At 72.5% G+C, this 55767-nt stretch carries 51 protein-coding genes and 1 pseudogene (2 of these 52 running past the window's edge); 26 read left to right on the top strand and 26 right to left on the bottom strand.

Annotation, left to right across the window (positions count from 1 at the left end):
* Positions 1–180 carry the final stretch of a 1,4-alpha-glucan branching enzyme gene (glgB, locus tag ACN9MM_RS27060; protein WP_426366217.1) on the top strand. The gene continues 2055 nt to the left of window position 1, outside the view, so only the last 180 of its 2235 coding nucleotides appear in the window; the start codon falls outside the window, past its left edge; the stop codon is at positions 178–180.
* On the opposite strand, the gene ACN9MM_RS27055 is transcribed toward glgB, so the two are convergent.
* Both ACN9MM_RS27055 and ACN9MM_RS27050 read right to left on the bottom strand, forming a co-directional pair.
* Positions 167–2437: a HelD family protein gene (locus tag ACN9MM_RS27055; RefSeq protein ID WP_426366216.1), complete on the bottom strand. Its 2271-nt coding sequence runs from the start codon at positions 2435–2437 to the stop codon at positions 167–169. The two genes, glgB and ACN9MM_RS27055, sit on opposite strands and share 14 nt — an antisense overlap.
* 159 nt (positions 2438–2596) lie before the next feature.
* A complete protein-coding gene (locus ACN9MM_RS27050) occupies positions 2597–3121 on the bottom strand; it encodes an Lrp/AsnC family transcriptional regulator (RefSeq protein WP_426366214.1) in 525 nt (174 codons plus the stop codon).
* 67 nt (positions 3122–3188) lie between these two features.
* Here ACN9MM_RS27050 and ACN9MM_RS27045 point away from each other — a divergent pair, with 67 nt between their 5' ends.
* Entirely contained in the window at positions 3189–4088 is a 900-nt protein-coding gene (locus tag ACN9MM_RS27045) for an NAD-dependent epimerase/dehydratase family protein (RefSeq protein ID WP_426366212.1), read from the top strand.
* The gene (locus ACN9MM_RS27040) at positions 4088–4972 is read left to right on the top strand and encodes an aldo/keto reductase (protein WP_426366211.1); all 885 of its coding nucleotides are present in this window, start codon (positions 4088–4090) and stop codon (positions 4970–4972) included. The genes ACN9MM_RS27045 and ACN9MM_RS27040 overlap by 1 nt, the downstream gene beginning before the upstream one ends.
* Before the next feature lie 654 nt (positions 4973–5626).
* On the opposite strand, the gene ACN9MM_RS27035 is transcribed toward ACN9MM_RS27040, so the two are convergent.
* Positions 5627–6979: a cation:dicarboxylate symporter family transporter gene (locus ACN9MM_RS27035; RefSeq protein ID WP_426366210.1), complete on the bottom strand. Its 1353-nt coding sequence runs from the start codon at positions 6977–6979 to the stop codon at positions 5627–5629.
* Between the two features lie 186 nt (positions 6980–7165).
* On the opposite strand from ACN9MM_RS27035, the gene ACN9MM_RS27030 reads away from it, so the two are divergent.
* From ACN9MM_RS27030 to ACN9MM_RS27015, 4 genes are all read left to right on the top strand, one after another.
* Positions 7166–8857, top strand: a complete 1692-nt coding sequence (locus tag ACN9MM_RS27030; RefSeq protein ID WP_426366208.1) for a sensor histidine kinase — start codon at positions 7166–7168, stop codon at positions 8855–8857.
* A complete protein-coding gene (locus tag ACN9MM_RS27025; protein ID WP_426366207.1) occupies positions 8854–9549 on the top strand; it encodes a response regulator in 696 nt (231 codons plus the stop codon). The genes ACN9MM_RS27030 and ACN9MM_RS27025 overlap by 4 nt, the downstream gene beginning before the upstream one ends.
* Positions 9550–9712: 163 nt before the next feature.
* The gene (locus tag ACN9MM_RS27020) at positions 9713–10321 is read left to right on the top strand and encodes a helix-turn-helix domain-containing protein (RefSeq protein ID WP_426368837.1); all 609 of its coding nucleotides are present in this window, start codon (positions 9713–9715) and stop codon (positions 10319–10321) included.
* 29 nt (positions 10322–10350) lie between these two features.
* Positions 10351–11091: a tyrosine-protein phosphatase gene (locus ACN9MM_RS27015; RefSeq protein ID WP_426366206.1), complete on the top strand. Its 741-nt coding sequence runs from the start codon at positions 10351–10353 to the stop codon at positions 11089–11091.
* A 16-nt stretch (positions 11092–11107) separates the two neighbouring features.
* Here ACN9MM_RS27015 and ACN9MM_RS27010 read toward each other — a convergent pair whose 3' ends face one another.
* Together ACN9MM_RS27010 and ACN9MM_RS27005 are read right to left on the bottom strand one after the other, a co-directional pair.
* Complete coding sequence (locus tag ACN9MM_RS27010) at positions 11108–12223, bottom strand: helix-turn-helix domain-containing protein (RefSeq protein WP_426366204.1); 1116 nt, start codon at positions 12221–12223, stop codon at positions 11108–11110.
* A 216-nt stretch (positions 12224–12439) separates the two neighbouring features.
* Complete coding sequence (locus ACN9MM_RS27005) at positions 12440–13465, bottom strand: ATP-dependent 6-phosphofructokinase (protein WP_426366202.1); 1026 nt, start codon at positions 13463–13465, stop codon at positions 12440–12442.
* A 305-nt stretch (positions 13466–13770) separates the two neighbouring features.
* Here ACN9MM_RS27005 and pta point away from each other — a divergent pair, with 305 nt between their 5' ends.
* The 3 genes from pta to pyk all read left to right on the top strand — a co-directional run bounded on the left by pta (position 13771) and on the right by pyk (position 18591).
* Positions 13771–15852: a phosphate acetyltransferase gene (gene pta, locus ACN9MM_RS27000; protein WP_426366201.1), complete on the top strand. Its 2082-nt coding sequence runs from the start codon at positions 13771–13773 to the stop codon at positions 15850–15852.
* The gene (locus ACN9MM_RS26995; protein ID WP_426366199.1) at positions 15849–17078 is read left to right on the top strand and encodes an acetate kinase; all 1230 of its coding nucleotides are present in this window, start codon (positions 15849–15851) and stop codon (positions 17076–17078) included. The genes pta and ACN9MM_RS26995 overlap by 4 nt, the downstream gene beginning before the upstream one ends.
* A gap of 82 nt (positions 17079–17160) precedes the next feature.
* Positions 17161–18591 carry a pyruvate kinase gene (pyk, locus tag ACN9MM_RS26990; RefSeq protein WP_426366198.1) on the top strand — a complete coding sequence of 477 codons (1431 nt, stop codon included), beginning with the start codon at positions 17161–17163 and terminating at the stop codon, positions 18589–18591.
* Positions 18592–18676: 85 nt separating this feature from the next.
* On the opposite strand, the gene ACN9MM_RS26985 is transcribed toward pyk, so the two are convergent.
* The 4 genes from ACN9MM_RS26985 to ACN9MM_RS26970 form a co-directional block, all read right to left on the bottom strand.
* Positions 18677–19996, bottom strand: a complete 1320-nt coding sequence (locus tag ACN9MM_RS26985) for a hypothetical protein (protein WP_426366197.1) — start codon at positions 19994–19996, stop codon at positions 18677–18679.
* The gene (locus tag ACN9MM_RS26980; protein WP_426366195.1) at positions 19986–20555 is read right to left on the bottom strand and encodes a DUF6114 domain-containing protein; all 570 of its coding nucleotides are present in this window, start codon (positions 20553–20555) and stop codon (positions 19986–19988) included. The genes ACN9MM_RS26985 and ACN9MM_RS26980 overlap by 11 nt, the downstream gene beginning before the upstream one ends.
* Before the next feature lie 117 nt (positions 20556–20672).
* Positions 20673–21353, bottom strand: coding sequence for a DUF6230 family protein (locus ACN9MM_RS26975; RefSeq protein WP_382873267.1), 681 nt, complete (start codon positions 21351–21353; stop codon positions 20673–20675).
* A gap of 593 nt (positions 21354–21946) precedes the next feature.
* Entirely contained in the window at positions 21947–22912 is a 966-nt protein-coding gene (locus tag ACN9MM_RS26970) for a tetratricopeptide repeat protein (RefSeq protein WP_426366194.1), read from the bottom strand.
* A gap of 337 nt (positions 22913–23249) precedes the next feature.
* On the opposite strand from ACN9MM_RS26970, the gene ACN9MM_RS26965 reads away from it, so the two are divergent.
* Entirely contained in the window at positions 23250–23885 is a 636-nt protein-coding gene (locus ACN9MM_RS26965) for a TetR/AcrR family transcriptional regulator (protein WP_426368836.1), read from the top strand.
* Between the two features lie 126 nt (positions 23886–24011).
* On the opposite strand, the gene ACN9MM_RS26960 is transcribed toward ACN9MM_RS26965, so the two are convergent.
* The 4 genes from ACN9MM_RS26960 to ACN9MM_RS26945 form a co-directional block, all read right to left on the bottom strand.
* The gene (locus ACN9MM_RS26960) at positions 24012–25712 is read right to left on the bottom strand and encodes an acyl-CoA mutase large subunit family protein (RefSeq protein ID WP_382868109.1); all 1701 of its coding nucleotides are present in this window, start codon (positions 25710–25712) and stop codon (positions 24012–24014) included.
* 72 nt (positions 25713–25784) lie between these two features.
* Positions 25785–26117: a DUF3817 domain-containing protein gene (locus ACN9MM_RS26955; RefSeq protein ID WP_426366192.1), complete on the bottom strand. Its 333-nt coding sequence runs from the start codon at positions 26115–26117 to the stop codon at positions 25785–25787.
* 55 nt (positions 26118–26172) lie between these two features.
* Positions 26173–26682: a MarR family winged helix-turn-helix transcriptional regulator gene (locus ACN9MM_RS26950; RefSeq protein ID WP_382868107.1), complete on the bottom strand. Its 510-nt coding sequence runs from the start codon at positions 26680–26682 to the stop codon at positions 26173–26175.
* 31 nt (positions 26683–26713) lie between these two features.
* Positions 26714–28135 carry an MFS transporter gene (locus ACN9MM_RS26945; protein WP_426366190.1) on the bottom strand — a complete coding sequence of 474 codons (1422 nt, stop codon included), beginning with the start codon at positions 28133–28135 and terminating at the stop codon, positions 26714–26716.
* 80 nt (positions 28136–28215) lie between these two features.
* Between ACN9MM_RS26945 and ACN9MM_RS26940 the strand changes: the two genes are divergently transcribed.
* Entirely contained in the window at positions 28216–29208 is a 993-nt protein-coding gene (locus ACN9MM_RS26940) for a DUF5937 family protein (protein ID WP_426366189.1), read from the top strand.
* 3 nt (positions 29209–29211) lie between these two features.
* Here ACN9MM_RS26940 and ACN9MM_RS26935 read toward each other — a convergent pair whose 3' ends face one another.
* The 5 genes from ACN9MM_RS26935 to ACN9MM_RS26915 all read right to left on the bottom strand — a co-directional run bounded on the left by ACN9MM_RS26935 (position 29212) and on the right by ACN9MM_RS26915 (position 32086).
* On the bottom strand, positions 29212–29886 hold the full coding sequence (locus ACN9MM_RS26935) for a TetR/AcrR family transcriptional regulator (RefSeq protein WP_426366188.1): 675 nt from the start codon (positions 29884–29886) through the stop codon (positions 29212–29214).
* Positions 29883–30566, bottom strand: coding sequence for a DUF4166 domain-containing protein (locus ACN9MM_RS26930; protein WP_426366187.1), 684 nt, complete (start codon positions 30564–30566; stop codon positions 29883–29885). Before ACN9MM_RS26930 ends, ACN9MM_RS26935 begins: the two co-directional genes overlap by 4 nt.
* Entirely contained in the window at positions 30563–31285 is a 723-nt protein-coding gene (locus tag ACN9MM_RS26925; protein WP_426366186.1) for a hypothetical protein, read from the bottom strand. The genes ACN9MM_RS26930 and ACN9MM_RS26925 overlap by 4 nt, the downstream gene beginning before the upstream one ends.
* Before the next feature lie 157 nt (positions 31286–31442).
* Positions 31443–31736, bottom strand: a complete 294-nt coding sequence (locus ACN9MM_RS26920; protein WP_382868101.1) for an MTH1187 family thiamine-binding protein — start codon at positions 31734–31736, stop codon at positions 31443–31445.
* A complete protein-coding gene (locus tag ACN9MM_RS26915; protein ID WP_382868100.1) occupies positions 31733–32086 on the bottom strand; it encodes a DUF3817 domain-containing protein in 354 nt (117 codons plus the stop codon). The genes ACN9MM_RS26920 and ACN9MM_RS26915 overlap by 4 nt, the downstream gene beginning before the upstream one ends.
* A 107-nt stretch (positions 32087–32193) precedes the next feature.
* Here ACN9MM_RS26915 and ACN9MM_RS26910 point away from each other — a divergent pair, with 107 nt between their 5' ends.
* The 4 genes from ACN9MM_RS26910 to ACN9MM_RS26895 all read left to right on the top strand — a co-directional run bounded on the left by ACN9MM_RS26910 (position 32194) and on the right by ACN9MM_RS26895 (position 34869).
* Entirely contained in the window at positions 32194–32832 is a 639-nt protein-coding gene (locus ACN9MM_RS26910; RefSeq protein WP_041662875.1) for an AIM24 family protein, read from the top strand.
* Positions 32832–33482: an AIM24 family protein gene (locus ACN9MM_RS26905; protein ID WP_426366184.1), complete on the top strand. Its 651-nt coding sequence runs from the start codon at positions 32832–32834 to the stop codon at positions 33480–33482. The genes ACN9MM_RS26910 and ACN9MM_RS26905 overlap by 1 nt, the downstream gene beginning before the upstream one ends.
* Entirely contained in the window at positions 33479–34264 is a 786-nt protein-coding gene (locus ACN9MM_RS26900; protein WP_426366183.1) for an AIM24 family protein, read from the top strand. The genes ACN9MM_RS26905 and ACN9MM_RS26900 overlap by 4 nt, the downstream gene beginning before the upstream one ends.
* 128 nt (positions 34265–34392) lie before the next feature.
* Entirely contained in the window at positions 34393–34869 is a 477-nt protein-coding gene (locus ACN9MM_RS26895) for a MarR family winged helix-turn-helix transcriptional regulator (RefSeq protein ID WP_426366181.1), read from the top strand.
* Positions 34870–34931: 62 nt separating this feature from the next.
* Here ACN9MM_RS26895 and meaB read toward each other — a convergent pair whose 3' ends face one another.
* Entirely contained in the window at positions 34932–35888 is a 957-nt protein-coding gene (meaB, locus tag ACN9MM_RS26890) for a methylmalonyl Co-A mutase-associated GTPase MeaB (RefSeq protein ID WP_426366180.1), read from the bottom strand.
* 24 nt (positions 35889–35912) lie between these two features.
* A complete protein-coding gene (locus ACN9MM_RS26885; protein WP_382868096.1) occupies positions 35913–37115 on the bottom strand; it encodes an acetyl-CoA C-acetyltransferase in 1203 nt (400 codons plus the stop codon).
* 137 nt (positions 37116–37252) lie between these two features.
* Here ACN9MM_RS26885 and mce point away from each other — a divergent pair, with 137 nt between their 5' ends.
* The 7 genes from mce (at position 37253) to ACN9MM_RS26850 (ending at position 47630) form a co-directional block, all read left to right on the top strand.
* Entirely contained in the window at positions 37253–37705 is a 453-nt protein-coding gene (mce, locus tag ACN9MM_RS26880; protein ID WP_382868095.1) for a methylmalonyl-CoA epimerase, read from the top strand.
* 212 nt (positions 37706–37917) lie between these two features.
* On the top strand, positions 37918–42555 hold the full coding sequence (gene scy, locus ACN9MM_RS26875) for a polarized growth protein Scy (protein WP_426366179.1): 4638 nt from the start codon (positions 37918–37920) through the stop codon (positions 42553–42555).
* Between the two features lie 114 nt (positions 42556–42669).
* Positions 42670–43605 (top strand): cellulose-binding protein, encoded by a 936-nt coding sequence (locus tag ACN9MM_RS26870; protein ID WP_382868093.1) that lies wholly within the window; start codon positions 42670–42672, stop codon positions 43603–43605.
* Positions 43606–43700: 95 nt separating this feature from the next.
* Complete coding sequence (locus ACN9MM_RS26865; protein ID WP_426366178.1) at positions 43701–44708, top strand: ABC transporter ATP-binding protein; 1008 nt, start codon at positions 43701–43703, stop codon at positions 44706–44708.
* Positions 44709–44711: 3 nt separating this feature from the next.
* Positions 44712–45491 (top strand): ABC transporter permease, encoded by a 780-nt coding sequence (locus tag ACN9MM_RS26860; protein WP_426366176.1) that lies wholly within the window; start codon positions 44712–44714, stop codon positions 45489–45491.
* Between the two features lie 142 nt (positions 45492–45633).
* A complete protein-coding gene (locus ACN9MM_RS26855; protein ID WP_426366175.1) occupies positions 45634–46794 on the top strand; it encodes an ABC transporter ATP-binding protein in 1161 nt (386 codons plus the stop codon).
* The gene (locus ACN9MM_RS26850) at positions 46791–47630 is read left to right on the top strand and encodes an ABC transporter permease (RefSeq protein ID WP_426366174.1); all 840 of its coding nucleotides are present in this window, start codon (positions 46791–46793) and stop codon (positions 47628–47630) included. The genes ACN9MM_RS26855 and ACN9MM_RS26850 overlap by 4 nt, the downstream gene beginning before the upstream one ends.
* 3 nt (positions 47631–47633) lie before the next feature.
* On the opposite strand, the gene ACN9MM_RS26845 is transcribed toward ACN9MM_RS26850, so the two are convergent.
* On the bottom strand, positions 47634–47960 hold the full coding sequence (locus tag ACN9MM_RS26845) for an ATP/GTP-binding protein (protein ID WP_426366173.1): 327 nt from the start codon (positions 47958–47960) through the stop codon (positions 47634–47636).
* A gap of 198 nt (positions 47961–48158) precedes the next feature.
* On the opposite strand from ACN9MM_RS26845, the gene ACN9MM_RS26840 reads away from it, so the two are divergent.
* The gene (locus ACN9MM_RS26840; RefSeq protein WP_426366172.1) at positions 48159–49193 is read left to right on the top strand and encodes an LLM class flavin-dependent oxidoreductase; all 1035 of its coding nucleotides are present in this window, start codon (positions 48159–48161) and stop codon (positions 49191–49193) included.
* 109 nt (positions 49194–49302) lie between these two features.
* Here the strand turns inward: ACN9MM_RS26840 and ACN9MM_RS26835 are convergent, their stop codons facing one another.
* Positions 49303–49695, bottom strand: coding sequence for an SCO5389 family protein (locus tag ACN9MM_RS26835; protein WP_015036224.1), 393 nt, complete (start codon positions 49693–49695; stop codon positions 49303–49305).
* Positions 49696–49944: 249 nt separating this feature from the next.
* On the opposite strand from ACN9MM_RS26835, the gene nucS reads away from it, so the two are divergent.
* Complete coding sequence (nucS, locus tag ACN9MM_RS26830; RefSeq protein WP_426366171.1) at positions 49945–50616, top strand: endonuclease NucS; 672 nt, start codon at positions 49945–49947, stop codon at positions 50614–50616.
* A 78-nt stretch (positions 50617–50694) separates the two neighbouring features.
* On the opposite strand, the pseudogene ACN9MM_RS26825 reads toward nucS, so the two are convergent.
* The 4 genes and pseudogenes from ACN9MM_RS26825 to ACN9MM_RS26810 all read right to left on the bottom strand — a co-directional run bounded on the left by ACN9MM_RS26825 (position 50695) and on the right by ACN9MM_RS26810 (position 55578).
* A pseudogene (locus ACN9MM_RS26825) lies at positions 50695–53284 on the bottom strand (ATP-binding protein).
* A 226-nt stretch (positions 53285–53510) separates the two neighbouring features.
* Positions 53511–53834 carry an STAS domain-containing protein gene (locus ACN9MM_RS26820; RefSeq protein WP_030210572.1) on the bottom strand — a complete coding sequence of 108 codons (324 nt, stop codon included), beginning with the start codon at positions 53832–53834 and terminating at the stop codon, positions 53511–53513.
* 127 nt (positions 53835–53961) lie between these two features.
* On the bottom strand, positions 53962–54810 hold the full coding sequence (locus ACN9MM_RS26815) for a 3-hydroxyacyl-CoA dehydrogenase family protein (RefSeq protein ID WP_426366170.1): 849 nt from the start codon (positions 54808–54810) through the stop codon (positions 53962–53964).
* 129 nt (positions 54811–54939) lie between these two features.
* The gene (locus ACN9MM_RS26810) at positions 54940–55578 is read right to left on the bottom strand and encodes a TetR/AcrR family transcriptional regulator (RefSeq protein WP_426366169.1); all 639 of its coding nucleotides are present in this window, start codon (positions 55576–55578) and stop codon (positions 54940–54942) included.
* A 98-nt stretch (positions 55579–55676) separates the two neighbouring features.
* On the opposite strand from ACN9MM_RS26810, the gene ACN9MM_RS26805 reads away from it, so the two are divergent.
* On the top strand, positions 55677–55767 hold the beginning of the coding sequence (locus tag ACN9MM_RS26805) for an ABC transporter ATP-binding protein (RefSeq protein ID WP_426366168.1). The gene runs 683 nt beyond the window's last position; only the first 91 of its 774 coding nucleotides appear in the window; the start codon lies at positions 55677–55679; its stop codon lies beyond the right edge, outside the window.

Below are 55767 nucleotides of genomic sequence, written 5' to 3'. Positions count from 1 at the left end.
GTCCCGGACGCGTTCGCGGCCTGGGCGGAGGTCCTGAACACGGACGCGGCGCGGTACGGCGGCTCGGACGTGGTGGGCACCGACCCGGTGAAGACCGAGTCGGTGCCCTGGCACGGCCGTGAGGCGAGCGTACGGATGACGCTGCCGCCGCTGGCGACGGTGTGGCTCAGGCCCGCGTGACGGCCGGCGTGACGGCCCGTGTGACGGCCGGCCTGATCACGCCCAGCCGCTGAGTCGCCCGGGTGAGCGCCACGTACAGGTCGTTGGTCCCGTGCGTGGCGCTCTCCCGGATGCCGTCGGGGTCGACGACGAGGACCGTGTCGAACTCGAGGCCCTTGGCCTGCCGGGGGTCGAGGAGGACGACCGGCCGGGTCAGGTCGGGCTTCGGGCCGTACGAGGCGTCCGGCAGGGCGGCGATCAGGCCGGGGTGGAACTCCGGCGGGGCGATGACGGCGGTCCGGCCCTCCTCGCGGAGTTCGGCGGCGACCGCGTCGGCGGCCTCCTTGACCGGGTCCTCGACGGTCCGGTCCCAGGGTTCGACACCGGTGGAGCGCACCGAGCGGGGCGGTTCGAAGCCGGGGTCGGCGGCCCGCCGGGCCTCGGCGGCGACGGCCATGATCTCTGCGGGCGTGCGGTAGTTGACGCCGAGGCGGACGTGGTCCCAGCGGTCCTCGACGTACGGGCCGAGGATGCGCTCCCAGGCGCCGACGCCGGCCGGGTCGCCGGTCTGGGCGGGGTCTCCGACCAGGGTCATGGAGCGGCTGGGGCTGCGGCGCATGAGGAGCCGCCAGGCCATGGCGGAGAGCTCCTGGGCCTCGTCGACGATGATGTGGCCGAAGGCCCAGGTGCGGTCGGCGGCGGCCCGCTCGGCAGCGGTGCGGTGGTCGGCCTCCTCGTGGCGTTCGGCGAAGCGTTCGGCGTCGATGATGTCGTGGGCGGAGAGGACCTCGGAGGCGTCCTTGTCGAGTTCCTCCTTGTCCTCGAACTCGTAGGTGCGGGAGGCGAAGGAGACGTCGAGGACGCCCTGCGCGTACTGGATCTGCTTCTGGCGTTCGGCCTCCTCGGCGGCCCGGGCGGCGGAGTCGTCCTCGCCGAGGAGTTCGGCGGCCTCGTCGAGCAGCGGTACGTCGGCGGGGGTCCAGGGGCCGCCGTCGCGCCGGATCGCGGCGGCGTCGGCCCCGGTGAGGTGGGTGGGGTCGGCGAGGTAGCCGGCGAGGAAGGCCTGCGGGGTGAGCGCGGGCCAGAGGGTGTCGACGGCCGCGTGGACCTCGGGGTTGGCGGCGATGCCCTTGGCGAGCAGGGCGATGTCGTCGGGGCCGAGGAAGTTGGGGCCGCCGTAGGGGTCCGCGCCGATGCGGTCGGCGAGCTGTTCGGCGAGCGCGTCGAGGATCCGGAAGACGAAGTAGGGGCGGGCGAGGTTGTGCGGGAGGGCGGTCTCGCGGGCCTTGTGCCGGGCTTCGAGGGCCATGTCCCAGTCGATGACCAGGTCGCCGTCCTCGTGCGGGACGATCAGCGGTTCGCCGCGCTCGGGGACCCGCTGGTGATCGCGTACGGCCGCGGCGAGGGCCTCGGCCATGGCGGCGGCGCCCTTGACGGCGGCGGCGCGGGGGTTGTCGGTGCCGGTGGCGCGGACGCCGGGGAAGAGCTCGGCGGGGGTGGCGAGGAGGACGCCGGTCTCGCCGAGGGAGGGCAGGACGTTGCCGATGTAGCCGAGGAAGGCGGGGTTGGGGCCGACGATGAGGACGGCCCGCTTGGCGAGCTGCTCGCGGTGCGCGTAGAGGAGGTACGCGGCGCGGTGCAGGGCGACGGCGGTCTTGCCGGTGCCGGGGCCGCCCTCGACGACGATGACCCCCTGGTGCGGGGAGCGGATGATGGCGTCCTGCTCGGCCTGGATGGTCTGCACGATGTCGTGCATGCGGCCGGTGCGGGCGGCGTCGAGCGCGGCGAGCAGCACCTCGTCGGCGTTCCGGCTCTCGTGGCCGGTACGGGTGGCGTCGGCGAGGTCGAGGACCTCGTCGTGGAGGGAGACGACCTCGCGGCCCCGGGTGGTGATGTGGCGGCGGCGGGTGAGGCCCATCGGTTCGTACCCGGTGGCGAGGTAGAAGGGGCGGGCGATCTCGGCGCGCCAGTCGACGACGAGCGGGGTGCGGTTCGGGTCGTCCTCGCGGATGCCGAGCCGGCCGATGTGGTGGTCGCGGCCGTCCTTGAAGACGAGCCGGCCGAAGCAGAGCCCGCTCTCCCCCGCGTTGAACGCGGCGAGCAGTCCGGACTGCTCGGCGACCATCACGTCCCGTTCGAGCCGCCCCTGGCTGCTGCCGACCCCGGGGGTGCGCAGGGCCTGCTCGACGGCGGCCTCGGCCTGGTCCCTGAGGTCGTCGAGTCGTGCGTAGAGATCGGTGATGAATTGCTGTTCATTCCGAAATTCCTCGGTTGACAATTCGACTCCCGGCGCGATACAGTGCGTTTATTGAACTTCTCCGTGTTCGTGGTCTGTCCGGACACGGAATCCTCAAATATACGCGAGACAAAGCCCCGACTGTCCATTCTAGTCGGGGCTTTTCCGTATGCCCTGCGGAGCCGGGCGGGGACTGCGGGGTCAGCGTGCCGCCGGGGGCAGCAGGGGTTTGCGGACCACCGGGGAGGACAGCACGATCGAGGTCGTCGTCCGGCCGAGGGCCGAGGTCTGCTCCAGGACCTCCTCCAGGTGGATCGTGTCGGTGACCGCGACCTTCAGGATCCAGCAGTCCTCACCGACCACGTGGTGCACCTCCAGGACCTCGGGGCGCGCGGTGAGCTCCAGCGTGCGGGGGTGCTTCAGGGTGTAGCCACCGTGCGGGTTCACCCGGATGAAGGCCTGGATGCCGTAGCCGAGCAGGGCGGGCGAGACGTGGGCGCCGTAGCCGGTGACCGCACCGCTCGCCTCCAGGCGCCGGACGCGCTCGGTGACGGCCGCGGGGCTCAGCCGGACGCGGCGGCCGAGCTCGCTGAGCTTGATGCGGCCGTCGCCCTGCAGGAGGTCCAGGATCTGCCGGTCGATGGGGTCGAAAGCGGCCGCCGAGGTTTCGTCGGCGGCGGCGCGCGAATGCCGTGGTTCCTTCGGCGGGACGGCCTGCACTCCCATGTTTCCCCCTTCGATCGGCGAGCGCACAACGTAACACTTGACCCCTGAAGCAAGGGAGTTGAGATTCATGGACATTCTGGTCATCGGCGGCAGTCGCTATTTCGGAAAGCGGCTCATCGCGCTGCTCCGGGAATCCGGGCACCGGCTCACGGTGCTCAACCGGGGGTCCTCGCCCGCCCCGGAGGGAATCGAGCAGCTGGTCGCCGACCGCGACGACGAGAACGCGCTCGCGTCCGTTCTCGCGGGCCGCTCCTTCGACGTCGTCGTGGACCAGGTCTGCTACACCCCGCGCCAGGCCGAGATCGCCCGGCGGGTGTTCGCGACACGCACCCGGCGCTATGTGACGACCTCGACCGTGGAGGTGTACGAGTACGAGGACTCGGCCGTGCCCGTCGCCGAGTCGGCCCTCGACCTGGCCTCGGTGACCGTCGACACCGGCCTGCCCTGGGAGGACCCGGAGTTCCTGGAGGCGCACTACGGGGAGGGGAAGCGGCAGGCCGAGGCGGTCTTCGCGGCGGCCGGCTCCCCGTTCGCCTGGGCCTCGGTTCGGGTGGCCCATGTCCTCGGCGGCGCGGACGACTTCACCGGCCGGATCGGCCACTACGCGGGGCGGATCCGCGCGGGCGAGCCGATCGCCGTTCCGGTCGTCAACCACCCGGCGACCTACGTGTACGTGGAGGAGATCGCCGCGTTCCTCGCCTGGGCGGTCGCGGCCGACTTCACCGGACCGGTGAACGCGCACTCCCACGGGCCGCTCACCACGGCCGACATCTGCGCGGAGATCGAGAAGCTGGTGGGCGGCCGGAGCGTCTTCCAGGAGGTGGAGGTCGGCGAGGTCTCGCCGTTCTCCTTCGCCCGCTCGTACGGCATGGACAACTCCCGCGCCGTCGGCCTTGGTTACTCGTTCACCGACTCGGCCGAGTGGCTCGCGCGGGCGGTCTCGGAGACCCTCGGGGGGCAGCGCTGATGCGGTACAGGACGCTGGGAGGCGTACGGGTCGGGGCGATCGGCTTCGGCACCATGCCGCTCTCCATCGAGGGGCGGCCGGACGAGGCGCGGGCCGTCGCCACCGTGCACGCGGCCCTGGACGCGGGGGTGACCCTCCTCGACACCGCCGACTCCTACCACCCGCCGGGCGGCACGCCCGGCGAGGGCGAACTCCTCGTGGCCCGGGCCCTCGCCTCGTACGGCGGCGGCACGGACGGCGTGCTCGTGGCGACGAAGGGCGGCCGGGGGCGCACGGACGACGGCGGCTGGACCGTGGACGGCCGGCCCGGACACCTGCGGCGGGCGGCGGAGGGCTCGGCGCGGCGGCTCGGCGGCGGCGCGATCGGGCTCTACCAGCTGCACAAGCCGGACCCGGCCGTCCCGTACGCCGAATCCCTCGGAGCCGTACGGGAGTTGCTGGACGCGGGCACGGTCCGGCTGGCGGGGATCTCCAACGTGGACACCTCGCAGATCCTGCTGGCCCGCGAGATCCTCGGCGACCGGCTGGTCTCCGTACAGAACCGCTACTCGCCGGCGGTGCGGGACAGCGAGGCGGAACTGCGGCTCTGCGCGGAGCTCGGCCTCGCCTTCCTGCCGTGGAGCCCCCTGGGCGGGATCTCGCGGAGCTCCCTGGACGGGACGTCCGCCCAGGAGGAGGACGCGGAGTTCGGGGCGTTCCACCGGGTGGCCCGCGCGCACGGGGTCAGCCCGCAACGGGTCGCCCTCGCCTGGCTGCTGACCCGCTCGGAAACGGTGCTCCCGATCCCGGGCGCGAGCCGCCCGGAGACGGTCCGGGACTCGGCGGACGCGGTGTCGCTGACGCTGACGGCCTCGGAGCGGGCGTCGCTGGACGGCGGCCGCTGAGTACGGGGAGGGCGGCCCCGGCCACTGCCGGTGCCGCCCTCCCCTCCGACCCCCGGATCCGGCTCAAGACCCGGGACCCGGAACCTACGACGCGCCCGTTGCAGGCAGGCGTTCCCCCGGGGCGATGCCCACCTGTGGGCAGGCGTTCCGCCGGCGCGATGCCCACCCTCGTTGTGGGCAGGCGTTCCGCCGGGGCGATGCCCACCCCGTTGTGGGCAGGCGTTCCGCCGGGGCGATGGGGGTCCCCCCTGCTCGAGCGAAGCCGAGAGCTTGGGGGAGGGTGGGCACAACGGAACGGCGCCCTTGCCGGCGCCAGAGGCTTACGCGCCCGGACCCGCACCCCGTGCACCGTCACCGGGGTGCGGGTCCAGGCCCAGGGAGCGGAGGCGCCGCGAAGGGCGCCGTCCCGTGTGCCCACCCGTCCCGCCCAGCGGGACGATTGCCCACACGGGCAGCGGGCGGCGGGCCCCACGGAACGGGCGCGGGTCCCGCGGGACGGGGCACCGCCGGGCGCGGGTCCCGCGGGACGGGGCACCGCCGGGCGCGGGGCCCGCGGGACGGGCACCGCCGACCCGGGCGCGGGCCCCACAGGACGCCGCCGACCCGGGCGCGGGGCCCGCGGGGCGGGCGCCGCCCGGCACCGCGGGGCTCGGGTCAGACGCCCGCTCGGGCTCGTTCCTCGCCCTCCTCCGCGCGCTGGTCCGGCACCGCCGTCCCCCCGTGGTCGTCGACCAGGGTCGTCTCGTCGAAGGGGACCCGCCCCGCCAGGACCTCCGCGGCCCGCGCCTTGTCGATCTCCTTCGTCCACGTGCCGACGAGCACCGTCGCGACCGCGTTGCCCGCGAAGTTGGTGAGGGCGCGCGCCTCGCTCATGAAGCGGTCGATGCCGACGATCAGGCCCACGCCGTCGACCAGTTCGGGCCGGTGCGACTGGAGGCCGCCCGCGAGGGTGGCGAGCCCGGCGCCGGTGACGCCCGCGGCACCCTTCGAGGCGATGATCATGAAGACGAGGAGCGAGATCTGCTCGCCGATCGACAGCGGGTCGCCCATGGCCTCGGCGGTGAAGAGCGAGGCCATCGTCAGGTAGATCGCGGTGCCGTCGAGGTTGAAGGAGTAGCCGGTCGGGACGGTGATGCCGACGACCGGCTTGCTGACGCCCAGGTGCTCCATCTTCGCGATGAGCCGCGGCAGCGCGGACTCGGAGGAGGAGGTGGAGAGGATCAGGAGGAACTCGCGGCCCAGGTACTTCAGGAGCGACCAGATGTTGATCCCGGCGATCAGGCGGAGCAGCGTGCCGAGGACCACGAAGACGAAGAGCCCGCAGGTCACGTAGAAGCCGATCATGATGACGGCCAGCGACTTCAGGGCCGCGGCGCCGGTCGCGCCGACGACGGCCGCGATCGCGCCGAACGCGCCGACCGGCGCGGCCCACATGATCATGCCGAGGATGCGGAAGACGAGCCGCTGGATGTGCCCGATGCCGCGCAGGACGGGCTCCCCGGAGGCGCCCATCGCCTGGAGCGCGAAGCCGGCGAGGAGGGCGACGAGGAGGGTCTGGAGGACCTCGCCGCCGGTGAAGGCGGAGACGAGGGTGGTCGGGATGATCCCGAGCAGGAAGTCGGACGTCGACTCGCTCGCACCCTCGGCCTGCTTCGCGCCGGCCTCCGCGATCTCCTTGGTGAGGTGGAGTCCGGAGCCGGGCTCCAGGAGGTTGCCGACGAGCAGACCGATCGCGAGTGCGACGGTCGACATCACGAGGAAGTAGCCGAGGGCGAGGCCGCCGACGGCGCCGACCTTAGCGGCCTTCCGGACCGAGCCGACGCCGAGCACGATCGTGCAGAAGATGATCGGCGAGATCATCATCTTGATCAGGTTGACGAAGCCGGTGCCGAGCGGCTTGAGCTCGACGGCGACGCCCGGTGCCAGGAATCCGACCGCGATGCCGAGCAGTACGGCGCCGATGACGGCCAGATACAGATAGTGGGTACGGTCCCGGCGTGCGGCCACGGGGTCCTCCTCGTGCTGATGGGTGTCCACGTCCCGGTGGACCTCCGCGACTATCCATCAGCCTGTGACCCGGGTCACGGTTGCGTACGTTTCGTTCACGACCGAAGCGACGGACCCCCTCCGGGAACAGCACGATTCGGGAACGGGGTGCCGCCCGCGGACGTTCCCACGTGCACACTTACCCGCATGCGTCTCCGCCTCCCCCGCCCCCGCAGCCTGGCCGGCCAGCTCTTCGCCATGCAGGTCGTGCTCGTGGCCGTCGTCGTGGCGGGGTGCGCGGCCTTCGCGTACGTCACGGACCGCGCGCAGGCCGAGGAGACCGCGCGGCGCCAGGCCACGGCGACCGCCGCCGCCGTGGCCGACTCCCCGTCCGTGGCCGCCGCCGCCCGGACCGCCGACCCGTCCGCCGCGCTCCAGCCGTACGCGGAGTCGCTGCGCCGCCACGCGGGCGTCGCCTTCGTGGTGATCATGGCCCCGGACGGCACCCGCTGGACTCATCCGGAGCCGGCGCAGATCGGCCGCACGTACCTCGGTCACATCGAGGAGGCGCGGCAGGGGCGGCTCTACTCGGAGACGCACCTGGGTGTCCTCGGCCCCTCCGTCCGGACGGTGGCGCCGGTCTTCGACGGCGGGCGGGTCGTCGCCCTGGTCAGCGCGGGCATCACGATCGACAAGATCAGCGAGCAGGTACGGGAGCAGGTGACCGCCCTGCTCGTCATGGCGGGCGCGGCGCTCGCGCTCGGCGGAGCGGGGACGTACGTCGTGAACGCCCGCCTGCGCCGCCACACGCACGGCATGAACGCGACCGAGCTGAGCCGGATGCACGACTACCACGAGGCCGCGCTGCACGCGGTGCGGGAGGGGCTCGTGATGCTCGACGGGCGGCGGAGGATCGCCCTCATGAACGACGGTGCCCGGGAGCTCCTCGGTCTGGACGACGGGGCCGTCGGACGGCCCGCCGCCGAGCTCGGCCTGCCCGCACCGCTGACCGGCGCGCTGCTCTCCTCGGAGCCGCGCGTCGACGAGACGCACCTGACGGCCGACCGGGTCCTCGTGGTCAACACCCGCCCGGTGGTGGGCGGGGAGCGGCGCGGCACCGTCGTCACGCTCCGGGACCGCACCGAACTCCAGGCGCTCTCCGGCGAGCTGGACTCCGAGCGGGGCTTCACGGAGGCGCTCCGCTCCCAGGCCCACGAGGCGGCGAACCGACTGCACACGGTCGTGTCGCTGATCGAACTGGGGCGCGTGGCCGAGGCCGTGGAGTTCGCGACGGCGGAGCTGGAGCTCGCCCAGGCGCTCACCGACCGGGTCGTCGACGCCGTCGGCGAACCGGTCCTCGCCGCACTGCTGCTCGGCAAGGCGGCGCAGGCCAACGAGCGGGGCGTGGAGCTGGTCCTCACCGAGGACAGCCGCATCGACGACGGCCGGGTGCCGGCGGCCCTGCCCTCCCGGGACCTGGTGACGATCCTGGGCAACCTCATCGACAACGCCGTGGAGGCGGCCGGCGGGAACCCGCACGCACGCGTGACGGTCACGGTCGCGGCCCCCGCGGGCGGCGGCGAACTGCTGCTCCGGGTCGGCGACAGCGGCCCGGGAGTCCGCGCCGCCGACCGGGAGGCGGTCCTCGGACGCGGCTGGTCCACCCGGGGCCCCGGCCGCGGCCTCGGTCTCGCCCTGGTGGGGCAGGCGGTCACGCGCGCCTCGGGGACGCTGACCGTGACGGACGCGGAGGAGGGCGGCGCCGAGTTCACCGTCCGGCTGCCCCTGCCGGAGGTGTCGCCGGCGCGGGAGGCGGTGCCTGAGAGGGTGCCCGTGCGCGTGCCCCGGGAAGACGGAGCCCGCGGTGCCGCCGGCGCGGACGAGGAGGTGACCGGGTGACCACGAGCCCCCTCCGCGTCCTCGTCGTCGAGGACGATCCCGTCGCGGCCGACGCCCACGCGCTCTACGCCGGGCGCGTCGAGGGCTTCCGGGTCGTCGGGGTCGCGCACTCGCGGGCCGCCGCCGTGCGGATCCTCGACCGGACGCCGGTCGACCTGATCCTGCTCGACCTCTACCTGCCCGACGGCCACGGCCTCCAGCTCCTGCGCGCCCTGCGGGCCGCCGGGCACTCCGCCGACGTCATCGCCGTGACGTCCGCCCGCGACCTGGCGGTCGTCCGCGAGGGCGTGTCCCTCGGGGTCGTCCAGTACGTCCTGAAGCCGTTCGCCTTCGCCACGCTCCGGGACCGGCTCGTCCGGTACGCCGAGTTCCGCGCCGCGGCCGGCGAGGCCTCCGGGCAGGACGAGGTGGACCGGGCCCTCGCCACCCTCCGGGCCCCGCACCCCGCCACGCTCCCCAAGGGGCTCAGCGGCCCGACACTCGAAGCGGTCACCCGCACCCTGCGCGCCACCCCGGCGGGACTCACGGCCGCCGAGGCCGGCACGGCCGTCGGGATCTCCCGGATCACGGCCCGCCGCTATCTGGAACACCTGGTCACGGAGGGGCGGGCCGTGCGGGCCCCGCAGTACGGTCAGATCGGGCGGCCCGAGCTCCAGTACCGGTGGCTCGACGGCCCGGCGCGCGGCCACTGAAACGGCCCTGTTACTGATCAGTTCCCCTCTTCCTACGACTTCGCACGTTTGGGCGAACGCACCGTAGCCAGCCGTCACTTTTTGTACCTACCGTGGCCGCGTGCACCAACCCTCCCCACCCTTCGACGCCCAGGCCGCGCGCCGGCTCCGCGAGGGCCTCGGCATGGCCCCCGGGCATGTCGCCTACGGCCTGCGGGCGCAGTACGGCATCCTCGTCGACCCCGACACCGTGGTCGCCTGGGAACGCGGCACGGCGGTCCCGAGCGAGCAGGAGCTCACGGCCCTCGCGGGCGTCCTGTGGTGCGCCCCCGCGGACCTGATCGCCGCCGCGTCCACCCTGCGCGAGCACCGGGTGGCCCGCGGGCTCCCCGCCGAGGAGCTCGCCCGGCGGATCGGCGTGTCGGCGTCCGCGTACCAGCGGATGGAGGAGGAGGGCCGCTGGCGCGGCAGCGAACGCCAGACCGCCTCCCTCGCCGAGGTGCTCGGCCTCGGGCCGCGCGAGCTGATCACCGCGACCGGCGGCGACGAGGCACTCGCCGAGACGCTGCGGGACGCGGCGACCACGCGCTGGCAGGCGTACGTGAAACCGACCGTGAAGCTGGTGCCGCTGCCCAAGCGGATCGTGGAGTCCGCGCTCCAGCTCCTCCACACCGAGTACCACGCGCGGATGGTGGCGACCAGCAGCTGGGGCGCCTCCGGGGCGACCGGCGACGAGGGACGCGCCTACCTGGAGGAGATCAGCGCGCACTTCTGGGCGGCGGTGGGACCGTAACGGCCGTGCGGTCGCCGTACATTGGCGCGGTGAGACGACACATATCCTTCGACCGACTCCACAACTTCCGTGACCTGGGCGGCTATCGGACCACCGACGGCGGGACCGTGCGGTGGGAGACCCTCTACCGCTCCGACTCGCTCGGCAAGCTCGCGGACGCCGGCCCCGCCGACCTGGAGCGCTTCCGCGCGCTGGGCGTGGGCACGGTGATCGACCTGCGCTACCCGTGGGAGATCGCCGGCAAGGGCCGCCTCCCGGAGACCGAGGGGGTCTCCTGGCACAACCTCTCCATCGAGCACCGCCCCTACGACCAGGAGGCGATCGACCCGGCCCTGGACCCCTGGCGCTACCTGGCCGACCGGTTCGCCGAGGTCGCCGAGGACGGGGCGGAGGAGCTCCGTACGGCCCTGGAGGTGATCGCCGCCGCCGGGGAGCCGCTCGTCTTCCACTGCGCCTCGGGGAAGGACCGTACGGGTCTGCTCGCGGCCGTCGTCCTCGCCCTCCTGGACGTCCCGGACGAGGAGATCCTCGCGGACTTCGCGCTCACGGAGCTGGCCACGGAGCGGCTGATCGGCGACTGGCGGGCCGCCCACCCCGGCCGGGAGCCGCGCTGGCCGGGCTACGGCCGGGCGCCCGCCGACATCATCCGGCTGTTCCTCGCGGACCTGCGCGAGCGGTACGGCTCGGTGTACGGGTACGTCACCGGCCACGTCGGCCTCGACCCGGCGGTGGTGACGGCGCTCAGGGCCCGTCTGGTGGAGGCCCCCTAGGGGCGCCCGTTCCCCGTCAGTCCCGCCGGTCGAAGTCGAAGAGCTGGCCGGCCGCGTCCGGCGCGCAGGGCGCCTGGGCGAGCCGTGCCCAGGCGGCCGAGCGGTCACCGACGACGGTGACGCAGGTGCCGGGGGTCGCGGAGCCCACCGGGACGATCCGGTACCCCTCGACCGGGGTGCCGAACGCCTCCAGGGCGAAGGACTCGACCCGGGTCGGGTCGCCGCACTCGGAGTCCTCGTACGCGGCGTCGGGTATCCGGCCGCCGGAGGGTATGCCGGAGCAGCCGGGGCCGAAGTCGGGATGGTCCGAAACGATCCTCCACCGGCCGCCGCCCGCCTCGGCCAGCGAGTAGCGGGGGACGCCCGCGGCGGCGCAGGGCAGCTGGTGGACCTGGCCGGTGCGGGTGCCGCGCCGCTCGCCGAGGCAGAACTCGGTGCCGGTCACCCGGATGCGGACGTCCCCGGCGGCGGGCGCGGTGGGGGTACGGGGCGGGTGCCCGGCGTGGCCGTCCTTCAGGAAGGCGACGACGCTGACGCCGGCGAGCACGAGCCCGGCGAACGCGACCGCCGCGACGAGGCCGCGCCCTATCCGGGACCGCGGCCCGGGCCGGTCCGCACCCGCGCCGGCCCCCTCGGCGGCACCGGGCCAGACGGGCACCACTCCGGTACGTCCGGGGGCGTCCCCACCCGGACCCTCGCCGTCGCCCTCGCCGTCGCCGTCGCCGTCACCGGAAGCCGCACCCGAATCGTCACCGTCCCGGCCCTCACCGTCACCCTCCGCGCGGTCGGGCTCCAGGTCCTGCGCGGGCGCGTGGCCCGGGTCCTGCGCTTCGGAGCCGTACACCCCCCGTACCGCGAGCTCCCCGCGTACCGTCCGCCAGGCCTCGATCTCGTCCGGTGGGACCCCGCACGCGCGGACGAACGCGGTGAGGAGCTCCTCGCGGGGCAGGGTCGGGCGGGACAGCATGTTCGCCACCGTGGACCGGGGCAGGACGTCGCCGCTCGCCTCCGCGCGTGCCGACAGCTCGCGGTAGGTCAGGCCCGACCGGTCCTTGAGGGTCTGGAGGCGCGCGAGGAACTCGGCGGGGCTCCGTGCCTCCCGTGGATCAGGAGCGTGCTCCCCCGGCGTCATCCGCGCCTCCCCCTTCCGCCGGACAGGCTCGGGACATGTCCGGGACAGGCCCCCAGCCTTGTTGATCTCGCGCCGGGGCTCAAGAGTGGAAACCGGCATTTCCGGGGGTGATGCCGTGCACGCCGAGTGGCCCCGACCGTCCACGGGGGGACGGTCGGGGCCACTCGGGTCGTTCCGGGTCCCGGAGGCGATACGGGGGAGGCCCGGGCCTTCGGGCTAGAAGACCGACTCGGCCTCGCGCATGCGGTCCAGCGGGACCGTCTTCAGCTGGGTCACCGCCTCGGCCAGCGGCACCATCTCGACGTTCGTGCCGCGCAGCGCCGTCATCCGGCCGAAGTCGCCGCGGTGCGCCGCCTCCACCGCGTGCCAGCCGAAGCGGGTCGCGAGCACCCGGTCGTACGCGGTGGGCGTGCCGCCGCGCTGGACGTGGCCGAGGATGACCGGGCGGGCCTCCTTGCCGAGGCGCCGCTCCAGCTCGACGGCGAGCTGGTTGCCGATGCCCTGGAAGCGCTCGTGGCCGAACTGGTCGATCTCGCCCTTCGCGTAGTCCATGGAGCCCTCGGCCGGGTGGGCGCCCTCGGCGACGCAGATGACGGCGAACTTCTTGCCGCGGGCGAAGCGCTCCTCGACCATCTTGACGAGGTCGTCGACCTGGAAGGGGCGCTCGGGGAGGCAGATGCCGTGGGCGCCGCCGGCCATGCCGGACTCCAGGGCGATCCAGCCGGCGTGGCGGCCCATCACCTCGACGACCATCACCCGCTGGTGGGACTCGGCGGTGGTCTTGAGGCGGTCCATGGCCTCGGTGGCGACGCCGACGGCGGTGTCGAAGCCGAAGGTGCGGTCCGTGGAGGAGATGTCGTTGTCGATCGTCTTCGGGACGCCGACGACGGGCATGCCGGCGTCGGAGAGCATCCGCGCGGCGGTCAGGGTGCCTTCGCCGCCGATCGGGATGAGGACGTCGATGCCGTACTCCCGGGCCAGGTCGGAGGCGGAGTCGGCGGCCTCGCGGAGCCGGTTCCGCTCCAGGCGGGCCGAGCCGAGGATGGTGCCGCCGCGGGCCAGGATGCCGCTGACGGCGTCGAGGTCGAGGGGCCGGAAGTGGCCGTCGAGGAGACCCTTGAACCCGTCCTCGAAGCCGATGACTTCGTCGTTGTGGCCGGTCAGCGCCCGGTGCACGACCGACCGGATCACTGCGTTCAGGCCGGGGCAGTCGCCGCCTGCGGTGAGAACTCCGATGCGCATCGTGCTGTGTCTCCTGCTCGGTCGCGGTCCTTGGTGAGCCACCGCAATTCTCACACGGTCCGCCTGACGGCCGCGCTCGTCACCTCTCCGCGCGTCCCTCCCGGCGGCCCGGCGGAGGCCTTTCGTCCCAGGTCCGCGGGCCCTTCGTCCGGCGGGCGACCTAACCAGTGGCGGGGGTATTGTCAAGGGGGTAATGCCGCCCTATCGGGGCTTTCTGAGCACTGTCGATTGACGCACGGGCCGCGCAGAGGTGCCGCGAGGGCACCGCTCGGCCCCTTCCGCAGGACTGGACAGGAGACCACGGCGTGACGCGCAGCGTGTACGTGACCGGGATCGACCGCGGTGACGGCCGCCAGGTCGTCGAGCTGGGAGTCATGGAGCTCCTGACCCGCCAGGTGGACCGGGTGGGGGTGTTCCGGCCGCTGGTGCACGACGGCCCGGACCGGCTCTTCGACCTGCTGCGCGCCCGCTACCGGCTCTCCCAGGACGCCGCGACGGTCTACGGCATGGACTATCACGAGGCCTCCGCGCTCCAGGCCGAGCGGGGCACCGACGAGCTGGTGTCCCGGCTCGTCGACCGTTTCCACGACGTGGCGCGCGACTACGAGGTCGTCCTCGTCCTGGGCACCGACTTCGCCGCCACCCAGCTCCCCGACGAGCTCGCGCTCAACGCGCGCCTCGCCAACGAGTTCGGCGCCTCCGTCATACCGGTGGTCGGCGGCAAGGGCCAGACCGCCGAGTCCGTGCGGGCCGAGACGCGCAACGCGTTCCGGGCGTACGACGGGCTCGGCTGCGACGTGCTCGCGATGGTCGTCAACCGGGTGGCCGGCGAGGACCGCGAGTCCATCGCCGAGCGGCTCACGGCCCGGCTCCCCGTGCCCTGCTACGTCCTGCCGGACGAGCCGGCGCTCGCCGCGCCGACGGTCGCCCAGATCACCCACGCGCTCGGCGCCACCGTCGTCCTCGGCGACGACGCGGGGCTCGCGCGCGACGCGCTCGACTTCGTCTTCGGCGGTGCGATGCTGCCGAACTTCCTCAACGCGCTGACGCCGGGCTGTCTGGTCGTCACCCCCGGGGACCGGGCCGACCTGGTCGTCGGCGCGCTCGCCGCGCACTCGGCGGGCACCCCGCCGATCGCCGGTGTGCTGCTCACCCTGAACGAGCGGCCCAGCGAGGAGATCCTGACCCTGGCGGCCCGCCTCGCGCCCGGCACCCCGGTCATCTCCGTGGCCGGCAACAGCTTCCCGACCGCGGCCGAGCTGTTCGCCCTGGAGGGCAAGCTGAACGCCGCCACCCCGCGGAAGGCGGAGACCGCCCTCGGCCTCTTCGAGCGGCACGTGGACACCGCCGACCTCCTCAAGCGGGTCTCGGTCGCGCGCAGCGGCCGGGTGACCCCGATGATGTTCGAGCACGAGCTGCTCGAACAGGCGCGGGCCGACCGGCGCCGGGTGGTGCTCCCGGAGGGCGTCGAGGAGCGGGTGCTGCGCGCCGCCGACGTGCTGATCCGCCGTGACGTCTGCGACCTGACGCTGCTCGGCGACGTCGAGGCCATCCGCAAGAAGGCCGCCGACCTGAGCGTGAACCTGGGCGACACGCAGCTGATCGACCCGCAGACCTCGGAGCTGCGCGACGCGTTCGCCGAGAAGTACGCGGCGCTGCGGGCCCACAAGGGCGTCACCGTCGAGCTGGCGTACGACGTCGTCTCCGACGTGAACTACTTCGGCACGCTGATGGTGCAGGAGGGGCTCGCCGACGGCATGGTCTCGGGGTCGGTGCACTCCACGGCGGCGACGATCCGGCCCGCGTTCGAGATCATCAAGACGAAGCCGGACGCGTCGATCGTCTCCTCGGTGTTCTTCATGTGCCTCGCCGACAAGGTGCTCGTGTACGGCGACTGCGCGGTGAACCCGGACCCGAACGCCGAGCAGCTCGCGGACATCGCCGCCCAGTCGGCGGCGACGGCGGCCCGCTTCGGCGTGGAGCCGCGGATCGCGATGCTCTCGTACTCCACCGGCACCTCGGGCTCGGGCGCCGACGTCGACAAGGTCCGGGAGGCGACGAAGCTGGTCCGCGAGGCGCATCCGGAGCTGCGGATCGAGGGGCCGATCCAGTACGACGCGGCCGTCGAGCCGTCGGTCGCGGCGACGAAGCTGCCGGGTTCGGAGGTGGCGGGCCAGGCGACCGTGCTGATCTTCCCGGACCTCAACACGGGCAACAACACCTACAAGGCCGTGCAGCGTTCGGCCGGCGCCGTGGCCGTCGGCCCGGTGCTCCAGGGTCTGCGCAAGCCCGTGAACGACCTCTCGCGCGGCGCGCTCGTCAGCGACATCGTCAACACGGTCGCCATCACGGCGATCCAGTCCCAGGCCCAGGAGCTGCCGGCATGACGCCCCCCACCCGTGTACTCGTCCTCAACTCCGGTTCCTCGTCGGTCAAGTACCAGCTGCTCGACATGAACGACGACAGCCGGCTCGCGCAGGGCCTCGTCGAGCGGATCGGCGAGGAGACCTCCCGGCTCGTCCACACGCCGCTCCAGGGCGGCGGTGGCCAGAAGCGGGAGAAGAACGGGCCGATCGCGGACCACGCGGCGGCGCTGAAGGCGGTCGCCGAGGAGCTGGCGGCCGACGGTCTGGGCCTGGACTCCCCCGAACTGGCGGCGATCGGCCACCGGGTGGTGCACGGCGGGCTGCGGTTCACCGAGCCGACGGTCATCGACGAGGAGGTGCTCGCGGAGATCGAGCGGCTCGTGCCGGTGGCGCCGCTGCACAACCCGGCGAACCTGGTCGGGATCCGTACGGCGATGACGCTGCGTCCGGACCTGCCGCAGGTGGCGGTCTTCGACACGGCGTTCCACACGACGATGCCGGAGTCGGCCGCGCGGTACGCGATCGACGTGGAGACCGCCGACGCGCACAGGATCCGCCGGTACGGCTTCCACGGCACCTCGCACGCGTACGTCTCGCGGGAGACGGCGCGGCTGCTCGGCAAGGAGCCGGAGGAGGTGAACGTGATCGTGCTGCACCTGGGGAACGGCGCCTCCGCCTCGGCGGTGCGGGGCGGCCGGTGCGTGGACACCTCGATGGGCCTGACGCCGCTGGAGGGCCTGGTCATGGGCACCCGCTCGGGCGACATCGACCCGGCGGTGACGTTCCACCTGAAGCGTGTGGCGGGCATGTCGGCGGACGAGATCGACGTGCTCCTGAACAAGAAGTCCGGTCTGGTGGGGCTCTGCGGCGACAACGACATGCGGGAGATCCGCCGGCGGATCGACGAGGGCGACCAGCGGGCGGCGCTCGCCTTCGACATCTACGTCCACCGCCTGAAGAAGTACATCGGGGCGTACTACGCGGTGCTCGGCCGGGTGGACGCGGTGGCGTTCACGGCGGGGGTCGGCGAAAACGCCGCACCGGTGCGGGAGGCTGCGATCGCGGGCCTGGAGGAGCTGGGGCTCGCGGTGGACGCGGACCTGAACGCTGTGCGTTCCGACGAGGCCCGGATCATCTCGCCGGTGTACGCGCGGGTGGCGGTCGCGGTGGTGCCGACGGACGAGGAGCTGGAGATCGCGCGCCAGAGTTACGCGCTCGTTCTGGACGGGGCGAGCTCGAACGAGTGAACGCTTGAGCGGGCCCGCGCCCATTTGTACTTTCCGCCAGACGGAATATTCCGCAGTGAAACAAACCGATAGGATCCGCCTCATGCGCCGTTCCAAAATCGTCTGCACGCTGGGCCCCGCCGTCGACTCGTATGAGCAGCTGAAGGCTCTCATCGAGGCCGGCATGAACGTGGCCCGATTCAACTTCAGCCACGGGTCCCAGGCAGAGCACCAGGAGCGGTACGACCGCGTCCGGCAGGTCTCCGCGGACACCGGGCGCGCCGTCGGCGTCCTCGCCGACCTCCAGGGCCCGAAGATCCGTCTGGAGACCTTCGCCGAGGGACCGGTCGAGCTGGTGCGCGGTGACGAGTTCACCATCACCACCGACGACGTCCCGGGCGACAAGTCGATCTGCGGCACCACCTACAAGGGTCTGCCCGGCGACGTCTCCAAGGGCGACCAGGTCCTGATCAACGACGGCAACGTCGAGCTGCGGGTCGTCGAGGTCGACGGTCCCCGGGTGAAGACCATCGTCGTCGAGGGCGGTGTCATCTCCGACCACAAGGGCATCAACCTGCCCGGCGCGGCGGTCAACGTCCCCGCCCTGTCCGAGAAGGACGTCGACGACCTCCGCTTCGCCCTGCGGATGGGCTGCGACATGGTCGCCCTGTCGTTCGTCCGCGACGCCGACGACGTCAAGGACGTCCACAAGGTGATGGACGAGGAGGGCCGCCGGGTCCCCGTCATCGCCAAGGTCGAGAAGCCGCAGGCCGTCGAGAACATGGCCGCCGTCGTCGCCGCCTTCGACGCGGTCATGGTGGCCCGTGGCGACCTCGCGGTGGAGTACCCGCTCGAGAAGGTCCCGATGGTGCAGAAGCGCCTCGTGGAGATGTGCCGCCGCAACGCCAAGCCGGTCATCGTCGCCACCCAGATGATGGAGTCGATGATCACCAACTCGCGGCCGACCCGCGCCGAGGCCAGCGACGTCGCCAACGCGATCCTGGACGGCGCGGACGCGGTCATGCTGTCGGCCGAGTCCTCGGTCGGCGCCTACCCGATCGAGACCGTGAAGACGATGTCGAAGATCGTCGCCGCGGCCGAGGAGGAGCTGCTCTCCAAGGGCCTCCAGCCCCTGGTCCCCGGCAAGAAGCCGCGCACCCAGGGCGGCTCCGTCGCCCGTGCGGCCTGCGAGATCGCGGACTTCCTGGACGGCAAGGCGCTGGTGGCCTTCACCCAGTCCGGCGACACGGCCCGCCGTCTCTCCCGTTACCGCACGCAGCAGCAGATCCTCGCCTTCACGACGGACGAGGGCACCCGCAACCAGCTCACCCTGAGCTGGGGCGTCGAGTCCTTCCTCGTCCCGTTCGTGGACAACACCGACGCGATGGTCGACCTCGTGGACGCGGAGCTCCTCAAGCTCCAGCGCTACAACGCGGGCGACACCATGGTCATCACCGCTGGCTCGCCCCCCGGCGTCCCCGGCACCACGAACATGGTCCGCGTCCACCACCTGGGCGGCACCGAGAGCGCCTGACGCTCCGTGTGACGCATGACGAGGGCCCCCGTCCGGATCGGACGGGGGCCCTCGTCGTGTGCGGCTCCCGGAGTGGTACGGGGGGTCAGCTGGGCTCGATCGTGTTGCGGAGGTCCTTGACCTTGAGGGTGCCGCCGAACTGGCCCGCCTGCTTCAGCTTCACGCTGGTGAAGAAGGCGAACGGGACGTCCAGGGGCGGCGGGGACTCGGGGGCGAACGTGATCGGGATGAGGCCGAAGAGGTTGCCCTTCAGCTCCTCCGTGTACATCGTCACCGTGCCGTTGCGGATGGTCGAGGTCGAGCCCTTCGCCGAGCGGATGTGCGCGGTGCGCCCCTCGGAGTGCTCGGTCATCTGGTGCAGGTCCTTGATGTCCACCGAGGAGGCGGTGAACTTCAGCACCTTCTTGATCTTGCCGCTGCCGGTCTTCACCTCGACTATGCCGTGGTACTTCAGACCGTTCAGCGTGAGCAGCGAGCTCTCCAGGCGCCACGGCTCGTCCGGCAGCAGCGGGAGGCCCGGCTCCAGGTCGGCCTCGGCGAGCGCCTTCTCGTCGAGCTCGGGGCACGGGAAACGGGGCTTGGCCCCGTCGGGTATGTCCGTGTCCTGCTTGGCGTCGAGGCCCTTGGCGCTCTCGGGGAGCTCCTCGACCTTCGCACCGGCCTCGGCGGCGGCCTTCTCGATCGCCGTCCTCGTCCGCTCCTCGTCCGGGTCCTCCGCCGTCTTCGCCTTCGGCTTCGCCGGGGCGGTCGCGGTGGCGGTCGGTGCCGGTGCGTCGGTCGCGGGCGCCTCGTCGGCGGGGGCCTGCGTCGGCGTCGGGGCGGCCGTCGTCGGCGCCGCCGTCGTGGGCGTGGCCGTCGGTGTCTTGTCCGGGCCGTCGAAGAGGTCCTTCAGGGCGTCGCCCAGGCCCAGCGGGTCCAGCGGGTTCTTGGACTTCGTCGGGGAGGGCGTGGCCGTGGGCGCGGGGGCGGTCGTCGCCTGGGCGAGCGGCTGCGTCTGCGTCTGCGGCACGGCCGTCTGTCCGGTCGCCGTCGCGGTGGGCGTCGGGGTCGCGGAGGGCGTCGCGGTGGCGGACGGCGTCGCGGTCGCCGAGGGCGTGTCCGTCGGGCCGGCCGTGGCGGTCGCGGTGGGCTTGCCGGTCTCCTCCGGCTTCGCCGTCTCCGTCGCCTCCGGTGTCGGCTCGTCCGAGCGCGTCACACAGGGGCCGGGGGCGAAGGGGATGTCCTTGTCGTCCGCGAGGGCGAGTCTGGGCGTCAGGCCCATGCCCACGAGCACCGCGGTCGGCATGGCGGCCAGCGCCATCGCCTTCCCGGCCGGGCCCTGGATCCTGTTCAGCAGCGACTTGCGCGGGGCCGCGTGCCGCGGGCCCTCCTTCGCGAGCGCCGACTGATTCTCGTCACCCCGCACTGTTCCTCCCGCCGTTGGCGTCGGTCGTCGTTTCGGTCGCCTGGTGCTCCGCCTCGCGCTGCTCCGGGACCAGGGCCGCCGGCACGACCGCCGTCTCGGGCTCCGCACCGGCCTCGTAGGAGGCCTCCGGCCGACCTTCGTGCTGTGCGTCCTCGATCTCCTCGACCGGGGGCGCGGGCGCCCAGGCGGCGGACATGGCTCCGCCGATGAGGGCGAAGAGGAATCCGACGACGAGGCCGCCGAAGTTCGACACCGGGATGGAGACGAGTGCCAGGACGATCGACGCGACGCCCGCGAACACCCGCACGACGGGCTGGAACCACATCGTCAGTCCGAGCGTGACGAGCAGGACGCCGATGATCAGGGCGGCCGATCCGGCGGTCGTCTGCATCGCCATGGTGATGTTGCCGAGCCGCAGGTCCCCGTACGGGAGGTAGGCGATCGGTACGCCGCCGATCATGGTGAACAGTCCCGCCCAGAAGGGCCGGCTCTGCCTCCAGACCTTGAACCGGTTCTCCTTTTTGGGGACTTCGCGGGAGGCGGGGATCTCGGCGCTCATGGAACAGCTCCCTGGAAGCGGTGTTGCTGAGAAAGATGAAGAGAAGGAACCTGGCGGGTGGGGCCGCACACGACGGCCCCACCCTCAGGACGGATCGGTCCTACGGACCGGCCGGTCCTAGTAGCACTCGGCGTCCGTGCCCCGGTGCAGCGACAGGTGCAGGTCGGGGAGCTTGAAGGTGCCGGCCGTGGTGGCCCAGGCCTTCTGCTTCACGTTGGACAGCGTCGCCTGGTCGGCGCGCTGGGCGAAGCCGTACGGGTTGGCCTTGGTGTTCGGCTGGATGCCCGGCTTGCCCGGGACCTCCTTGCCGTTGACCACCTTGAGCGAACCGGCGGCGACGCCGATGTCGAGGTTCTTGAACTCGGCGTCGGACTGGAGCTCCGAGACATCGAGGTAGATGTCCTTCGCGTAGACCTTGTCCTCGTCCTTGCCGGACTTGACCGCGTCGGTGCCGGCCTCCAGGCGGAGGGTGACGTCGCCGACGAACGGGATCTTCGGCGTGACGACGGACTGGCACATGTTCGTGATCCAGGCCTCGGAGAAGCCGGACACGGCCACCGGGGCGGCGAAGTCCTTGCCCTCAAGGTCCTTGCCGCCGTCCACGCTGCCGTACTGGACGAAGTCCGTACCGACGAGGCTGTTGGCCTTGACCTTGAATTCCTGGCCGGAAATGCTGAAGGACGCGGCGAGCGCGCCCTGGGCGAGGCCGACACCGATCGCGGCCGTCGCGGCCACGCTCGGGACCATGACGACGGCGAACCGCTTCCATCTGGTCCCGCCACGAACCTGGGACTTCATGAGAATTCCTCCTTCTCGGACGTACATCTCCGAAGGGACCCCCGGGGGGCCACCCTGGGATGGGAGAAGAGCTACGTCCTCGGGAAGGAGAGCGCCGAGGCATCAGGCGGCGCGATGCGCCTCCGAATCACCGGCGATCACCCCCGAGCGACAACCATGGGCCGCGCCTTCGAGCACGACCTGATTGGACAGGCCCCGTTCGGTGAGAGCGGGAACCCCCCTGTCCACGACCGGTGCCGGAACACCGGTCCACTCGGTGGGGACCCTCGCCGCGGACCCGGTTGGTTGCCGGGGTGGTGCGGTTCGGACCGAGCGTGGCCGATCGTGGTCCATTCCGGGCCCCCGCACAAGGGGGTTCGTTACTGGCTAGTAACGGGTGGATAACCACGTCATGGCGGGACGGGACCGAACGGGCACGCTGGGTACGTTCGAGCGACAGGGAATGTCAGGAGATCATCTGATGAATCAGGACAGAACGCCGGGTTCGATTTACTGCAAGTAACAGCGGCCGCGATTACCAAGTTTTGGTAAAGCGCGGCCGCGTTTTGTCACCCTGCTGCCAAATCGTCGGACGATCCGGCACGCCCGGTGAGCTAGAACAGCACCCGGGCGAGGGCCTGCCGGGCCGCCGTCACGCGCGGGTCGTCGGCACCGATCACCTCGAACAGCTCCAGGAGCCGCAGCCGCGCCGCGTCCCGGTCCTCGCCCGCCGTGCGGCGCACGGTCTCCACGAGACGGCCGAAGGCGTCCTGCACATGACCGCCCACGAGGTCGAGGTCGGCGGCGGCGATCTGCGCGGCGACATCGCCCGGATTGTCCGCCGCGTTCTTCCGTGCGGCGCCCGGGTCCAGATCCTGCACCCGGGTGAGCAGTTCGGCCTGCGCCAGGCCGAGCTTGGCCTCCGGGTGGGCCGGGTCGTCGGCGAGCACGTTCTTGTACGCCTGGACGGCGCCCGCCAGATCACCCGCGTCGAGCGCGGACATGGCCGCTTCGAGGAGGGCGTCGTACGGACCGGCCGGCCGCGCGGCGGGGGCCGAGGCGTCGGCGTCCGCGTCCACGGCGATGCCGGTGAGGCCGAAGCGCTCCTCGCCGACCTGGATGAGCTGGTCGAGGGTCTCCCGGATCTGCGCCTCGGGCACCGCACCCTGGAAGAGCGGCAGGGCCTGACCGGCGACCACCGCGAAAACGGCCGGAATTCCCTGGATGCCGAACTGCTGCATCAGCATCTGGTTGGCGTCGACGTCGATCTTCGCGAGCAGGAAGCGGCCGTTGTACTCGACTGCGAGGCGCTCCAGGAGGGGGCCGAGCTGCTTGCAGGGCTCGCACCACTCGGCCCAGAAGTCGAGGACGACCGGGACCTCGGCGGAGCGCTGGAGCACATCGCGCTCGAAGCCGGCCTCGTCGACGTCGATCACCAGGGCCGACGGGGGCACGGCGGCGGAACCGCCCTGCCGGACGGCTTCGGCGCGCACCTGCTCCGCCTTCGCCTTGGCCTCTCCGGCCGCCTTCACCGCGGCGAGGTCGACGACGCCGCTCATGGACATGTTTCGGGGCTGCATGGCTACATCCTCCCCCTTCCGCGCGCGTAACCGGTAAGTCATGGCTGAACCGTGCCGTCCGGGCGCCTCCCGCCGGTGTGCGAGGCGTGCGGACGACACGGTCCTTCGTCTTCGTCGGCACCCGATCCCCATCCGGTGCCTTCTGTCGCGCCGGGTCCCCACCCGGCACTGCGGTTGTCGCTCAGGCCGCTCAATGCCTTTCGCTACAGGTCGTAGCGTAACTCCAGGAGCGGATCCGGCGGGAGGGCGCGGGCGCGATCCGGGCGGTGAACTGCCTCACATCACCGACCTCTGGCGGTATACCTACCGGCGGGTATGGTCGCTTTCCATGTCGTCGATGTGTCGCCGCACCACCCCCAGCAGCAGCCGTACCGGGCGCCCCCGCTCCACCGAGGCCGACGCGGCCATCCTGGAGGCGACCCGCGCGGCCCTGGTCGAGCTGGGCTGGTCCAAGCTCACGATGGGGGACGTGGCTGGCCGCGCCGGGGTTGCGAAGACGACGCTCTACCGCCGCTGGGCCAACAAGAACGAGCTCGTCGTGGACGCGGTCGCCGTCCTCTTCGACGAACTCGAGATGCCCGACCTGGGTTCCCTCCAGGCCGACATCGAGCACGTCGTGCTCCAGTTCGCGGCCCTCCTCGAACGGCCCGAGACGAAGACGGCCCTGATGGCGGTGGTGGCCGAGTCGACCCGGGACGAGCCGCTGCGCGAGCGCATACGCGCCTCCATAGTCGACCGCCAGAAGCGGCTGGTCCTGGCGGGCCGCGAGCGGGCGCAGCTGCGCGGCGAACTCCCGCCGGGCCGTGACCCGCTGGCCGTGGACGCCACCGACGACCTGATCTTCGACGTCATCGCGGGCGCGGTGGTGCACCGGGCGCTGGTCAGCGCCGAGCCGGTGGACGCGCCCTGGGTGGCCCGGCTCTCCGCGCTCCTGGTGGGCGGCCTGGGCGCGGCGGCGACGGCCGGGGCCTGAGACGACGACAGGGGCGGTACGGGGGTTTCCCGTACCGCCCCTGTCGTGTGGCAGGGTGGAGGTCTCCCCCGTACCGCCCCTGTCGTGTGGCGGGGTCCCGGAGGCCCGGAGGCTCCGTGCGAGGGCCTAGAAGCCCGGGGGCTCCGTGTAGACGCCCCACTCGTCGCGCAGGGCGTCGCAGATCTCGCCGAGCGTGGCCTCGGCCCGTACGGCCTCCAGCATCGGGGCGATCATGTTCGAGCCGTCGCGGGCGGCGGCCAGCATCGCGTCGATCGAGGCGCGGACCTTGGCGTCGTCACGGCGGCCCTTGCGCTCGCCGAGGACGCGGACCTGCTCCCACTCGACCTCGTGGCTGACCCGCAGGATCTCCAGGTCGCCGGTGACGGAGCCGTGGTGGACGTTGACGCCGACGACCCGCTTGTCGCCCTTCTCCAGGGAGCGCTGGTACTGGAAGGCGGACTCGGCGATCTCGCCGGTGAACCAGCCGTCCTCGATGCCGCGCAGGATGCCGGAGGTGATGGGGCCGATGGGGTGCTGACCGTCGGGGTGGGCGCGGCGGCCGCGCTCCTTGATCTGGTCGAAGATCTTCTCGGCGTCGGCCTCGATGCGGTCGGTGAGCTGCTCGACGTACCAGGAACCGCCCAGCGGGTCGGCGACGTTGGCGACGCCGGTCTCCTCCATGAGGACCTGCTGGGTGCGGAGCGCGATCTCGGCGGCCTGCTCGCTGGGGAGCGCGAGGGTCTCGTCGAGGGCGTTGGTGTGGAGCGAGTTGGTGCCGCCGAGGACGGCGGAGAGGGCCTCGACCGCGGTCCGTACGACGTTGTTGTACGGCTGCTGGGCGGTGAGGGAGACGCCGGCGGTCTGGGTGTGGAAGCGGAGCCACTGCGCCTTGTCGGTCTTGGCGCCGTACACCTCCTTCATCCAGCGGGCCCAGATGCGGCGGGCGGCGCGGAACTTGGCGATCTCCTCGAAGAAGTCGAGGTGCGCGTCGAAGAAGAAGGAGAGGCCGGGGGCGAAGACGTCGACGTCGAGGCCGCGGGACAGGCCGAGCTCCACGTAGCCGAAGCCGTCGGCGAGGGTGTACGCGAGCTCCTGCGCGGCCGTCGCGCCGGCCTCGCGGATGTGGTAGCCGGAGACGGAGAGCGGCTTGTACGCGGGGATGTTCGCCGCGCAGTGCTCCATCAGGTCGCCGATGAGGCGCAGATGGGGCTCGGGCTCGAAGAGCCACTCCTTCTGCGCGATGTACTCCTTGAAGATGTCGGTCTGGAGCGTGCCGTTGAGGACGCCCGGGTCGACGCCCTGGCGCTCGGCGGCGACCAGGTACATGCAGAAGGCCGGGACGGCGGGCCCGGAGATCGTCATGGACGTCGTGACGTCGCCGAGGGGGATGTCCTTGAAGAGGACCTCCATGTCGGCGGCGGAGTCGATGGCGACGCCGCAGTGGCCGACCTCGCCGAGGGCGCGGGGGTCGTCGGAGTCGCGGCCCATGAGGGTCGGCATGTCGAAGGCGACGGAGAGGCCGCCGCCGCCGGCGGCCAGGATCATCTTGTAGCGCTCGTTGGTCTGCTCGGCGTTGCCGAAGCCGGCGAACTGGCGGATGGTCCAGGTCCGGCCCCGGTAGCCGGTCGGGTGCAGGCCCCGGGTGAAGGGGTACTCACCGGGCCAGCCGATGCGCTCGAACCCCTCGTAGGTGTCGCCGGGCCGGGGCCCGTAGACCGGCTCGACGGCGTCGCCGGAGAGCGTGGTGAAGTCGGCGTCCCGCTTGCGGGCCTTGTCGTAACGGGCCTGCCAGCGACGGCGGCCTTCCTCGATGGCGTCAGCGTCCATGCTTCGAATTTACTAGGACGTCCTAGTAAATGTCGATGGGAAACCCCCGCACATCAGTGCGGGGGTGAGTCCTCAGGCCTTGACCGGCTCCGGGCGCACGCCGCTGACCAGCGGCAGCGTCTCGCGGACGACCTTGCGCTCGACGAAGAAGGCGGCGAGCGGGATGGTCCCGGACAGCAGCACCCACAGGAGCTTGCCGAACGGCCACTTCGCCTTGGAGCCCAGGTCGAAGGCGAAGATCAGGTAGATGATGTAGAGGACGCCGTGGGCCTGGGAGACCGCGAAGGTCACGTCCTCGCCCATCTCGAACCCGTACTTGAAGACCATGCAGGTGCACAGCACGAGCAGCATGACGGCGGTCACGTACGCCATGACGCGGTAGCGGGTCAGCACGCTGGATTTCATGGCTCCGAGCGTAACGGCACGTTCCGGGCGATCTTCGCGGGGGCCCCGTTCCCGGTCAGCCCTCGTCGAAGTCGTGCGCGGAGACCCGCAGCGGGCGCAGCATCGCGAAGATCTCCGCGCACTCCTCGGCGTCGTACGCGCCGAGACCGAAGTCCATCTCCATCAGGTCGCGGGTCGCGGACTCGACCACCTCGCGGCCCTTGTCCGTGATGGAGGCGAGGGTGCCGCGCCCGTCGTTGGGGTTGGGGCGCTTGTCCACGAGGCCCGACCGCACGAGCCGGTCCACCGTGTTCGTCACCGAGGTGGGGTGGACCATCAGCCGCTCGCCGATCTTGGACATCGGCAGCTCGCCCGCCTTGGAGAAGGTGAGCAGGACCAGGGCCTCGTACCGCGCGAAGGTCAGCCCGTACGGCTTCACGACCGCGTCGACCTCCGCGAGGAGGATCTGGTGGGCGCGCATGATCGAGGTGATCGCGGCCATCGAGGGGACCGGGCCCCAGCGCTTCTGCCAGAGTTCGTCGGCTCGGGCGATGGGGTCGAAGGGGAGACTGAGCGGCTTCGGCACCCGTCGACCATACCGACTGGTCATATGCCGGTCAGCCCCGTCTCGCCTTTCGGTCGCCGGGCTCGGTCGCGCGCAGCTCCGCGGCGGCGGCGAGGAGGCAGAGGGTGCCGAGGACTCCGGTACCCGCCACGACGGTGTGCACGGGGGCGAACTCGGCGGCGATCCCCGCCCCGGCCATGCCGACGCCCTGGACGGTCATCATGCCCGCGGTCATCAGCGTCATGGCCCTCCCCCGCTGTTCCTCGGGGACCGCTGCGACGAACCAGGCGTCGAGGCCGAGGGTGTACGCGCCGGTGGCGCCGGCCAGGAAGAGGGCGACGGCCGCGAGGGCGACGCCGGGACGGGGGGCGTACAGGAGGTAGGGCAGGACACCGGTGACGGCGAGCGGAAGGACGATCCGGGAACGGGTCGCGGCGGACAGGAACGATCCGGCGAAGAGCTCGCCCGCGATCGTGCCGACGGGCAGGGCGCACATGAGGAGGCCGAGGGCCGCGGTGGAGACGCCGATCTCGTCGGCGTAGGGGGCGGCGAGCGCCTCGGGGACGACGGCGAAGAGCGGCGGCACCCAGAACATCAGCATCAGGGCCCGCACGCGCCGGTTCCGCAGCACGGCCCAGGTCCCGGAGAGTCCGCTCGCCCCGCCGGCCGCCCTGGCCGGACGGCGGGCGGTCCCGAGACGCAGCAGCAGCGCCGAGACGAGGAACGTGGTGGCGGTGACGGCGAGGGCGCCGCGCGGGGGGACGAGCGTGAGGAGGACGCCGCCGGCCGCGAACCCGGTGAGCAGCGCGCTCTGCGACACGATCCGCAGCAGCGACCGTCCGAGGACGAACAGGTCGCCCTCGCCGAGGATGTCGGCGAGGGTCGCCATGCGGGTGCCGTTGAAGACGGGCGAGACGACGGCGATGGCGCAGCGCAGGACGAGGAGGACGGCGACGGGGGTGGCGGGCACGACCATGACGGCGACGCAGCCGGCGCAGACGAGGTCGCAGACGACGAGGATCCGCCGGGGCGGGAGCCGGTCGGTGAGCCCGGCGAGGAGGGTGCCGCCGAGGAGGTAGGGGAGGAACCCGAGCGCGAAGGTGAGCGAGGAGAGGAGCGGGGAGCGGGTCAGGTCGTAGACGAGGACGGTGAGCGCGAGCTCACTGACGACGACCCCGAGCAACGAGAACAGATGCGCCACGAAGACGACCCGGAACTCCCGCACGCCGAAGACGGCCCGGTAGCCGGGGGCGGCGGCTCCGGAAGCCGTCCCGGCGGGCGCGGTCCCGGCGCGCGCGGTGACGGCGGGCACGGTCACGGCGGGCGCGGTCCCGCACGCGGTCACGGCGGGCGCGGTCCCGCGCGCGGTGACGGCGGGCGCGGCACCGGGCGCGGTGACCGGCGGGGTGCCCTGCTCGTGGGCAGGGGTGGGCGCGGGCGCCTGGGACGGCGCCCGGGTGTCGTTCTCGGGCATGGCGGCAGCGTGCCCGGCGCGACCGCCTCGCCCTAAACTTTCGGCTCCAGGCGAATGTTCCGGTCGTTCCAGGGGGCCCCGTGCCGTACCACCTGCATTTCGGCGAGGCCGACCCGCTGCGGATCCGGTTCGCGATCTCGCCGCTCTGGGAGACGCACTCCGCCGTGCGGGTGCTCGCGCGGCCCTCCAAGCAGGGCTACCACCTGCCGTGGATGCGGCGGATCGCGGACGCCGCGCGCGCGGTCGACCTCGCACCGCTCCAGCTGCTGATGCCGCTGCGCGGGCACAGCCCGGACTTCCTCTATCCGCCGCCGCTCGGCCCCGCCGCCTCCTTCGAGCAGGAGATCGGGGCCGTACGGGAGACCGACCCGGCGCTCGCCCTGACCGACTTCGAGCGGGCGCTCGCCGAGACACCCGGGGCGGCGGACACCGCGGAGGGGCGGCGGATGCTCGCCGATCCCGCCGGGACGGTGGAGCGGCTGGCCGAACTGCTCCGGGCGGCGTGGGAGGCGCTGATCGCCCCGGACTGGCCCCGGCTGCGCGCGCTCCTGGAGGCGGACGTGGCGTACCACTCGCGCCGGCTCGCGGAGGGCGGGCTCGAACGCCTCCTGGACGAACTGCACCCGGCCTTCGCCTGGGACGCGGGGACCTCCACGCTCACCGTCGCGTACCCCGGTGAGCACATCCGGCCGCTGGAGGGGCAGGGCCTCGTCCTGATGCCGTCGGTGTTCACCTGGCCCGACGTGGTGAGCGGCTTCGATCCGCCCTGGCAGCCGACGGTGGTCTACCCGGCGCGCGGGATCGGCGGCCTGTGGTCGGAGGCCGGGGACCGCACCCCGGAGGCGCTGGCCAGGCTGCTCGGGCCGGTGCGGGCCGGCGTCCTGTGCGCCCTGGCCGAGCCGACGGGGACCACGGCGCTCGCCCATCTCCTCGGCCGGGCGCCCTCGTCCGTCTCCTCGCACCTGGCGGTGCTGCGGGACGCGGGGCTGGTGACCTCGCGGCGCTACGGCCACCAGGTGCTGTACGAGCGGACCCCGCTGGGCATCGCGCTGTCGCAGCCCGATCCGGGGTGACCCTCAGGCCTCCAGGCGGCGCCGCAGGGTGTACGTGACCGCCTTCCGCGCCACCGGGTTCAGCTCCTCGACGGCGGCCATCAGCGCGCCGAGCTGTTCGAGCGCGGTGAGCGCGGCCTCCGCGCCCGCCGGGTCGACCCCTTCGTAGAGTTCGAGCCCGACGAAGGAGGCGGCGACCGCGCGGGCGAGCCCGGCGGGGTCGGTGAAGCCGGCGAGCGGGGTCCCGGCGAGGACGCGGACGAGCACCTGTTCGATCTCGGCGATCCACAGGTCGAGCCCGGCGGCGGTGGCCGGGGCGAGCCTGGGGTGGGTCTGGGCGCCGGCGAGCAGCTGCCCGAGGACGGCGACATGGCCGGCGTCCCGCTCCTCGGCGTGCATCTCGCGTCCGAAGGCCAGGAGTTCGGAGAGGCTGGTGACGGAGCGGAGCCGCTCCCGGTGGCGGGCGACCCGCTGCTCGGCGCCGTGCCGGCAGGCGGCGGAGAGCAGTTCGTCGACGGAGCCGAAGTGGTAGAAGACGAGGGCCTGGTTGACCCCGGCGGTGGTCGCGATCGCTCGCGCGGAGGTCTTGGCGATGCCCTGTTCGACGAGGGTGCGCAGGGCGCCGTCGAGGAGCTTGTCCCGGGTCTCCCGGCTCCTGGCGTCCCGCGCCTTCACGTCCTCCGCGGCCCGCCCGCTCATGCCCGTACCTCCTCGCGCACGGGGCGCAGCCCCGCGCGCACCCCGTGGGAGCGTACGTCGGCGTAGGTGGCGGTGAAGGACCCCCGGTAGCCGAAGAGCGGCCCGAAGTACCGGTTGACCACCCGCACGTCGATGCGGAAGCGGCCGGTGCGCTCGTCGAAGGACTCGCGCACCTCGGCCCGGGCGCCGACGAGTTCGGGGACGCGCAGGTCGAGCGGGCCCTCGCGGAAGCGGTGTTCGCCGGAGGTGATGAGGAGCGAGCCGTCGTGTTCGGCGGTCGGGTGCAGGTCGCTCGCGAGGTGCTGGTGGGTGCCGAGGTAGTCGAGGACGCAGTCGCGCTCGGGGCTGTGGACCATGGTGGCGTCGAAGCGCCGGGGGCCGCCGGGCAGGTCGAAGGTGCGGACGAAGGTGACGGTCTCCCGTCCGTACGAGTCGGCGTAGGGGACGTTCTCGATGGTGAAGGGGACGTCGCGGCCGGTGCGGGGCAGCAGGATGTTCCGCAGTCCGCCGAGCGCGAGGAAGGGCTTCACGAAGGCCGGGCCGTGCCAGATGTGGTCCATGACGCCCCGTCCGACGCACAGCTCGCCGCTCGCGATCCCGACCGAGAAGCGTCGCTGGAGCTCGGGGTGCAGCCGCTCGAAGGCGGCGTCCCCCATGGCTTTGCGGAAGATCGAGGTCACGCCTGCTCCAGGGTGGCGAGGAGCCGGGGCTCCCGGTGGCGGGCGGGCGGGGTGCGCAGACAGCGCCGGGCCGCCGGTGCGCGCGAGGACGGCGGTACGAGGACGGCGGCGGCGAGCCCGAGGACGGTGAGCGGCACGGCGTCGAGCGACACGAACCCCAGCGGCAGCCGGGTCAGGGCGAGCGGCACGGCCACGAGCAGCACGCGGGCGACGAGTTCGAGCAGCCAGCGGTTCCGCGAGCGCTCCGGGGTGATGCCCCGTTCGCACCAGAGCCGGAGCCGGTCGAAGGACCAGGCGGTGGCCCAGCCCATGAGGGGCCGGAAGAGGAGCCGGTCGGCGATCCGGCCGGTGCGGCCCCAGCGGGGCCGGTAGTCGTAGCCGGTGAGGAAGCGGACGCCGTCCGGGGTCGGGACGTAGCGCCAGTAGCCGCTGCCCTCGGCGAGGAGCGAGAGCGGGTGCGGCGAGGCGAACCGGAGGGCGGAGACCCGGTCGCCGCCGGCCCGGTGGCGCTCCCCCGCGGAGACACCGGTGCCGGCGACGGCCAGGAAGGGCAGGACGCGGGTCGCGTAGCGGAAGTGCTGGGGCTCGCCGTCGGCACGCGGGAGGTGGGAGATCTCCGTGAACCGCAGGTCCCACCGCTGGTGGCGGTCGGGCTCCTGGGTGCGTTCCCAGAGGGTGTCCAGGTCCGCGCGTATCCGCGTCTCGATGTAGAGACCCATGGCTGTTCCCCCGGCTCGTCCAGCACTTTGAGCGACTGCTCAAAACTGCCTCGGGAGGGAACGTAGCGGATTTTGAGCAGTCGCTCAACCAGTGGGCGCGAAGAAGCCCCCGGCCCTGGACCCAGGACCGGGGGCTTCTTCGTGCGCGGGCGGGGCGTCAGGCCCCGAGGTGGCGCTCCACCGTGTCGACCTTCGAGGTCAGACCGTCCGTCACGCCGGGACGGATGTCGGCCTTCATGACCACCGAGACGCGCGGCGCGCGGGCCTCGACGGCGGCGACGGCGCGCTTCACGACGTCCATGACCTCGTCCCACTCGCCCTCGATCGAGGTGAACATCGCGTCGGTGCGGTTCGGGAGCCCCGACTCACGCACGACCCGGACCGCGTCGGCGACGTACTCGCCGACCTCCTCCCCCACGCCGAGGGGGGTCACGGAGAACGCGACGATCATGCCTTCACCGCACCCTGGGCCTGCTCCGCGCGGGCGCGGGAGGCGATGACCGCGTCCTCGGCCTCGCGCTTCAGCTTCCGCTCGGCGTAGAAGCCGCCGAGCGGCAGCACCGAGAGGACGAAGTAGAGGGCGGCCGTCCCGAAGCTCCACTTGGTGCGGTTCCAGGCGTCCAGCCAGAAGAGGACGTACAGGACGAAGAGGATGCCGTGGATCGCGCCCATGACCGGCACCGCGTTGAAGTCCGTCGTCCGCTTGAGCACCGAGCAGACGAGCAGGAGCAGGAACGAGACGGCCTCCGGCGCGGAGACGAGCCGGAGCCGGTGGAGGGAGGAAGCGGTCTTGATGTCCACGGAGGGGGTCACCTTCGTTCGATCTTGTGAACGGATGCACAAGGGCCCGTCCATTGTGCACGGCGACTTTGCTGTCTCTTTAGCCGGGGGCCCAGTACCTTCCTCGGGTGGCAACGTTCCGACTCCAAGGCAGCAAAGTGCTCGCCGTCTCCATGACCGGCGACGCCGTCAAGGCGAAGAACGGCTCGATGGTCGCCTACGACGGCCAGATGGCGTTCAAGAAGATGAGCGGCGGCGGTGAGGGCCTGCGCGGCATGGTGACCCGCCGGCTCACGGGTGAGCAGATGGAGGTGATGGAGGTCCGCGGCCAGGGGACCTGCTGGTTCGCCGACCGGGCCTCCGAGATCAACCTCGTCTCCCTGCACGGCGACAAGCTCTGGGTCGAGGCGAGCAATCTGCTCTGCACCGACGCGGGACTGCGCACCGGCACCACCTTCACGGGGCTGCGCGGCGGCGCCACCGGCAACGGCCTCTTCACCACGACCGTCGAGGGCACGGGCCAGGCGGCGATCATGTCGGACGGCCCGGCGGTGGTGCTGCGGGTGACCCCGCAGTACCCGCTCCAGGTCGACCCGGGCGCGTACATCGCCCACCAGGGCAACCTCCAGCAGCACTTCCAGTCCGGGGTGACCTTCCGCACCCTCATGGGCGAGGGCGGCGGCGAGGCCTTCCAGATCCGCTTCGAGGGCGACGGGCTCGTCTACGTCCAGCCGAGCGAGCGCAACACGATCGGGGGCGACGTCTGATGCCGTTCCGCGAGATCAACTCGAAGATGGTCGAGGCGACCGTCGTCCCCGGGCAGCGGATGTTCAGTCAGCGCGGCGCGATGCTCGCGTACCGCGGCGACGTCAGTTTCACGCCGAACATGGCGGGCGGTCAGGGCGGCCTGATGTCGATGATCGGCCGCCGGGTGGCCGGCGAGGCGACCCCGCTGATGACCGTCGAGGGCAGCGGCACGGTGATGTTCGGGCACGGCGGACATCACATCCAGGTGATCGCGCTGACGGGCGACACCCTGTACGTCGAGGCCGACCGGCTGCTCGCCTTCGACGGCACCCTGGAGCAGGGCACGATGTTCATGGGCTCACAGGGCGGGGTCATGGGCATGGTCCGCGGCCAGGTGACCGGCCAGGGCCTCTTCACCACGACCCTGAAGGGCCACGGCTCGGTGGCCGTCATGGCGCACGGCGGTGTCATCGAGCTGCCGATCACCCCGGGCCGCCCGGTGCACGTGGACCCGCAGGCGTACGTGGCGCACCACGGCGACGTGCGGAACAAGCTCTCCACGGCGCTCGGCTGGCGCGACATGGTGGGGCGCGGCTCGGGCGAGGCCTTCCAGCTGGAGCTGAGCGGCAGCGGCGCGGTGTACGTCCAGGCCTCGGAGGAGAAGCTGTGAGCACCCCTGTCATCCACGACCCGCACTCCCTGCCGTCGGACGACAACGTCAATCCGTACACCTTCTGCGTGGAGCTCAAGGGCTCCCAGTGGTTCCTGCAGAAGGGGAAGATGATCGCCTACTACGGGCGGATCGAGTTCAACGGCATCGGGCACGGCCGGCTCGACCGGCTGGTGCGGACGTCCTTCCACTCGCCGCTGCACGCGAGCGACTGGGTGGTGGCCGAGGGCAGCGGGAAGATGCTGCTCGCGGACCGGGCCTTCGACGTGAACTCGTACGACCTGGACGAGGGCAATCTGACGATCCGCTCCGGGAACCTGCTGGCCTACCAGCCGACGCTGGCGCTGAAGCAGTCGATCGTGCCGGGCTTCGTGACGCTGATCGGCACGGGCAAGTTCGTGGCGGCGTCGAACGGCCCGGTGGTCTTCATGGAGCCGCCGATGCGGGTGGACCCGCAGGCGCTGGTCGGGTGGGCGGACTGCCCCTCGCCCTGTCACCATTACGACCACGGCTACATGACGGGCGTGATGGGCGGCGTCCGCGCGCTGACGGGCATCGGCGGCACCTCGGGCGAGGAGCACCAGTTCGAGTTCGTCGGGGCGGGTACGGTACTGCTCCAGTCGACGGAGCTGCTGATGCAGGAGCGGGCGGTCGGCGCGCCGCCGGCGCAGGCGGGTGTTCCGGGCGGGCACGGGGCGCCTGGTTCCGGCCAGGGGCCGCTGGGTGCGGTACCGCGCCTTCCCGGCCAGCTCGGTGACCTCCAGCGTCGCTTCGGCCTGTAGCCGGTAGTCTGCGGAGTGTGACGGCCTCGAACGTCTGCGCCGGTTGCGCACGGGGGCGCCCGACGCGGTGCGCGGCGTCACACTCCCATACTTCGTCAAGTATTCAACTTCTTAGGTAGAATCCATACATGGACACCGAGACGGCCACCCCCTGGCTCACCGACGGCGAGCAGTGCGCCTGGCGCACGTTCCTGGACGTCCAGAGAATGCTGACGTACCAGCTGGAGCGGGACCTCCAGCCCTTCGGCCTGACGATGAACGACTACGAGATCCTGGTGAACCTCTCGGAGTCGCCGGAGCGGCGGCTGCGCATGAGCGACCTCGCCGCCGCCACCCTCCAGTCCAAGAGCCGGCTCTCCCACCAGATCACCCGCATGGAGAACGCCGGGCTCGTACGCCGCGAGAACTGCGAGTCCGACCGGCGCGGGCTCTACGCCGTCCTGACCGACGACGGCATGGAGACCATGCGCAAGGTCGCCCCGCACCATGTCGAGTCGGTGCGCAAGCACTTCATCGACCAGCTGACCGGCGAGGCCCTCGGCGACCTCCACGAGTCCCTGAAGCCGGTCGCCGAGCAGCTCCGCGGCCGCCGCGGCAAGCCGTGACCTGACAGAGAACGGGAAGGGCCCCTCCGGTCACCGGAGGGGCCCTTCCGTGCGTACCGGGGTCAGTTTCCGGTCAGGCTCGCCACCAGCTCGTCCGAGGCCGCGTACGGATCGAGAGCGCCCGCCACGATCCGCTCCGCGAGCGCGTCCAGACGCCGGTCGCCGTGCAGGTCGCCGATGCGCTCGCGCAGGGCCGTCACCGCGATGGTCTCCACCTCGCGCGCGGCACGGGCCCGGCGGCGCTCCGCCAGGACCCCGTGCTCCTCCATCCACGCGCGGTGCTTCTCCAGGGCCTCCACGACCTCGTCGATGCCCTCGCCGCGCGCCGCGACCGTCTTGACGATCGGCGGCCGCCAGTCGCCCGCGGCCCGCGCCTCGCCGAGCCCCAGCATGTGGTTGAGCTCCCTGGCGGTGGCGTCCGCGCCATCCCGGTCGGCCTTGTTCACGACGTACAGGTCGCCGATCTCCAGGATGCCCGCCTTCGCGGCCTGGATCCCGTCGCCCATGCCCGGCGCGAGCAGGACGACCGAGGTGTCGGCCTGGGAGGCGATCTCGACCTCCGACTGCCCGACGCCGACGGTCTCCACCAGGATCACCTCGCAGCCCGCCGCGTCCAGGACGCGGATGGCCTGCGGGGCGGACCAGGCGAGCCCGCCCAGATGACCGCGGGTCGCCATGGAGCGGATGTAGACGCCCGGGTCGGAGGCGTGCTCCGACATCCGGACCCGGTCACCGAGGAGCGCTCCCCCGCTGAACGGCGAGGACGGGTCGACGGCCAGGACGCCGACCCGCCTGCCCGCCCTGCGGTACGCGGAGACCAGCGCGGACGTCGACGTGGACTTGCCCACGCCCGGCGAGCCGGTCAGGCCCACCACGTACGCGCCGCCGGTGAGCGGCGCGAGCGCCGCCATCACCTCCCGCAGCTGCGGGGACGCCCCCTCCACCAGCGAGATCAGCCGGGCCACGGCCCGCGGCCTGCCCTCCCGGGCCTGGGCGACGAGTTCGGGGACGTCCACCATCTGCGCTGCTCCTCGGATCGGTGCTTACTTGCCGGACACGCGGACGATCAGGGCGTCGCCCTGGCCGCCGCCGCCGCACAGGGCGGCCGCGCCGATGCCGCCGCCGCGCCGCTTGAGCTCCAGCGCGAGGTGCAGCACGACACGGGCGCCGGACATGCCGATGGGGTGGCCGAGGGCGATCGCGCCGCCGTTGACGTTCACCTTCTCGGGGGTAACGCCCAGGTCCTTCATTGACTGGACGGCGACCGCGGCGAAGGCCTCGTTGATCTCGATCAGGTCGAGGTCCTCGACGCCCAGGCCCTCCTTCTTGAGGGCGTGCAGGATCGCGTTGGACGGCTGCGACTGGAGCGAGTTGTCCGGACCCGCGACATTGCCGTGGGCGCCGATCTCGGCGATCCACTCCAGGCCGAGCTCCTCCGCCTTGGCCTTGCTCATCACGACCACGGCGGCGGCGCCGTCGGAGATCTGCGAGGAGGTGCCGGCGGTGATGGTGCCGTCCTTGGCGAAGGCGGGACGGAGCTTGCCGAGGGACTCGGCGGTGGTCTCCGCGCGGATGCCCTCGTCCTTCGAGAAGATCACCGGGTCGCCCTTGCGCTGCGGGATCTCGACCGGGGTGATCTCGGCCTCGAAGATGCCGTTCTTCTGCGCGGCGGCGGCGCGCTGGTGCGAGAGCGCGGCGATCTCGTCCTGCTCGGGGCGCTGGATGCCCAGGCGGGTGTTGTGCTTCTCGGTGGACTCGCCCATGGCGATGCCCTCGAAGGCGTCCGTGAGGCCGTCGTACGCCATCGCGTCGAGCATCTCGATGGCGCCGTACTTGAAGCCCTCGCGGGACTTCGGCAGCAGGTGCGGGGCGTTCGTCATGGACTCCTGGCCGCCGGCGACGACGACGTCGAACTCACCGGCGCGGATCAGCTGGTCGGCGAGCGCGATGGCGTCGAGACCCGAGAGACACACCTTGTTGATGGTGAGCGCCGGGACGTTCATCGGGATGCCGGCCTTGACGGCGGCCTGACGGGCGGGGATCTGCCCGGCGCCCGCCTGGAGCACCTGGCCCATGATCACGTACTGCACCTGGTCGCCGCCGATGCCGGCCCGGTCCAGGGCGGCCTTGATGGCGAAGCCGCCGAGGTCGGCGCCCGAGAAGGACTTGAGCGAGCCGAGCAGGCGACCCATGGGCGTGCGGGCGCCCGCGACGATCACTGAGGTGGTACCGGTCGTTCCAGACATGAGGCACGGCCCCTTGGGATGAGGAGTGAACGAGGGTTTACCGCCAATGTACTGAGAGGCGCCGCGCGCGGTCACCGGCCGGATGGTGTGATCGCGCGCACGTTGCGTAACCACCCTTCCAGCGGTGCACTGGAGGCATGCTGACGCGTATCGACCACATCGGGATCGCCTGTTTCGACCTGGACAAGACCGTCGAGTTCTACCGTGCCACGTACGGTTTCGAGGTCTACCACTCCGAGGTCAACGAGGAGCAGGGCGTCCGCGAGGCCATGCTCAAGATCAACGCCACCGACGACGGCGGGGCCTCGTACCTCCAGCTCCTGGAGCCGACCCGGGAGGACTCCGCGGTGGGCAAGTGGCTCGCCAAGAACGGCGAGGGCGTGCACCACATCGCCTTCGGCACCGCGGACGTCGACGGGGAGGCCGAGGCCATCCGCGGCAAGGGCGTCCGCGTCCTCTACGACGAGCCCCGGATCGGCTCCATGGGCTCCCGGATCACCTTCCTCCACCCCAAGGACTGCCACGGAGTCCTCACCGAACTGGTCACCTCGGCCGAGCCGTCCGCTGACCACTCCTCAGCGGAGCACTGACCTCCGGATTCCTGGCCCGGTAGAGTGGGCGGCTCCGGGCCGGGGCCGGTCGGGGCCGCTCCGTGCGGCACCGAAGTCGGGATGTCGGGGTCGTCCGATCTGCCACGATTCCCCGGGGGCCCGTCCTCGGCCTGAGGGCGTGCTCGTTGGAGTTGCGACCAGGGTTGGGGTCTCCCCTGCTCGAAGAGCTCGGGGAAGGATGGGACCGCGCAGTGCGGGGCTACGAACGCCAGGAGAGCCACCGAGCTGAAGACGACCATCTCGCCAGGTTCGAAGCCGAGATGGACCGGCTGAAGACCGAACGCGAGAAGGCCGTCCAGCATGCCGAGGACCTGGGCTACCAGGTCGAGGTCTTGCGGGCCAAGCTCCACGAGGCGCGCCGCACCATCGCGTCCCGGCCCGCGTACGACAGCGCCGACATCGGCTACCAGGCCGAGCAGATGCTGCGGAACGCCCAGGCGCAGGCCGAGCAGCTCCGGCAGGACGCCGAGCGCGAGCTGCGCGATGCCCGCGCCCAGACCCAGCGCATCCTCCAGGAGCACGCCGAGCACCAGGCCAGGCTCCAGGCCGAACTGCACAACGAGGCCGTCCAGCGCCGCCAGCAGCTCGACCAGGAGCTCAACGAGCGCCGCCAGACCGTCGAGGCGCACGTCAACGAGAACGTGGCCTGGGCCGAACAGCTGCGCGCCCGCACGGAGTCCCAGGCCCGCCGCCTGATGGAGGAGTCCCGCGCGGAGGCCGAGCAGTCGCTCGCCACCGCCCGCGCCGAGGCCACCCGGCTCGCCGAGGAGACCAGCCGCCGGGTCGGTGCCGAGGCGGAGTCCGCCCGTGCCGAGGCCGAAGCGATTCTCCTGCGCGCGCGCAGGGACGCCGAGCGGCTCATCGGCGCCGCCTCCAGCCAGGCGCAGGAGGCCACCACCCACGCCGAGCAGCTCCGCTCCAGCACCGCCGCCGAGACCGACCAGGCCCGCCGGCAGGCCACCGAGCTCTCCCGCGCCGCCGAGCAGCGCATGCAGGAGGCCGAGGAGAAGCTCCGGCTCGCCCGCGCCGAGGCCGAGAAGACCCTCGCCGAGGCCAAGGAGTCCGCCGCCCGGCAGCTCTCCTCGGCCGAGTCGGTCAACGAGCAGCGCACCCGCACCGCCAAGACCGAGATCGCCCGCCTCGTCGGCGAGGCCACCAAGGAGGCCGAGGCCCTCAAGGCCGAGGCCGAGGAGAAGCTCCGCGAGGCCACCGCCGAGGCCGAGAAGCTCGTCACCGAGGCCTCCGAGAAGGCCGTCACGGCCGCCGCCGAGGACTCCGCTGCCGCGCTCGCCAAGGCCGCCCGCAACGCCGAGGAGATCCTCACCAAGGCGTCCGAGGACGCCCGGGAGACCACCCGCAAGGCCTCCGAGGAGGCCGAGCGGGTCCGCCGCGAAGCCGAGACCGAGGCGGACCGGCTGCGCGCCGAGGCCGGGGAGCAGGCCGACGAGCTGCTCGGCTCCGCGAAGGACGACACCAAGGAGTACCGCGCCAAGACGGTCGAGCTCCAGGAGGAGGCCCGCCGGCTGCGCGGCGAGGCCGAGGCGCTGCGCGCCGAGGCCGTCGACGAGGGCGAGCGGATCCGCGGCGAGGCCCGGCGCGAGGCCCTCCAGCAGATCGAGGAGGCGGCGAAGACCGCCGAGGAGCTCCTCACCACGGCCCGTACGGACGCCGAGGAACAGCGCGCCAAGGCCGGTGCCGAGGGCGAGCGGGTCAAGTCGGAGGCGATGGAGCGCGCCCAGACGCTCCGGACCCAGGCCGAGGAGACCCTGGAGCGCACCCGCGCCGAGGCCGAACGGCTGCGCGCCGAGGCCGAGGAGCAGGCCGAGTCGGTGAAGGCCGCGGCCGAGCAGGCCGCCGCCGGGCTGCGCGCGGACGCCGAGCGGGCCGCCGAGGCCCGCCGCGAGGAGGCCGCCGAGGAGCTGACCCGGCTGCACAACGACGCCGCGGCGAAGGTCGCCGCGGCCGGCGAGGAGCTCAGCGACGCCCGCGCCGAGGGCGAGCGGATCCGGCGGGAGGCCGCCGAGGAGACGGAGCGGCAGCGGACGGAGGCCGCCGAGCGGATCCGTACGCTCCAGGAGCAGGCCGAGCAGGAGGCCGAGCGGCTGCGTGCCGAGGCCGCGTCGGACGCGTCCACCGCGCGCACCGAGGCCGAGTCCGCCGCGGTACGGCTCCGCACCGAGGCCTCCGAGGAGGCCGAGCGCCTGAGGTCCGAGGCCCAGGAGACCGCCGACCGGGTGCGGGCCGAGGCCGCCGCCGCCGCCGAGCGGGTGGCCGCCGAGGCCGCCGAGGCACTGGCCGCCGCGCAGGAGGAGGCCGTCCGGCGCCGCCGGGAGGCCGAGGAGACCCTCGACTCGGCCCGCTCCGAGGCCGGCCGCGAGCGCGAGCACGCCCGCGAGCAGTCCGAGGAGCTCCTCGCCGCCGCCCGCAAGCGGGTCGAGGAGGCCCAGACCGAGGCGCAGCGCCTGGTCGAGGAGGCGGACACGCGGGCGACCGAGATGGTCACCACGGCCTCGCGAGCCGCCCAGGAGGTGCGGGACTCGGTGGCCGGGCTGCGCGAGCAGGCCGAGGAGGAGATCGCCGGGCTGCGCAGCGCCGCCGAGCACGCGGCCGAGCGGACGCGGACCGAGGCGCAGGAGGAGGCGGACCGGGTCCGCGCCGACGCGTACGAGGAGCGGGAGCGGGCGTCCGAGGACGCCGTCCGCACCCGGGAGCGCGCCCAGGAGGAGTCGGAGGCCGCGAAGGCGCTGGCGGAGCGGACCGTCACGGACGCGCTCGCCGAGGCCGAGAAGCTGCGGTCGGACACCGCCGAGTACGCGCAGCGGGTACGGACCGAGGTGACGGACTCGCTCGCCTCGGCGGAGCAGGACGCGGCCCGCACGCGCGCGGACGCCCGGGACGACGCCAACCGGATCCGTTCGGAGGCCGCCGAGCGCGCCGAGACGACGGTCGGCGAGGCGCGTGCCGAGGCCGAGCGGATCGCGGCCGAGGCCGAGCAGGTCCTGGACGAGGCCCGTCAGGTCGCGGACAAGCGGCGCGCGGACGCCGCCGAGCAGGCCGACACCCTCATCGGCGAGGCCACCGCCGAGGCCGAGCGGCTCACCGCCGAGGCCGCCGCGCTGCGCGCCGAGGCCGAGCAGGTCAAGGCGGACGGCGAGGCACAGGCGGAGGCGCTGCGCGCGGAGGCCCGCGCCGAGGGCGAGCAGGTCCTCGACGAGGCCCGCAAGGCCGCCGACAAGCGCCGCACGGACGCCGCCGAGCAGGCCGACACCCTCATCGGCGAGGCCACCGCCGAGGCCGAGCGGCTCACCGCCGAGGCGGTCGAGCTCATGGAGACGACCGAACAGGACGCCCTGCGCCTGCGGGCCGAGGCCGAGCAGGTCAAGGCCGAGGGCGAGGCGCAGGCGGAGGCGCTGCGCGCGGAGGCCCGCGCCGAGGGCGAGCAGGTCCTCGACGAGGCCCGCAAGGCCGCCGACAAGCGCCGCACGGACGCCGCCGAGCAGGCCGACACCCTCATCGGCGAGGCCACCGCCGAGGCCGAGCGGATCGCGGCGGAGGCCGCCGAGCTGCGCGAGACCACCGAGCGGGACTCCCAGCGGCTGCGCGCGGAGGCGGAGCAGGTCAAGGCCGACGGCGAGGCGCACGCGCAGGCCCTGCGCAACGCCGCGCTGGCCGACGCCGACCAGATCCTGGACGAGGCCCGCAAGGCCGCCGACAAGCGCCGCACGGACGCCGCCGAGCAGGCCGACAGCCTCGTCGGCGAGGCGAGCGCCGAAGCCGAGCGGATCGTGAACGAGGCGGCCGAGCTGGCCGATTCGGTCGGCGCGGACGCCCGTGCCGAAGCGGGCCGGACCGTCGGCGCGGCCTCGGAGGAGGCCGAGCGGCTGCGCGCCGAGGGCGCCGCGGCGATCGCCGAGGCCCTGCGGGACGCGGAGCGGATCCGTACCGAGTCGGAGCGGGTCAAGGCCGACGCGGCCGCGGCGGGCGAGCAGATGCGTGCCGAGGCCCGCGAGGAGGCCGACCGGATCCTCGACGAAGCCCGGGAGGCCGGGGCGCGGAAGCGTTCCGACGCGGCCGAGCAGGCCGACCAGCTCGTCGCCAAGGCCCAGGAGGAGGCGCTGCGCGCCACCACGGAGGCCGAGTCGCAGGCGGACACGATGGTCGGCGCGGCCCGCAAGGAGGCCGAGCGGATCGTCGCCGAGTCGACCGTCGAGGGCAACTCGCTGGTGGAGAAGGCCCGAACGGACGCGGACGAGCTCCTGGTCGGTGCCCGCAGCGACGCGACGGCCATAAGGGAGCGGGCCGAGGAGCTGCGGGGCCGGATCGAGAGCGAGATCGAGGAGCTGCACGAGCGGGCGCGGCGCGAGACGTCGGAGCAGATGAAGACGGCCGGCGAGCGCGTCGACAAGCTGGTGAAGGCCGCGACCGAGCAGCGTGCCGAGGCGGAGGAGAAGGCGAAGGAGCTGCTCTCCGACGCGAGTTCGGAGGCGAGCAAGGTCCGGATCGCCGCGGTCCGCAAGGCGGACGGGCTCCTGAAGGAGGCCGCACAGAAGAAGGCCTCGCTGATCGCGGAGGCCGAGGCCATCAAGGCGGAGGCCGAGCGGATCCGCGCGGAGGCCGCCGCCGAGGCCGAGAAGACGGTCGCGGAAGGACAGCGCGAGCTGGAGACCCTGACACGGCGTCGCAAGGACATCAATGCGGAGATCTCCCGTGTCCAGGACGTCCTGGAGGCGTTGGAGTCTTTCGAGACGCCGTCCGCCGGAAAGGACGGGGTCAAGGCGGGTGCGTCGGCGGGGTCCACTCGTACGGGTGGCAAGTCCCAGGACGGCTAGCCACTCAAAAGGCTGGACATTCTCCAGATCAAACGGGCATACGCTCGATGACACGCCGCTTCGGCCCCTAGGATTCCCTCTAACACCTCACCGGTCTCATTCGACAGGAACCCCATGAGCGACACTTCCTCCCCCTTCGGCTTCGAGCTCGTGCGGCGCGGTTACGACCGCGGTCAGGTGGACGACCGCATTACCAAGCTCGTGGCCGACCGCGACAGCGCCCTGTCCCGCATCACCTCCCTGGAGAAGCGGATCGAGGAGCTCCACCTCGAGACGCAGAACGCCCAGGCGCAGGTGACCGACGCCGAGCCGTCGTACGCGGGGCTCGGCGCCCGGGTCGAGAAGATCCTCCGGCTCGCCGAGGAGGAGGCCAAGGACCTGCGTGAGGAGGCCCGTCGCGCCGCCGAGCAGCACCGCGAGCTGGCCGAGTCGGCCGCCCAGCAGGTGCGCAACGACGCGGAGTCGTTCGCGGCCGAGCGCAAGTCGAAGGCCGAGGACGAGGGCGTCCGGATCGTCGAGAAGGCGCAGGGCGAGGCCAACACGCTGCGTGCCGAGGCGCAGAAGGACGCGCAGTCGAAGCGTGAGGAGGCGGACGCCCTCTTCGAGGAGACCCGCGCCAAGGCCGCCCAGGCCGCCGCGGACTTCGAGACGAACCTGGCGAAGCGCCGCGAGCAGTCGGAGCGCGACCTGGCCTCGCGTCAGGCCAAGGCCGAGAAGCGCCTCGCGGAGATCGAGCACCGCGCCGAGCAGCTCCGCCTGGAGGCCGAGAAGCTGCGGACCGACGCGGAGCGCCGGGCCCGTCAGACGGTGGAGACCGCGCAGCGCCAGGCCGAGGACATCGTGGCCGACGCGAACGCCAAGGCCGACCGGATCCGTTCGGAATCGGAGCGCGAGCTCGCGGCGCTGACGAACCGCCGCGACTCGATCAACGCGCAGCTGACCAACGTCCGCGAGATGCTGGCGACGCTGACCGGTGCCGCGGTGGCGGCGGCCGGCTCCCCGATCGACGACGAGCGCACGGCCGGCGTCCCGGCGCAGCAGTCCCGATGACCCGCGCGGCCGCCGCGTAACGAACAGGCGGCATCTGCCAGAACCCTCCGTCATTCCGGTGGCGGAGGGTTTTGCGCGCCCGTAGGTTGGGTCGCATGATCGAGCTTCAGGGCCTGACCAAGCGCTACGGGGCGAAGACCGCGGTCGACCACCTCTCCTTCCAGGTGCGTCCCGGCGTGGTCACCGGCTTCCTCGGGCCGAACGGGGCGGGCAAGTCGACGACGATGCGGATGATGCTCGACCTGGACAACCCGACGAGCGGGACGGTCCGGATCGACGGCAAGCACTACCGGGAGCTGGCGGAGCCCCTGAAGTACATCGGGGCGCTGCTCGACGCCAAGGCGATGCACGGCGGCCGCTCCGCGTACAACAACCTGCTGTGTCTGGCGCAGTCCAACCGCATCCCGGCGAGCCGGGTGGGCGAGGTGCTCGACCTGGTGGGTCTGACGCCGGTCGCGAAGAAGAAGTCCAAGGGATTCTCCCTCGGCATGGGGCAGCGGCTCGGGATCGCGTCGGCGCTCCTCGGGGATCCCGAGATCCTGATGTTCGACGAACCCGTCAATGGTCTGGACCCCGAGGGAATTCACTGGATCCGCAATCTGATGAAGGCGTTGGCGGCCGAGGGCCGGACGATCTTCGTTTCCAGTCATCTGATGAGCGAAATGGCGCTGACGGCCGATCACCTCATCGTGATCGGGCAGGGGAGACTCCTGGCCGACACCTCGATGGCGGATTTCATCCAGCAGAATTCCCGGAGTTATGTGCGGATGCGCTCGCCGCAGCAGGAAAGACTGCGGGACGTGCTCCACGCCAACGGATTCATCGCGGTCGAGGCGGGCAACGGCACCCTTGAGGTGGACGGCGCGACGACCGAGAAGCTGGGCGAGCTGGCGGCGGAGAACGGGCTCGTGCTGCACGAGCTGAGCGCGCAGCGCGCCTCCCTCGAAGAAGCGTTCATGCAGATGACGGCCGGCGCGGTGGAGTACCACGCGCACGGCACCGACGTACACGGCGGCGCCGTGCCGCCCGGCCCCCGCTGGGGCGCGGACGCGGGGACGGACCCCGCGCACTCCACCCACGACTCGTCCCCCGAGGGAGCCTGAACGATGGCAGCGGCATCCGCGGTCCTGCAGTCCGAGTGGACCAAGATCCGGACGGTGTCGTCGACCGTCTGGACGCTGGCGAGCGCCCTCCTCGTCACGGTGGCGATGAGCGCGGCGCTGTGCGCCCTGTTCAAGGGGACCTTCGACGACCTCAGCGAGACGGAGCGGGCCACCTTCGACCCGACGTTCGCCAGTTTCTCCGGGATGGTCCTCGGCCAGCTGGCGATGGTGGTCTTCGGTGTCCTCGTGGTCGGCACCGAGTACTCCTCGGGCATGATCCGCACCTCGCTCGCGGCGGTCCCGCAGCGCGCGTCCTTCCTCTTCTCGAAGATCGCCGTGGCCGGCGGGCTCTCCCTGATCGTGGGCCTGGTGACCAGCTTCCTGTCGTTCTTCCTCGGGCAGGCGCTGCTCGGCGAGCACCGCACCACCCTCGGCGCGGACAACGTGCTGCGCGCGGTGGTCGGCGGCGGCCTCTACATGGGTCTGATCGCGATCTTCTCGATGGGCGTGGCGACGATGCTCCGCTCCTCGATGCTGTCGCTGGGCATCCTGGTGCCGTTCTTCTTCCTCATCTCGCAGATCCTGTCGGCGGTCCCGAAGGCCAAGGAGGTCGCCAAGTACTTCCCCGACCAGGCCGGCTCCAAGATCATGCAGGTGGTGCCGGACGCGATGGGCTCGGACCCGGCGCCGTACGGCCCCTGGGGCGGGCTCGGGATCATGCTGCTCTGGGTCGCGGCCGCGCTGCTCGGCGGCTATCTGGTGCTGAAGCGCCGGGACGCGTAGGCCCCCGCTCACAGGAGGATCACGGTTCCGCTTCGGCGGAACCGTCAACGGCTGGATAAGCTCCTAGCTCATACGGGGGGCTCCGGCCTTCGGCCGCCACGCCCCGACATGGATGCACCGACCTGTCGATGGGGCTGGAGTAATGATCGAGGCAGTCGGCCTGACGAAGCGCTATGGCGCCAAGACGGCCGTGTACAACCTTTCCTTCCGGGTGAGGCCCGGGGTCGTCACCGGGTTCCTGGGGCCCAACGGGTCGGGCAAGTCGACCACGATGCGCATGATCCTCGGGCTCGACCGACCCTCCGCGGGCCATGTCACGATCGGCGGCCACCCCTTCCGGCAGCTGCCGAACGCGCCCCGGCAGGTCGGCGCGCTCCTCGACGCCAAGGCCGTGCACGGCGGCCGGAGCGCGCGCAGCCACCTGCTGTCGCTGGCGCAGCTGGCCGGCATCCCGGCGCAGCGCGTCGACGAGGTCCTCGGGGTCGTCGGCCTCCAGGACGTCGCCAAGCGGCGCTCGAAGGGCTTCTCCCTCGGCATGGGGCAGCGGCTCGGCATCGCGGCGGCCCTGCTCGGCGACCCGCAGGTGCTGCTCTTCGACGAGCCCGTCAACGGCCTGGACCCCGAGGGCATCCTCTGGGTGCGGAACCTGATGAAGAAGCTGGCCGCCGAAGGCCGCACGGTCTTCGTCTCCAGCCACCTCATGAGCGAGATGGCGCTGACGGCCGACCACCTGATCGTGATCGGCCGGGGGCAGCTGCTCGCGGACATGAGCGTCACGGACTTCATCTCGGCGAACTCCGCCGACTTCGCCCGGGTGCGGACCCCGGGGACCGAGCCGGCCCAGCGGGAGAAGCTGACGTCGGTGCTCATGGAGGCCGGCGGGCAGGTGCTGTCCGAGCCGGACGGCGCGCTGCGCGTCACGGGCCTGCCGCTGCCGCGGATCAGCGACCTGGCGCACGGCGCGGACGTACGGCTCTGGGAGCTGTCCCCGCACCAGGCCTCGCTGGAGGAGGCGTACATGCGGCTGACGCAGGGCGCCGTGGACTACCGCTCCACCGACGACCGTCTCGCCCACCTCCAGCCGCCCGTGCAGCCGGGACAGCCGGGGTACGGGATGCCGCCGCAGCCGCAGGTCCACGAGGTGCCGCAGCAGGGCTGGTACGCCCCGCCGCCGCCCGGACAGAACCCGTACGGCGGTGCTCCGCAGGCCCCCTACGCCCCCGCGCCGGGCCCGTACGCCCCTCCGGCCGCCCCGCAGCCGGGTCTCCCGCAGCCGAGCGACACCCCGAAGGACGCCCGATGACCGCCCCCGCGCACCCGCAGCACGCCCCGGCGCCGCACGCCTACGTCTCCCCCATCCCGGTCCGCGCCGCGCACCTCGGTGACGCGCTCGCCTCCGAGTGGACGAAGATCCGCTCGGTGCGTTCGACGATGTGGACGCTCGGGGTCATGATCCTGCTGATGTTCGCCATCGGTCTGGGCGTCGCCGCGATCGCGTCGTCGTCCGAGGCCCCGATGGGCGAGGAGTCCGCGCTCGGCTTCGGCTTCTTCGGGATGCTGCCGGCGTCGATCTGTGTGATCACGCTCGGCGTCCTGACGATCGCCTCCGAGTACGGCACGGGCATGATCCGTACGACCCTGACGGCCTGCCCGAGCCGGGCCCGGGTGCTCGTGGCGAAGGCGATCGTCTTCTTCCTGCTGGTCTTCACGGTCACCACCGTGGTCGCGACGCTCGTGGCGCTGGCGCAGGTCGCGCTCGTGGACACGGCTGCGGCGCCGACGGGTGGCGAGTGGCTGCGGGCGACGGTCGGCGCGGGCGCCTACCTGGCCGTGCTCGGGCTGATGTCGCTCGGCGTGGGGACGCTGATCCGGCACTCGGCCGGCGCGATCACGGTGATGATCGGCCTGCTGCTGCTCCCGCTGGTGGCGGCGCTGTTCATGTTCTCCGAGGCGCTGAAGTCGGTGCAGGAGTTCCTGTTCACCTACGCGATCCCCTCGCAGATGATCGCGCTCTACAGCGAGCGGCCGCCGTTCGGCGACTCGGGCCCGGCGGGCTGGGAGCCGCTGCTGATCATTGCCGCGGCCGCGGCCGTGGCGCTGGGCGGCGCCTTCGCCCTGCTGAACAGCCGCGACGTCTGACCCTCAGTACCTCGGCGCGTTACGGGACCGCTGCACCCTGCTGGTGCGGCGGTCCTTCGCGTTCCAGCAGGCCTTGTGCCAGTGGCGGCGGTCGTCGACCCCGCCCCACTCCGGCCAGGCGACCACGTGCGGGGCGCCGGACGGGATCTCCTGGTCGCAGCCCGGGCAGCGGTAGCGCTTGCCCGGCGCGCTCGCCCCGGCGACGAGCCGGACGTACCACTCCTCGCCCTGCCAGCTCTCGGTGCTCTGCGCACCGCCGTACCGGTCGCCGTGGTCGCCCTGCTGCTCGGGCTTACCGCCACCTTTGGAGCGGTTGTGACGCGGGGACACGGGCACACCTCACGGGGTCTGGGAACACGGACCGTTCTCTCCAGCCTACGGGCCGCCACCCGGTGCCCCGGGCCCCGTCCGGGACGGCTTAGCCGAAAATCGCAAGAACTTCATGAACGGCCGTTGCCTTTGGCACGTGTCAGACGTTGGTGCCAGTGCGAGGGGAGATACGCGTCGGCCGCAAGGAGGCAGAAGGCGATGCGCGTGGGTACGTTCGTTCTGGCAGCCCAGTTCCCGGGCCAGGGCCAGGGGGAGGCACTGCACCGGGCGGTGCGGACCGCCGAGGTGGCCGAGGAGGCGGGGCTCGACTCCGTCTGGCTCGCCGAGCACCACTTCGTGCCGTACGGGGTCTGCCCCTCGGCCGTGACACTGGCCGCGCTGCTGCTCGGCCGCACCCGCCGGCTCCGGGTGGGCACGGCGGTGAGCGTGCTGCCGACCGTCCACCCGGTCGCCCTGGGCGAGCAGGCGGCGCTGCTGCACCTCACCTCGGGCGGCAGGTTCACCCTCGGGGTGGGCAGGGGCGGGCCCTGGGTCGACCTGGAGGTGTTCGGCGCGGGCCTCGAAGCGTACGAGAAGGGGTTCCCCGCATCGCTCGACCTGCTGCTGCGCTGGCTCACCGAGCCGCGCGTGGGTGCCGAGGGGGAACGATTCGCTTTCCGTGAGGTGCCCGTGGTGCCGCGGCCCGACGAGCTGATCGGCGGGGAGTCCTCCCCCGAGGTGGTGGTGGCCTGCACCTCGCCGAAGAGCGTGCGGCTCGCGGCGGAGCGCGGGCTGCCGATGCTGCTCGGCATGCACTGCGGCGACGAGGAGAAGGCCGAGATGGTCGCGGCCTGGGGCCGGTGCGCACGGGAGGCCGGGCGGGACCCTGACGAGATCGCGCGGATCGGCGCCGGCCATGTCTCGGCCGGGGTGACCCAGCTCGCGGACCGGGGGGCGGAGGCGGCGGAGGCGCTGGTGAAGGCGATGCCGGGCTGGCTGAAGCAGGGGCTCGACGCGCACGTGACGGTGGACGGCCGGCACCGGGCGATGCGGGACCCCGTGGCGTACACGGAGCTGCTGTGCGGGCTGCACCCTGTGGGCACGCCCCGGCGCGCGGCGGACCGGCTCGCGGCGACCGCGGAGCGTACGGGCATCACGCGCTTCGCCCTGCTCGCGGAGGGCTCGGGCGACCTCGCGGCGACCGAGGAGAACGTCCGGCGGCTGGGCGCGGAGGTCCTGCCCCTCCTGGTATGAGCGCGGCCCCGTCCGGGACCGCGCTGCCGCTCCGGCACCTGTCGGCGGCGACGCGGGTCGGCTCGCATCGAGCACCTCCTCCCGCGGTGCGGAGCGGCAGCACCATGTCTCAGCAGTCGCGCAGTTCCGGCGACTGGTTCAGCAGCTGTCCCCGTACGGACGTGAAACGGGCGAGCCGCTCGTCCACCGACGGGTCCAGTGGGAAGACCGCCACGCGGTGGCAGTTCTGGAAGGCGAGACGCACCCCGAAGTGCCGCTGCAGCGCACCACGAATGGCATCGCTCGCGAGCGCGCGCAGCAGCTGACCACGTGCCTGCTCATTCGGCGGCGGCGTCTGGTTGTCGGCGAACTCTCCGCCGTCGACCTTCAGCTGTGCCACCAGAGAACTGATCATCTCCCATGCGTAGGGCAGGGAGGTCCGGACGCAGTCGACGAAGTCGGCTTCGTCGACCTCGCCTCGCTCGGCCTGTTCCAACAGTGCCGGTGAGACGTCGAGCGACATGGGTTCTCCTCTCGCGACCCCGCGGACGGGGTCTTGCGGGCAGGGACGAAGGCCGGCCGTACGCCACGCAGCGTGCACGGACGACGACCTCCAGCTTCCACGGTAAGCGCGCAGTCCGGGCCGCACCAGAAGAATGGGCACACAACCGGCTGATAACCGACGGGTGTTCGGCTCACGACGACCCCCACCCGGCGTCCGGCCGATGCCCGAATCGCGCGGAAGAGCGCCCGTCTTGTAGCGTTGGCGACCATGCGTCTCGTCATCGCCCGTTGCTCCGTGGACTACGCGGGCCGGCTCACGGCCCACCTGCCCTCCGCGCCCCGTCTGATCCTCGTCAAGGCAGACGGCAGCGTCTCCATCCACGCGGATGACCGGGCGTACAAACCGCTCAACTGGATGTCGCCGCCGTGCACCCTGAAGGAGGGTGCCGAGGGTGAGGCGGGCATCTGGACCGTGATCAACAAAGCGGGCGAGAAACTGATCATCACGATGGAGGAGATCCTCCACGACTCCTCGCACGAACTGGGCGTGGACCCGGGCCTCATCAAGGACGGCGTCGAGGCGCACCTCCAGGAGCTCCTCGCCGACCGGATCGAGACCCTCGGTGAGGGCTACACCCTGATCCGCCGCGAGTACCCGACCGCGATCGGCCCCGTGGACATCCTGTGCCGGGACGCCGACGGCGCGACGGTCGCGGTGGAGATCAAGCGGCGCGGTGAGATCGACGGCGTCGAGCAGCTGACCCGCTACCTGGAGCTGCTGAACCGCGACCCGCACCTGGCGCCGGTGAAGGGCCTCTTCGCGGCCCAGGAGATCAAGCCGCAGGCGCGGGTCCTCGCGACGGACCGCGGGATCGGCTGCGTGGTCCTCGACTACGACGCGCTGCGCGGCATCGAGGACGACAAGCTGCGGCTGTTCTAGCCGCGGCGGGAGTACGAGTACGGGGACGGCCCCGGGTGCGGTGAGCGCGCCCGGGGCCGTCGTCGTGTCCGTACGGGGTCAGGCGGGCGACTCCGAGCCCTCGGGGCTGCCCGAGGAGGCGCCGAGGGTCGTGGTCTCGCCCGACCCCGGCGGGGCCGTCGTCGTCGGCGGGACCGTCGTGGGCGGCGGAGTGGTGGTGGGCGGCGGGGTGGTGGTCGTCGGCGGCGTCGTCGGCGACGACGTGGTCGGCTTCGGCGACGAGGTGGCCGTCGTCGGCGGCCGGGTCGCCGTGGGCCGGGTCGGCGGTGCCGTGCTCGCCGTCGGCGCCCCGGTCGTCTTTGACGGGCTGTCCGAGGGCGACGGGGAGCCCGACGTCGACGGGTCCGTCGAGGCGGACGGCGAGGCGCTGCCGGAGCCGGAGGGGCTCGGGGAGTCCGAGTGGGTCGCCTTCCCGGTCTCGCCCGGTTCGGCCTCGTCCTCGGCGGGCGGCTCCTCGCCGTCGAGGCCGTCCTCGGTGCCGCTCTCGCTCGCGGTGCTGTCGGAGGTGACGCGGCCGGTGCCGGGGTCCTCGCCGTTGCCGGAGGTGGCGCCGAGGGTCACGACGGTGCCGAGGACGGCGACGAGGAGCGCGCCCGCGCCGACGGCGACGAGGTTGCGGCGGGCGCCGCCGAGGATGCCGCCCCTGAGGCCGGGCCGGCGGCCGTCCTTCTCGGCGGTGTCGTGGCGGGCGATGAGGGTGGGGCCCTCGTCGGCGAAGTCCGGGAAGGCGGGCACCGGGGCCGCCGCCGGGGCCCGGACGGGGCCGCCCGGCAGCGGTGCCGTGACGGGCTCCGGGCGCGGGAGGGCGGGGCGGGCGGCCGGGCCGCGCAGGGCGGGGGTGCCGCGCGGCGGGGAGACGGGCTCCTCGGCGCGGGGGGCGGGGGCGTGGGCGCCGGAGAGGTCGGCGACGAGCGCCAGCGCCCGGCGGCCGGCGACGGTGCCGCGCTTGTCGGCGAGCACCCCGCGCATGCCGATGGAGGCCTCCAGCTCGGCGCGGGCGCGCTCCAGGTTCCCGGCGCAGATCGCGAGGACGCCGAGCTCGTGGTGGAAGTAGGCCTCCTCGGCGACCTCTCCGGCGAGCCGGGCGGCTTCCTGTCCGGCGCGCAGGGCGCGTTCCCAGGCGCCCCAGTGCAGTCCGGCGGCGAAGGCGGGCGCGGCGGCGCGGGCGAGGAGGACGGCGGTGGCCCGGTGCTCGGCCGCGGTGTCGCCGGCGCCGGGGATCAGCGCGGTGAGGGCGGCGAGGAGGGCGTCGGACTCGGCGGCGGCCCGTTCGGGGGTGACGGAGGGGTGGGCGGTCCACCAGGCGTAGTGCTGGGCGACGGTGTGGGCGCGGTCGGAGGCCTCGTGCTCGTAGCCGTGGGCGAGGAGCTGGGTGAGGACGCCGGCGGCGAGCCGGTAGCGGGGGCCGACCGGGGAGAGCAGTCCGCAGGCCATGAGTTCGCCGAGGGCCGCGTCGGCGTGGGTGTCGCCGACGAGGGCCGGGAGGTGGGCCTGGTGCGGGACCTCGCCGCCGAGGGCGACGGCGAAGCGCAGCGCGGTCTGGGCGGAGCGGCTGAGCCGGGAGGCGAGGAGGGCGGCGGGTGCGGCGCCTTCGCCGAGGCTGGGCAGCGGTATCTCGCGCAGCTCGACGTCGGGGTCCTCGACGCCGTCGAAGGCGGCGGCAGCGGCGGCGGCCGCCACCGCCGGGTCGGTGGGGCCGAAGGCCTCTTCGAGGGCGCCGAAGGCGTCGAACTCGGCGGGGGTGACGCGCAGCCGGTCGCGCTGGCGGAGCAGGGCGCCGGCCTGGACGAAGCGGAGCGGGAGGCCTTCGGACTCGAACCACAGGTCGCCGGCCCAGTTGGCCTCCTCGTCGGTGAGGGGGCGGCCGACGGCGCTCTCCAGGAGCGCGAGCGCGGCGCCGCGGCCGAGGCCGGCGAGGAGGACCTCCTCGACGGGGGCGTCGGCGGAGGGGGCGGGTGTCTCGGGGCCTGCGGCGAGGAGGAAGGCGCACTCGGGGGCGGCGGCGAGGAGCTCGTCGAGGGCGGCGCCGCCGAACTCCAGGTCGTCGACGACGACCACGGCGCCGACGTCGCGGAGCCGGTCGAGGAGGCCTGCGCGGTCGGGGCGCTGGTCGGGGGCGTGGCGGACGGCGGTGAACAGCTCGTGGAGCAGTTCGGTGGGGGTGCGGTGGTGGCCGGAGAGGCGGACGACGCCGTCGGGGGGCGAGGCCGGCGCAGTCGGCGGCGACGGCGTCGAGGAGGGCGGTGCGGCCGGATCCGGGGGCGCCGATGAGACGGGCGCAGCGGCCCCTGCCGAGGATGCCGGCGAGCCGCTCGCGCTCCTCCTGGCGTTCGAGTAGGGGCAGCTCGGGTGCGGCGGGGCCCGGCACGGCGGGCGGGGTGGCGGCGCGGTCGGCCTCGGCGCGCTCCTCGGGGGTGCGCGGGCGGGGGGCGGCCGGTTCCTGCCCGGGCGGGCAGGGTTCGATCTCGCTGCCGTCGACGGGGTTGACGGTGAGGAGCAGTTCGCCGGAGACGAGCCGGACGACGCGGGCGCGCGCGGGCGTCTGCGCGGGCACGCCGCGGCCCTGGCGGGCCTCCTCGCCCTCGGTGTCGTGACCGTACTCCTCCGACCCAGGGTTGATCGGGTCCATGGTGCAAGCCCCCAAGAAGCGGTGTCCGGTGCCCGCCGGTGGTTCCGTCCCCGGGCGGGCGGTCCGTCAAGGTGCGGGCGACCGAACCCTAGACCGTGGTCAGACGCTCGGGAACAGCCGGGGTGCTCCCGAGACCAAGACGTCACGGTCTTGTGAGGATTGAGCGTGACGCCTGGTTCACACAGCTGCTTCACAGACGGCGGGGGCGCCGGGGGCGCCCCGGGGGTCACACGCGGGGCAGGGACTCCAGGGCGAGGCCGCCCTCGATGGCGAGGATGCGGTGCAGCCGGGTGGCGACGAGGAGCCGCTGCATCTGGGGCGGCACCCCGCGCAGGACGAGGCGCCGGCCGCAGCGGCCGGCCCTGCGGTGGGCGCCCATGATGACGCCGAGCCCGGTCGCGTCCCAGGAGTCGAGGCCGGTCAGGTCGAGCACCAGGTCGCCGACTCCGTCGTCGACGGCCGAGTGCAGGACCGTACGGGCGTCCGCCGCGCTGCGGACGTCGAGGCGGCCCCCGACGACCAGCTCGACGTGGTCGCCCCTGATGTGCATATGCGCTCCCCGAGAGTGCTCCGTCTTCGCAACAACTGACTGCCGCACCGGCAGATACGTTGCGCCTTGTCAGCGAACCGATACCGAAATTCACCCCACGGAGTGAGGGCGGGGTGGCGGGTCCGGCTCAGTACTTGTAGAAGCCCTGCCCGCTCTTGCGGCCGATGTCACCCGCGTCCACCATCCGGCGCATCAGCTCCGGCGGCGCGAACTTCTCGTCCTGGGACTCGGTGTAGATGTTGTTGGCGGCGTTCACCAGGATGTCGATGCCGGTGAGGTCGGCGGTGGCGAGCGGGCCCATGGCGTGGCCGAAGCCGAGCTTGCAGGCGATGTCGATGTCCTCGGCGGTGGCGACGCCCGACTCGTGGAGCTTGGCGGCCTCGACGACGAGGGCGGAGATGAGGCGGGTGGTGACGAAGCCGGCGACGTCGCGGTTGACGACGATGCAGGTCTTGCCGACGGACTCGGCGAACGCGCGGGCGGTTGCGAGGGTCTCGTCGCTGGTCTTGTAGCCGCGGACCAGCTCGACGAGCTGCATCATCGGGACCGGCGAGAAGAAGTGGACGCCGACGACGGCCTCGGGGCGCTCGGTCACCGCGGCGATCTTGGTGATCGGGATCGCGGAGGTGTTGGAGGCGAGGACGGCACCGTCCTTGGCGAACTTGTCGAGCGAGCGGAAGATCTCGTGCTTGACGTCGAGGTTCTCGAAGACGGCCTCGACGACGATGTCGGCGTCGGCGACGGCTTCGCGGTCGGTGGTGGCGCCGATGCGGCCCAGGGCGGCCTCGGCGTAGGCCTCGGTCAGCTTCCCCTTGGCGACGAACCGGTCGAACGACGCCTTGATGCCGTCGGTGCCGCGGGTCAGGGCGGCGTCGGTGACGTCACTCAGGACGACGTCCCAGCCCGCCTGTGCCGAGACCTGTGCGATGCCGGATCCCATGAGTCCGGCCCCGATGACGGCGAGCTTCCTGGCCACGATCTTCCACCCCTCAACACCTGTTCACTTCTGGCTCTCCGGCGGAGATTAGCGGTCGGGGGGCGCCATGTGACCGCGAAGTAATGCGCGTCACGCCCTCTTTGACGGACGTCACACTCACGACACCCCTCAGCTCTCGCGGACCGCGTACGTGAGGACCTTCTCGCCGAGCAGTTCCTCGATCTCGTCGAGGAGGACGAGGGCCTCGCGGGAGACGGTGGTCGCCTTGCGGCCGGCGGTCATCTCACCCGTGATGTAGCCGACGACGGCGGCCTCGATCCAGGCGAGCTGGCCTCCGACGAGCAGCGGCAGCGGGTCGTCGGCGGCCGCTCCGGTCTCGTCGCGCAGGGTGGCCACGACGGCCTCCTGGACCTGTTCCCGCAGATGGAAGAGGCGGGCCTTCAGGGTGGGCGCGTGCTCGATGACGTTCATGAAGGCGTCGAAGCCGTCCATGAGTCCGTACGCCGGGGAGACGGCCCCGATGTCCTGGCGCAGCTCCCGCAGGACCGCCTGGGCGGCGGATTCACCCCGGTCGCGGCCGCGGATCATCCGGGCGAGGCGCTGGGTGACGCCGTCGAGCCGGTCGAGGAAGAGGTCTTCCTTGGCGGGGAAGTAGTTGTACACGGTGTTGACGGAGACGTCCGCCGCCTCGGCGACGTCCGCGACGGTCACGCTCACGAAGCCGCGCTCCAGGAAGAGCCCGGTCGCGATGTCCGAGATCCGCTGCTTCGTCTCGCGCTTCTTGCGTTCCCTGAGTCCCTCGGCCATGCCTCCATCCTAGGCAATCCTAGGCTCGCTGAAATTTCGGCGCCACTGAAAACTTGGAGACGTTGCAAAATTTCAGTGACTCTGTTTTTGTGGTCGCCATGCCCATCATCAGCACGGCCGGGCTCGCCCGGACCTTCTCGACCAGGAACGGCCCCGTGGAGGCCGTACGCGGGATCGACCTCACCGTCC

The organism is Streptomyces sp. E-08 (assembly GCF_049913095.1).
GTDB lineage: Bacteria > Actinomycetota > Actinomycetes > Streptomycetales > Streptomycetaceae > Streptomyces.
Note: the sequence above shows the minus strand (reverse complement) of the source record. Positions and strands in the feature narration are given on the sequence as shown.

What these genes read in the sequence shown, in the direction of transcription:
- ACN9MM_RS26865 (WP_426366178.1), top strand. Translation starts at nt 43,701, where the DNA reads ATGATCGAGCTTCAGGGCCTGACCAAGCGCTACGGGGCGAAGACCGCG.
- ACN9MM_RS26850 (WP_426366174.1), top strand. Translation starts at nt 46,791, where the DNA reads ATGACCGCCCCCGCGCACCCGCAGCACGCCCCGGCGCCGCACGCCTAC.
- ACN9MM_RS27010 (WP_426366204.1), bottom strand. Translation starts at nt 12,223, where the DNA reads ATGACGCCGGGGGAGCACGCTCCTGATCCACGGGAGGCACGGAGCCCC.
- ACN9MM_RS26885 (WP_382868096.1), bottom strand. Translation starts at nt 37,115, where the DNA reads ATGTCTGGAACGACCGGTACCACCTCAGTGATCGTCGCGGGCGCCCGC.
- ACN9MM_RS26975 (WP_382873267.1), bottom strand. Translation starts at nt 21,353, where the DNA reads ATGAAGTCCCAGGTTCGTGGCGGGACCAGATGGAAGCGGTTCGCCGTC.
- ACN9MM_RS26995 (WP_426366199.1), top strand. Translation starts at nt 15,849, where the DNA reads ATGACGCCCCCCACCCGTGTACTCGTCCTCAACTCCGGTTCCTCGTCG.
- ACN9MM_RS26860 (WP_426366176.1), top strand. Translation starts at nt 44,712, where the DNA reads ATGGCAGCGGCATCCGCGGTCCTGCAGTCCGAGTGGACCAAGATCCGG.
- ACN9MM_RS26905 (WP_426366184.1), top strand. Translation starts at nt 32,832, where the DNA reads ATGCCGTTCCGCGAGATCAACTCGAAGATGGTCGAGGCGACCGTCGTC.
- ACN9MM_RS27020 (WP_426368837.1), top strand. Translation starts at nt 9,713, where the DNA reads ATGGCCCCCGGGCATGTCGCCTACGGCCTGCGGGCGCAGTACGGCATC.
- ACN9MM_RS26840 (WP_426366172.1), top strand. Translation starts at nt 48,159, where the DNA reads ATGCGCGTGGGTACGTTCGTTCTGGCAGCCCAGTTCCCGGGCCAGGGC.
- ACN9MM_RS27040 (WP_426366211.1), top strand. Translation starts at nt 4,088, where the DNA reads ATGCGGTACAGGACGCTGGGAGGCGTACGGGTCGGGGCGATCGGCTTC.
- ACN9MM_RS26895 (WP_426366181.1), top strand. Translation starts at nt 34,393, where the DNA reads ATGGACACCGAGACGGCCACCCCCTGGCTCACCGACGGCGAGCAGTGC.
- pyk (WP_426366198.1), top strand. Translation starts at nt 17,161, where the DNA reads ATGCGCCGTTCCAAAATCGTCTGCACGCTGGGCCCCGCCGTCGACTCG.
- ACN9MM_RS26980 (WP_426366195.1), bottom strand. Translation starts at nt 20,555, where the DNA reads ATGAGCGCCGAGATCCCCGCCTCCCGCGAAGTCCCCAAAAAGGAGAAC.
- ACN9MM_RS27045 (WP_426366212.1), top strand. Translation starts at nt 3,189, where the DNA reads ATGGACATTCTGGTCATCGGCGGCAGTCGCTATTTCGGAAAGCGGCTC.
- ACN9MM_RS26925 (WP_426366186.1), bottom strand. Translation starts at nt 31,285, where the DNA reads ATGGGTCTCTACATCGAGACGCGGATACGCGCGGACCTGGACACCCTC.
- nucS (WP_426366171.1), top strand. Translation starts at nt 49,945, where the DNA reads ATGCGTCTCGTCATCGCCCGTTGCTCCGTGGACTACGCGGGCCGGCTC.
- ACN9MM_RS26810 (WP_426366169.1), bottom strand. Translation starts at nt 55,578, where the DNA reads ATGGCCGAGGGACTCAGGGAACGCAAGAAGCGCGAGACGAAGCAGCGG.
- ACN9MM_RS26920 (WP_382868101.1), bottom strand. Translation starts at nt 31,736, where the DNA reads ATGATCGTCGCGTTCTCCGTGACCCCCCTCGGCGTGGGGGAGGAGGTC.
- ACN9MM_RS26945 (WP_426366190.1), bottom strand. Translation starts at nt 28,135, where the DNA reads ATGCCCGAGAACGACACCCGGGCGCCGTCCCAGGCGCCCGCGCCCACC.
- mce (WP_382868095.1), top strand. Translation starts at nt 37,253, where the DNA reads ATGCTGACGCGTATCGACCACATCGGGATCGCCTGTTTCGACCTGGAC.
- ACN9MM_RS26935 (WP_426366188.1), bottom strand. Translation starts at nt 29,886, where the DNA reads ATGAGCGGGCGGGCCGCGGAGGACGTGAAGGCGCGGGACGCCAGGAGC.
- ACN9MM_RS27050 (WP_426366214.1), bottom strand. Translation starts at nt 3,121, where the DNA reads ATGGGAGTGCAGGCCGTCCCGCCGAAGGAACCACGGCATTCGCGCGCC.
- ACN9MM_RS27005 (WP_426366202.1), bottom strand. Translation starts at nt 13,465, where the DNA reads ATGCGCATCGGAGTTCTCACCGCAGGCGGCGACTGCCCCGGCCTGAAC.
- meaB (WP_426366180.1), bottom strand. Translation starts at nt 35,888, where the DNA reads ATGGTGGACGTCCCCGAACTCGTCGCCCAGGCCCGGGAGGGCAGGCCG.
- ACN9MM_RS26820 (WP_030210572.1), bottom strand. Translation starts at nt 53,834, where the DNA reads ATGCACATCAGGGGCGACCACGTCGAGCTGGTCGTCGGGGGCCGCCTC.
- ACN9MM_RS27030 (WP_426366208.1), top strand. Translation starts at nt 7,166, where the DNA reads ATGCGTCTCCGCCTCCCCCGCCCCCGCAGCCTGGCCGGCCAGCTCTTC.
- ACN9MM_RS26870 (WP_382868093.1), top strand. Translation starts at nt 42,670, where the DNA reads ATGAGCGACACTTCCTCCCCCTTCGGCTTCGAGCTCGTGCGGCGCGGT.
- ACN9MM_RS26835 (WP_015036224.1), bottom strand. Translation starts at nt 49,695, where the DNA reads ATGTCGCTCGACGTCTCACCGGCACTGTTGGAACAGGCCGAGCGAGGC.
- ACN9MM_RS26970 (WP_426366194.1), bottom strand. Translation starts at nt 22,912, where the DNA reads ATGCAGCCCCGAAACATGTCCATGAGCGGCGTCGTCGACCTCGCCGCG.
- ACN9MM_RS26960 (WP_382868109.1), bottom strand. Translation starts at nt 25,712, where the DNA reads ATGGACGCTGACGCCATCGAGGAAGGCCGCCGTCGCTGGCAGGCCCGT.
- ACN9MM_RS26965 (WP_426368836.1), top strand. Translation starts at nt 23,250, where the DNA reads ATGTGTCGCCGCACCACCCCCAGCAGCAGCCGTACCGGGCGCCCCCGC.
- ACN9MM_RS26955 (WP_426366192.1), bottom strand. Translation starts at nt 26,117, where the DNA reads ATGAAATCCAGCGTGCTGACCCGCTACCGCGTCATGGCGTACGTGACC.
- ACN9MM_RS26855 (WP_426366175.1), top strand. Translation starts at nt 45,634, where the DNA reads ATGATCGAGGCAGTCGGCCTGACGAAGCGCTATGGCGCCAAGACGGCC.